General features: G+C 72.6%; 52 protein-coding genes and 1 pseudogene (1 of these 53 cut by a window edge). 26 read left to right on the forward strand and 27 right to left on the reverse strand.

Translation table 11 applies throughout. The features are described from left to right. Window positions 1-107 precede the first annotated feature (107 nt). From ACF1AG_RS24630 to ACF1AG_RS24665, 8 genes are all read left to right on the forward strand, one after another. Complete coding sequence (locus ACF1AG_RS24630) at window positions 108-773, forward strand: HAD family hydrolase (RefSeq protein WP_359607623.1); 666 nt, start codon at window positions 108-110, stop codon at window positions 771-773. A 59-nt stretch (window positions 774-832) separates the two neighbouring features. Further along, window positions 833-2062 carry an MFS transporter gene (locus ACF1AG_RS24635; RefSeq protein WP_359607621.1) on the forward strand — a complete coding sequence of 410 codons (1230 nt, stop codon included), beginning with the start codon at window positions 833-835 and terminating at the stop codon, window positions 2060-2062. Then, window positions 2013-3185, forward strand: coding sequence for an acetoin utilization protein AcuC (locus ACF1AG_RS24640; protein ID WP_359607620.1), 1173 nt, complete (start codon window positions 2013-2015; stop codon window positions 3183-3185). Before ACF1AG_RS24635 ends, ACF1AG_RS24640 begins: the two co-directional genes overlap by 50 nt. Before the next feature lie 79 nt (window positions 3186-3264). Then, complete coding sequence (locus ACF1AG_RS24645) at window positions 3265-4080, forward strand: phosphatase (RefSeq protein ID WP_359607618.1); 816 nt, start codon at window positions 3265-3267, stop codon at window positions 4078-4080. Window positions 4081-4209: 129 nt separating this feature from the next. Continuing rightward, on the forward strand, window positions 4210-4422 hold the full coding sequence (locus ACF1AG_RS24650; protein WP_004984898.1) for a helix-turn-helix domain-containing protein: 213 nt from the start codon (window positions 4210-4212) through the stop codon (window positions 4420-4422). Between the two features lie 155 nt (window positions 4423-4577). Further along, window positions 4578-4676 (forward strand): 30S ribosomal protein bS22, encoded by a 99-nt coding sequence (locus tag ACF1AG_RS24655; protein WP_003948845.1) that lies wholly within the window; start codon window positions 4578-4580, stop codon window positions 4674-4676. Window positions 4677-4876: 200 nt separating this feature from the next. After that, window positions 4877-5938 carry an NAD-dependent epimerase/dehydratase family protein gene (locus ACF1AG_RS24660; RefSeq protein WP_369157315.1) on the forward strand — a complete coding sequence of 354 codons (1062 nt, stop codon included), beginning with the start codon at window positions 4877-4879 and terminating at the stop codon, window positions 5936-5938. 14 nt (window positions 5939-5952) lie between these two features. After that, on the forward strand, window positions 5953-7017 hold the full coding sequence (locus tag ACF1AG_RS24665) for a lysophospholipid acyltransferase family protein (protein ID WP_391810406.1): 1065 nt from the start codon (window positions 5953-5955) through the stop codon (window positions 7015-7017). 49 nt (window positions 7018-7066) lie between these two features. Here the strand turns inward: ACF1AG_RS24665 and ACF1AG_RS24670 are convergent, their stop codons facing one another. The 3 genes from ACF1AG_RS24670 to ACF1AG_RS24680 form a co-directional block, all read right to left on the reverse strand. Continuing rightward, window positions 7067-8308, reverse strand: a complete 1242-nt coding sequence (locus tag ACF1AG_RS24670; RefSeq protein ID WP_387798202.1) for a DUF5667 domain-containing protein — start codon at window positions 8306-8308, stop codon at window positions 7067-7069. Window positions 8309-8558: 250 nt separating this feature from the next. After that, window positions 8559-9335 carry an ECF subfamily RNA polymerase sigma factor, BldN family gene (locus ACF1AG_RS24675; RefSeq protein WP_078492972.1) on the reverse strand — a complete coding sequence of 259 codons (777 nt, stop codon included), beginning with the start codon at window positions 9333-9335 and terminating at the stop codon, window positions 8559-8561. A 394-nt stretch (window positions 9336-9729) separates the two neighbouring features. Continuing rightward, the gene (locus ACF1AG_RS24680; protein ID WP_359602953.1) at window positions 9730-10641 is read right to left on the reverse strand and encodes an HAD-IB family hydrolase; all 912 of its coding nucleotides are present in this window, start codon (window positions 10639-10641) and stop codon (window positions 9730-9732) included. 116 nt (window positions 10642-10757) lie between these two features. Here ACF1AG_RS24680 and ACF1AG_RS24685 point away from each other — a divergent pair, with 116 nt between their 5' ends. The 5 genes from ACF1AG_RS24685 to ACF1AG_RS24705 all read left to right on the forward strand — a co-directional run bounded on the left by ACF1AG_RS24685 (window position 10758) and on the right by ACF1AG_RS24705 (window position 16466). After that, window positions 10758-11030: a glutaredoxin family protein gene (locus tag ACF1AG_RS24685; protein ID WP_033272641.1), complete on the forward strand. Its 273-nt coding sequence runs from the start codon at window positions 10758-10760 to the stop codon at window positions 11028-11030. Between the two features lie 288 nt (window positions 11031-11318). Then, the gene (locus tag ACF1AG_RS24690; protein ID WP_359602951.1) at window positions 11319-12110 is read left to right on the forward strand and encodes a redox-sensing transcriptional repressor Rex; all 792 of its coding nucleotides are present in this window, start codon (window positions 11319-11321) and stop codon (window positions 12108-12110) included. Then, complete coding sequence (locus tag ACF1AG_RS24695) at window positions 12107-13816, forward strand: glutamyl-tRNA reductase (RefSeq protein WP_359602949.1); 1710 nt, start codon at window positions 12107-12109, stop codon at window positions 13814-13816. Before ACF1AG_RS24690 ends, ACF1AG_RS24695 begins: the two co-directional genes overlap by 4 nt. Beyond that, window positions 13813-14772 carry a hydroxymethylbilane synthase gene (gene hemC / locus ACF1AG_RS24700; RefSeq protein ID WP_359602947.1) on the forward strand — a complete coding sequence of 320 codons (960 nt, stop codon included), beginning with the start codon at window positions 13813-13815 and terminating at the stop codon, window positions 14770-14772. Before ACF1AG_RS24695 ends, hemC begins: the two co-directional genes overlap by 4 nt. Continuing rightward, complete coding sequence (locus tag ACF1AG_RS24705) at window positions 14769-16466, forward strand: bifunctional uroporphyrinogen-III C-methyltransferase/uroporphyrinogen-III synthase (RefSeq protein WP_359602945.1); 1698 nt, start codon at window positions 14769-14771, stop codon at window positions 16464-16466. The genes hemC and ACF1AG_RS24705 overlap by 4 nt, the downstream gene beginning before the upstream one ends. A gap of 132 nt (window positions 16467-16598) precedes the next feature. On the opposite strand, the gene ACF1AG_RS24710 is transcribed toward ACF1AG_RS24705, so the two are convergent. Both ACF1AG_RS24710 and ACF1AG_RS24715 read right to left on the reverse strand, forming a co-directional pair. Further along, a complete protein-coding gene (locus tag ACF1AG_RS24710) occupies window positions 16599-17009 on the reverse strand; it encodes a Scr1 family TA system antitoxin-like transcriptional regulator (RefSeq protein ID WP_391810463.1) in 411 nt (136 codons plus the stop codon). 3 nt (window positions 17010-17012) lie between these two features. Further along, a complete protein-coding gene (locus ACF1AG_RS24715) occupies window positions 17013-17615 on the reverse strand; it encodes a DUF4232 domain-containing protein (protein WP_359602944.1) in 603 nt (200 codons plus the stop codon). A 476-nt stretch (window positions 17616-18091) separates the two neighbouring features. Here ACF1AG_RS24715 and ACF1AG_RS24720 point away from each other — a divergent pair, with 476 nt between their 5' ends. Beyond that, window positions 18092-19108: a helix-turn-helix domain-containing protein gene (locus ACF1AG_RS24720; RefSeq protein WP_391810407.1), complete on the forward strand. Its 1017-nt coding sequence runs from the start codon at window positions 18092-18094 to the stop codon at window positions 19106-19108. Between the two features lie 23 nt (window positions 19109-19131). Here ACF1AG_RS24720 and ACF1AG_RS24725 read toward each other — a convergent pair whose 3' ends face one another. The 9 genes from ACF1AG_RS24725 to ACF1AG_RS24765 form a co-directional block, all read right to left on the reverse strand. Beyond that, window positions 19132-19659, reverse strand: a complete 528-nt coding sequence (locus ACF1AG_RS24725) for an SMI1/KNR4 family protein (RefSeq protein ID WP_359602940.1) — start codon at window positions 19657-19659, stop codon at window positions 19132-19134. Window positions 19660-19696: 37 nt separating this feature from the next. Beyond that, a complete protein-coding gene (locus tag ACF1AG_RS24730; RefSeq protein ID WP_359602938.1) occupies window positions 19697-20350 on the reverse strand; it encodes a DUF4232 domain-containing protein in 654 nt (217 codons plus the stop codon). Window positions 20351-20448: 98 nt separating this feature from the next. Next, complete coding sequence (locus tag ACF1AG_RS24735; RefSeq protein ID WP_391810408.1) at window positions 20449-21675, reverse strand: hypothetical protein; 1227 nt, start codon at window positions 21673-21675, stop codon at window positions 20449-20451. An 89-nt stretch (window positions 21676-21764) separates the two neighbouring features. Then, window positions 21765-22151 carry a hypothetical protein gene (locus tag ACF1AG_RS24740; RefSeq protein WP_359602935.1) on the reverse strand — a complete coding sequence of 129 codons (387 nt, stop codon included), beginning with the start codon at window positions 22149-22151 and terminating at the stop codon, window positions 21765-21767. 137 nt (window positions 22152-22288) lie between these two features. After that, entirely contained in the window at window positions 22289-23761 is a 1473-nt protein-coding gene (locus tag ACF1AG_RS24745) for a PLP-dependent aminotransferase family protein (protein WP_391810464.1), read from the reverse strand. Between the two features lie 14 nt (window positions 23762-23775). Further along, on the reverse strand, window positions 23776-24492 hold the full coding sequence (locus ACF1AG_RS24750; protein ID WP_387798193.1) for a B3/4 domain-containing protein: 717 nt from the start codon (window positions 24490-24492) through the stop codon (window positions 23776-23778). Continuing rightward, complete coding sequence (locus ACF1AG_RS24755) at window positions 24492-25097, reverse strand: LysE family translocator (protein WP_359602931.1); 606 nt, start codon at window positions 25095-25097, stop codon at window positions 24492-24494. The genes ACF1AG_RS24750 and ACF1AG_RS24755 overlap by 1 nt, the downstream gene beginning before the upstream one ends. A gap of 124 nt (window positions 25098-25221) precedes the next feature. Beyond that, complete coding sequence (locus ACF1AG_RS24760; RefSeq protein ID WP_359744469.1) at window positions 25222-25986, reverse strand: alpha/beta hydrolase; 765 nt, start codon at window positions 25984-25986, stop codon at window positions 25222-25224. An 81-nt stretch (window positions 25987-26067) separates the two neighbouring features. Continuing rightward, on the reverse strand, window positions 26068-27444 hold the full coding sequence (locus ACF1AG_RS24765) for an FAD-binding oxidoreductase (RefSeq protein WP_359602927.1): 1377 nt from the start codon (window positions 27442-27444) through the stop codon (window positions 26068-26070). A gap of 184 nt (window positions 27445-27628) precedes the next feature. Here ACF1AG_RS24765 and hemB point away from each other — a divergent pair, with 184 nt between their 5' ends. After that, a complete protein-coding gene (hemB, locus tag ACF1AG_RS24770) occupies window positions 27629-28621 on the forward strand; it encodes a porphobilinogen synthase (protein ID WP_359602925.1) in 993 nt (330 codons plus the stop codon). Between the two features lie 88 nt (window positions 28622-28709). On the opposite strand, the gene ACF1AG_RS24775 is transcribed toward hemB, so the two are convergent. Beyond that, complete coding sequence (locus ACF1AG_RS24775; protein WP_387798188.1) at window positions 28710-29474, reverse strand: DUF4232 domain-containing protein; 765 nt, start codon at window positions 29472-29474, stop codon at window positions 28710-28712. 213 nt (window positions 29475-29687) lie between these two features. Between ACF1AG_RS24775 and ACF1AG_RS24780 the strand changes: the two genes are divergently transcribed. Next, on the forward strand, window positions 29688-31040 hold the full coding sequence (locus tag ACF1AG_RS24780) for a helix-turn-helix domain-containing protein (RefSeq protein ID WP_391810409.1): 1353 nt from the start codon (window positions 29688-29690) through the stop codon (window positions 31038-31040). Window positions 31041-31139: 99 nt separating this feature from the next. Continuing rightward, a complete protein-coding gene (locus ACF1AG_RS24785; RefSeq protein ID WP_391810410.1) occupies window positions 31140-32354 on the forward strand; it encodes a PLP-dependent aminotransferase family protein in 1215 nt (404 codons plus the stop codon). 117 nt (window positions 32355-32471) lie between these two features. Here ACF1AG_RS24785 and ACF1AG_RS24790 read toward each other — a convergent pair whose 3' ends face one another. After that, complete coding sequence (locus tag ACF1AG_RS24790) at window positions 32472-32915, reverse strand: MarR family winged helix-turn-helix transcriptional regulator (protein WP_391810411.1); 444 nt, start codon at window positions 32913-32915, stop codon at window positions 32472-32474. Between the two features lie 129 nt (window positions 32916-33044). On the opposite strand from ACF1AG_RS24790, the gene ACF1AG_RS24795 reads away from it, so the two are divergent. Continuing rightward, entirely contained in the window at window positions 33045-34043 is a 999-nt protein-coding gene (locus ACF1AG_RS24795) for an amidohydrolase family protein (RefSeq protein WP_391810412.1), read from the forward strand. A 293-nt stretch (window positions 34044-34336) separates the two neighbouring features. Here the strand turns inward: ACF1AG_RS24795 and argS are convergent, their stop codons facing one another. Next, window positions 34337-36097 (reverse strand): arginine--tRNA ligase, encoded by a 1761-nt coding sequence (argS, locus tag ACF1AG_RS24800; RefSeq protein ID WP_359602913.1) that lies wholly within the window; start codon window positions 36095-36097, stop codon window positions 34337-34339. 243 nt (window positions 36098-36340) lie between these two features. On the opposite strand from argS, the gene lysS reads away from it, so the two are divergent. Further along, window positions 36341-38107, forward strand: coding sequence for a lysine--tRNA ligase (gene lysS / locus ACF1AG_RS24805; protein WP_391810413.1), 1767 nt, complete (start codon window positions 36341-36343; stop codon window positions 38105-38107). A gap of 129 nt (window positions 38108-38236) precedes the next feature. Here the strand turns inward: lysS and ACF1AG_RS24810 are convergent, their stop codons facing one another. Together ACF1AG_RS24810 and ACF1AG_RS24815 are read right to left on the reverse strand one after the other, a co-directional pair. Beyond that, window positions 38237-38626, reverse strand: coding sequence for a hypothetical protein (locus tag ACF1AG_RS24810; protein ID WP_359602909.1), 390 nt, complete (start codon window positions 38624-38626; stop codon window positions 38237-38239). A gap of 83 nt (window positions 38627-38709) precedes the next feature. After that, window positions 38710-42147, reverse strand: a complete 3438-nt coding sequence (locus ACF1AG_RS24815) for an ALF repeat-containing protein (protein WP_391810414.1) — start codon at window positions 42145-42147, stop codon at window positions 38710-38712. 399 nt (window positions 42148-42546) lie between these two features. Between ACF1AG_RS24815 and ACF1AG_RS24820 the strand changes: the two genes are divergently transcribed. Both ACF1AG_RS24820 and ACF1AG_RS24825 read left to right on the forward strand, forming a co-directional pair. Beyond that, a complete protein-coding gene (locus ACF1AG_RS24820) occupies window positions 42547-43053 on the forward strand; it encodes a hypothetical protein (RefSeq protein WP_359601683.1) in 507 nt (168 codons plus the stop codon). A 160-nt stretch (window positions 43054-43213) separates the two neighbouring features. After that, entirely contained in the window at window positions 43214-45418 is a 2205-nt protein-coding gene (locus tag ACF1AG_RS24825; RefSeq protein ID WP_391810415.1) for a S1 family peptidase, read from the forward strand. A gap of 72 nt (window positions 45419-45490) precedes the next feature. On the opposite strand, the gene ACF1AG_RS24830 is transcribed toward ACF1AG_RS24825, so the two are convergent. From ACF1AG_RS24830 to ACF1AG_RS24840, 3 genes are all read right to left on the reverse strand, one after another. Continuing rightward, window positions 45491-46756, reverse strand: coding sequence for a DUF2637 domain-containing protein (locus ACF1AG_RS24830; RefSeq protein WP_387798170.1), 1266 nt, complete (start codon window positions 46754-46756; stop codon window positions 45491-45493). Between the two features lie 88 nt (window positions 46757-46844). Next, window positions 46845-47672, reverse strand: a complete 828-nt coding sequence (locus ACF1AG_RS24835; RefSeq protein ID WP_387798168.1) for a DUF3558 family protein — start codon at window positions 47670-47672, stop codon at window positions 46845-46847. Between the two features lie 133 nt (window positions 47673-47805). After that, on the reverse strand, window positions 47806-48639 hold the full coding sequence (locus ACF1AG_RS24840; RefSeq protein ID WP_387798165.1) for a DUF3558 domain-containing protein: 834 nt from the start codon (window positions 48637-48639) through the stop codon (window positions 47806-47808). Window positions 48640-48855: 216 nt separating this feature from the next. Between ACF1AG_RS24840 and ACF1AG_RS24845 the strand changes: the two genes are divergently transcribed. After that, complete coding sequence (locus ACF1AG_RS24845; protein ID WP_359601688.1) at window positions 48856-50049, forward strand: RtcB family protein; 1194 nt, start codon at window positions 48856-48858, stop codon at window positions 50047-50049. 35 nt (window positions 50050-50084) lie between these two features. Here the strand turns inward: ACF1AG_RS24845 and ACF1AG_RS24850 are convergent, their stop codons facing one another. From ACF1AG_RS24850 to ACF1AG_RS24870, 5 genes are all read right to left on the reverse strand, one after another. After that, on the reverse strand, window positions 50085-50912 hold the full coding sequence (locus ACF1AG_RS24850) for an LAGLIDADG family homing endonuclease (protein ID WP_359601689.1): 828 nt from the start codon (window positions 50910-50912) through the stop codon (window positions 50085-50087). A 227-nt stretch (window positions 50913-51139) separates the two neighbouring features. Next, the gene (locus ACF1AG_RS24855; RefSeq protein ID WP_359601690.1) at window positions 51140-51703 is read right to left on the reverse strand and encodes a dihydrofolate reductase family protein; all 564 of its coding nucleotides are present in this window, start codon (window positions 51701-51703) and stop codon (window positions 51140-51142) included. Between the two features lie 48 nt (window positions 51704-51751). After that, window positions 51752-51940, reverse strand: coding sequence for a hypothetical protein (locus tag ACF1AG_RS24860; protein ID WP_359601691.1), 189 nt, complete (start codon window positions 51938-51940; stop codon window positions 51752-51754). Further along, window positions 51937-52716 (reverse strand): SDR family NAD(P)-dependent oxidoreductase, encoded by a 780-nt coding sequence (locus ACF1AG_RS24865; RefSeq protein ID WP_359601692.1) that lies wholly within the window; start codon window positions 52714-52716, stop codon window positions 51937-51939. The genes ACF1AG_RS24860 and ACF1AG_RS24865 overlap by 4 nt, the downstream gene beginning before the upstream one ends. Before the next feature lie 125 nt (window positions 52717-52841). Further along, window positions 52842-53177: a YnfA family protein gene (locus tag ACF1AG_RS24870; RefSeq protein ID WP_033272608.1), complete on the reverse strand. Its 336-nt coding sequence runs from the start codon at window positions 53175-53177 to the stop codon at window positions 52842-52844. Window positions 53178-53394: 217 nt separating this feature from the next. Between ACF1AG_RS24870 and ACF1AG_RS24875 the strand changes: the two genes are divergently transcribed. The 4 genes and pseudogenes from ACF1AG_RS24875 to ACF1AG_RS24890 all read left to right on the forward strand — a co-directional run. Then, window positions 53395-53856 carry a MarR family transcriptional regulator gene (locus tag ACF1AG_RS24875; protein WP_359601716.1) on the forward strand — a complete coding sequence of 154 codons (462 nt, stop codon included), beginning with the start codon at window positions 53395-53397 and terminating at the stop codon, window positions 53854-53856. 65 nt (window positions 53857-53921) lie between these two features. After that, the gene (locus ACF1AG_RS24880) at window positions 53922-55031 is read left to right on the forward strand and encodes an LLM class flavin-dependent oxidoreductase (protein ID WP_359601693.1); all 1110 of its coding nucleotides are present in this window, start codon (window positions 53922-53924) and stop codon (window positions 55029-55031) included. Beyond that, window positions 55028-55603: pseudogene (locus ACF1AG_RS24885) on the forward strand (CE1759 family FMN reductase); the annotation flags it as partial. The gene ACF1AG_RS24880 and the pseudogene ACF1AG_RS24885, both read left to right, overlap by 4 nt. Before the next feature lie 538 nt (window positions 55604-56141). Next, window positions 56142-56788, forward strand: partial view of a response regulator transcription factor gene (locus ACF1AG_RS24890; RefSeq protein ID WP_359601694.1) — the 5' portion only. The gene runs 82 nt beyond the window's last position; only the first 647 of its 729 coding nucleotides appear in the window; its start codon is at window positions 56142-56144; its stop codon lies off the right edge, out of view.

Below are 56788 nucleotides of genomic sequence, written 5' to 3' on the forward strand. Positions count from 1 at the left end.
ACTGCAGGGGGGACCCTGTGGGAGAGTAGGACGCCGCCGAACAATTCTTGAACAGAAAGCCCCCGTGCCATTCGGCACGGGGGCTTTCTGCGTTTAGGGTCGAGGTCATGCGCTATGACCTGGTGATTTTCGACAACGACGGCGTCCTCGTCGACAGCGAGCCCCTCTCCAACCGTCACCTCGCCGCCTATCTCACCGAGCTCGGGCACCCGACCACCTACGAGGAGTCCATCCGGGACTACATGGGGTCGGCCATGCACCGGGTGCACGATCTGATCGAGGAGCGCACCGGGCAGCGGCTGCCGGCCGATTTCGACGACGTCTTCCATGCCCGCGTCTTCGCCGCGTTCGAGCGGGAGTTGAAGCCCGTGCCCGGGGTCGCCGACGTGCTGGAGAAGCTGACGGCGGACGGGGTGCCCTACTGCGTGGCGTCCTCGGGGAGCCATGAGCGGATCCGGGTCGGGCACCGGGCGGCCGGGCTGGACCGGTTCTTCGACGAATCGAGGATCTACAGCTCGCAGGACGTCGGCCGGGGGAAGCCCGCCCCCGACCTGTTCCTGTACGCGGCCGATCGGATGGGCACGGCTCCCGAACGGTGCGTGGTCGTCGAGGACAGCCCGCTCGGCGTCCAGGCGGCCGTCGCGGCCGGGATGGACGTCTGCGGGTTCACCGCGATGACGCCGGCGGAGAAGCTGAACGCCGCCACCCGACTCTTCGGGGACATGCGGGAGTTGCTCCCTCTGCTCACGGCCGGCGATCGCCCCGAGAACTGAGCACGATTCATCTTTGACCGGATCTACCCACCGGTACCCCCGGGCCCTACGCTCCCGCCATGACTGATGTGCTGCGGCGCGGCAGGGCCTCGCTGGCGTTCAGCTTCCTGGTGCAGGGTGTCGCCTTCGCTCTGCTCGTGACGCGCATCCCGGGCATCCAGGACCGGTACGGGGTCTCGGACGGGATGCTGCCCGTCTTCCTCGCCGCCGTGCCCATCCTGGCCGGCATCGGCAGTGTCTCCACGGAACGGCTGGTCCGGAGGGTGCCGCCGAGCCGGGTGCTGCGGTGGTCCCAGCCGGTCGTGCTACTGGCGCTGCTGGCCGTCGGGGCGGGGCGGCAGATGGCCGTGCTCGCCCTGGCGCTGGCGGCGTTCGGGCTGGCCGTGGGCGCGCTGGACGCCTCGATGAACATGCTCGGGGTGAGTCTCCAGCGGGCGTACGGGCGGAGCATCATGCTGAGCTTCCACGCCGCGTACAGCCTGGGCGGGATCGTCGGGGCGTCGCTCGCCTGGGTCGGGGCGCACTACGGGCTGGCGCTGTGGGTGTCGTACCTGCCGGTGGTGCTGGTGCTGCTGCCTGCCGCGCTGGTGGGCAGCCGGTGGTACGTCGACGGGGAGGCCCAGGGTCCCGTGGAGAAGGGCGACGGGGCCGGGGCCGGCGGTGGGCTGAAGTGGCTGCTGCCGCTGTGCCTGGTGATGACCGTGGCGTACATCGGGGACTCGACGGTCTCCAACTGGAGCGCGAAGTACCTCCAGGACGTGCTGGGCAGCTCCGAGCAGACGGCGACCGTGCCGTACAACGTCTACATGGTCACCACGCTGCTGGGGCGGACCGTCGGGGACGTCGGCGTGCGGCGGTTCGGGGCCGTGGCGGTGGTGCGGGCCGGGGCGCTGGTGGCGGCGGCCGGGTTCGCCGTGGTGGCTGCGGCTCCGGGCGCGTGGGCCGGGATGCTCGGGTTCACGCTGCTGGGGCTCGGGCTGTGCGTGCTGGTGCCGCAGACGTTCGCCGCGGCGGGGCGACGGGCGTACGAGACGGGGCGGCCGGGGGCGTCGGACGCGGCCGTGGCACGGCTGAACGTCTTCAACTACGTGGGCTTCCTGATCGGTTCGCCGCTGGTGGGGGCGCTGGGGGAGGCCTGGAGCTACCGCGGGGCGATGCTGGTGCCGATGGTGCTGGTGCTGGTGACGCTCCTGCACGCCCGTTCGTTCGCTCCGGGGGCCGACCGATACGGTGGCGGGCATGAGCGGCCGCGCACAGCTGATGTGGGACGAAGCAGTAACGGGCTATGACTTCGGCCGGGACCACCCGATGGACCCGGTCCGGCTGGCGCTGACCCGCAGTCTGGTCACCGCCCTCGGGCTGGACCGTGACGTGGACGTGGTCGCGGCGAAGGCGGCGGGGGAGTCGACGCTGCGGCTCGTGCACCGGGAGGACTACATCGACGCGGTGCGCGCCGCGTCGGCCGATCCCGGCTCCGCGGACCAGTCGTACGGGCTCGGAACCATCGACGATCCGGCGTTCGCGGGCATGCACGAGGTGTCGGCGCTGATCGCGGGGCAGTCGGTGGGCGCGGCCGAGGCGGTGTGGCGGGGTGAGGCGCTGCACGCGGTGAACTTCGCGGGCGGTCTGCACCACGCGATGCCGGGCGCCGCGTCCGGTTTCTGCGTGTACAACGACGCCGCGCTGGCGATCGCGCGCCTGCTGGAGCTGGGTGCGGAGCGGGTGGCGTACATCGACGTCGACGTGCACCACGGGGACGGCGTGCAGGCGGCGTTCTGGGAGGACCCGCGGGTGCTTACGATCTCGCTGCACGAGCACCCCCGGACGCTGTTCCCGCAGACCGGGTGGCCCGAGGAGACGGGCGCGTCGAGCGCCGAGGGCAGCGCGGTGAACGTGGCGCTGCCGGCGGGCACCGGGGACGCGGGATGGCTGCGGGCGTTCCACGCGGTGGTGCCGGAGCTGATCGCGGACTTCCGGCCGCAGGTGCTGGTCACGCAGCACGGGGCCGACACGCACTTCGAGGACCCGCTGGCACACCTGGCGGTGTCGCTGGACGCGCAGCGGGCGGTGCAGGTGGCCTGTCACGACCTGGCGCACGAGCACGCCGACGGCCGCTGGGTGGCGCTGGGCGGCGGTGGCTACGCGGTGGTCGAGGTCGTGCCGAGGTCCTGGTCGCACCTGGTGGGCATCGCGGCCGGACGGCCCGTGGAGCCGACGACGCTCGTGCCCGACGAGTGGCGGCACCAGGTGTACGCGCGGACCCGGCAGCCGGCTCCGCACCGGATGACGGACGGCCGCTGGCCGGTGCCGTGGGCCGCGTGGGACGAGGGGTACGACCCGGCGGACCGGCTGGACCAGGCGATCCTGGCGACCCGGCGGGCGGTGTTCCCGCTGCGGGGCCTGCTGGCCTGACAGCCGACTGTTACGCCGACCGTGGGGCGTGGGCCGCGTTCCGGCCCGCGGCGCGGCCGGGTGGCGCACCATCGCCTGTGTGGTGACCGCCGACCGCCTCCGCGCGCATCTTCTGACGGCCGGGCTCGCCGGGGTGGTGGGCACCACTCGGGAGGAGAGCCTGCGCAGCTACCGGCTGTTCGCCGCCCGGGACCCGCGGGTGATGATCGGGCTCGACCCGGTCGGGGCGTGGGGCGAGCGGGAGGTGCTCGCGCTGATGGCGGACCGGTGCGGGGTGGCGGCGGACCCAAGGCGGACGTCGGGGCCCGAGATCATCGATCCGGAGCGTACGCTGGCCGCCCTGGACGCCTGTGCGGGCCGGCTGGCGGAGGCCGCGCGGCGCCGTGTTCCGGTGCTGCTGGGCACCGGGCATCCGCATCGGCTGCTCGGCTTCTACGCCGTGCTCGCAGACGCCTTGTCGGCGGCGGGATGTGAGATTCTCACCCCCGCGCAGGGTCGCTGTGTCGACATAACGACCCGGTTCGGTCTACGCACGGCCACGATCGACTACGTCCGCGGGGTCGGGCTGGTCCGGGGCGCGACCGCGCAGCGCCCCGGTTGTGAGCCGGGCGCGCACACGCACTCCCCCCTCCCGGTTCGGGTGGCCCTGGCGGCCGCCGCGGATGCCGGCGGGCCGTTGCCCGGGCTGGTGATCGGGGACCACGGCTGGATCTGCGGGGCAGGTCAGCTGGGGTTCGAGAGTGTCGGGCCCGCCGATGTGAACGACCCGGCGCCGTTCGTGGGGCAGGCCGAGGGGGCCGTCTCGGTGGCCGTTCCGGTTGACGACGGTGCGCGGTCCGATTACTACCTGCCGCTGACCCGCTACGTACTCAATCGAGCGTGTCTGTCACAGTAGGCCGCCGATGGGTGCACCTCTTCCCCACTCGCATCACCCGCCCCTACATTGGGGAGTGAGCACGCAACGACGAAGAGTCACCGGAAGGGGAAGCCGGTGGCCGTCGAGTGCGGAAGGTTCAGGTGTGTCATGGCTGCAGCTGGCGAGAGGCCTCTGAACGAGGTTCAGTTCCTTACCGTGGCGGAAGTCGCCTCGGTGATGCGAGTGTCGAAGATGACCGTGTACCGCCTGGTGCACAGCGGTCATCTGCCCGCGATCCGGGTGGGGCGGTCCTTCCGCGTCCCGGAGCAAGCGGTACACGAGTACCTCCGCGAGAGCTACGTGGGGGTGGAAACGGCCTGACGGTGATCCCGGGAGGGCCCGTACCGGGCACTCATGGGCCTTCCCGGTCACCTCGATTACGACCTCAGCGCTCGGGCGGGTAGGCTGACCCCTCGAAGGTCGTGTGGGCCCATGGCGCCCAAACACCGAGTGATGAGAAGTGAGCGAGGGTAGTCGTGGGCTCTGTTATCAAGAAGCGGCGCAAGCGGATGGCCAAAAAGAAGCACCGCAAGCTGCTCAAGCGCACGCGCGTCCAGCGTCGCAACAAGAAGTAAGCGACAGCGCGAGAGCGTGTCCCAGTGGCCCCCCACCGCGATTCGGTGGGGGGCCACTGCCCGTTGGTACGCCCACCGTCTTGGTGCGTCCGGTGTACGTCCCGGGGATGTTGTCACTTCACGTATCCGCTCGGCATCACAGGGCGACGGCGACCCGGTAGGTTGGCCGTCGGCAGCAGGGTGAGAGGAAGGCGCTGATCTTGGGGAAGGTCGTGCTCGTGACCGGGGTGGCCCGGCAGCTCGGGGGCCGCTTCGTGCGGCGGATCCAGCGGGACCCCGAGGTGGACCGGGTGGTCGCCGTGGACGCGGTGCGGCCCGAGCACCATCTGGGCGGCGCGGACTTCGTCCAGGCGGACATCCGGCAGCCCACCATCGCGCGGGTGCTGGCCGAGTCGGGCGCCGACACGGTCGTCCATCTCGACGTGACGGGCACGCCGCTGGGCGGCGGCGGCCGGGCGTCGCTGAAGGAGACCAACGTCATCGGCACCATGCAGCTGCTGGGCGCCTGCCAGAAGTCGCCGAACATCCGGCGGCTCGTGGTGAAGTCCAGCACCAACGTCTACGGTTCGGCGCCGCGCGACCCGGCGGTGTTCACCGAGTCGACGCCGCCCAAGTCGCTGCCCAGCGGCGGCTTCGCGAAGGACACGGTGGAGGTCGAGGGCTATGTGCGCGGCTTCGCCCGGCGCCGCCCGGACGTCGCCGTGTGCGTGCTGCGGTTCGCCAACATCCTGGGTCCGGCCGCGGACACCCCGCTGGCGTCGTACTTCGCGCTGCCGGTGCTGCCGACGGTGTTCGGCTACGACCCGCGGCTGCAGTTCGTGCACGAGGACGACGTTATCGAGGTGCTGCGGATCGGCGCGCACGAGCCGCGGCGCGGGACCCTCAACAGCGGCACGTTCAACATCGCCGGTGACGGGGTGCTGCTGCTGTCGCAGTGCTCGCGGCGGCTGGGCCGGCCGACGGTGCCGCTGCTGCTTCCCGCGGTCACCTGGGCGGGCTCCCTGATGCGTACGCTGGGGATGTCGGACTTCTCGCCCGAGCAGATCCGGCTGCTGACGCACGGGCGGGTGGTGGCCACGGACCAGATGCGGGAGACGCTGGGTTTCACCCCCAAGTACTCGACTGCCGAAACGTTTGCGGACTTCGTGCGCAGCCGCGGTCCGGGGCTGCTGCCGCCGGAGACCGTCGCGAGGGCCGTTGACCGGATCGCCGCGCTGCCCGTGCCGGGCAGCGGCCATGTGCCGGCGCACGGCGCCGACTGAGGAGCGCAGCAACGATGGCGGACGCCAAGGTCATTCCGTTCGACGACGACCACCGCTCCCGCGGGAGTGCCGCGTCGCGCCGCCGTGGTGCGGCCGGCCGCCGCCAGGGTGCGGCACGCCCCGCGGCGGTGGGGGAGGTCCAGCCCCTGCCGGGGACGGCCGCGGCACGGGAGGATGATCCCGTGACCGGTGAGGACGAACAGCCCCGTGAGCAGGGCGCGGACAGCGAGGGCGGTGACGGCGGCCTGGAGCGGCGCGTCGCGAGCGGGCTGGCGTTCCTGCGCCGTCGGCTCACCGGGGACTACGACGTCGACGACTTCGGCTACGACGAGGAACTCACCGACCAGGTCCTCATGTCGCTGCTGCGCCCGATGTACGAGAAGTACTTCCGGGTCGAGGTGAAGGGCATCGAGAACATCCCGTCCGGGGGCGGTGCGCTGATCGTCGCCAACCATTCGGGGACGGTCCCGGTGGACGGGCTGATGATGCAGGTCGCCGTGCACGACCACCACCCGGCCGGGCGCCATCTGCGGCTGCTGGCGGCGGACCTGGTGTTCGTGCTGCCGGTGGTGAACGAGCTGGCGCGGAAGCTGGGGCACACGCTGGCCTGCGCGGAGGACGCCGAACGGCTGCTGGCGCAGGGTGAGTTGGTCGGGGTGATGCCGGAGGGGTTCAAGGGCATCGGGAAGCCGTTCTCCGAGCGGTACAAGCTCCAGCGGTTCGGTCGGGGCGGGTTCGTGTCGACGGCGCTGCGGCATGGGGCGCCGATCGTGCCGTGCTCGATCGTCGGGGCGGAGGAGATCTACCCGATGGTCGGCAACGCGAAGACGCTGGCGCGGCTGCTGGGTTTCCCGTACTTCCCGCTCACGCCGACGTTCCCGTGGCTGGGGCCGCTGGGGGCGATTCCGCTGCCGACGAAGTGGACGATCCAGTTCGGGGAGCCGATCCCGACGGACGGGTATCCGCCGGAGGCGGCGGAGGACCCGATGCTGATGTTCAACCTGACCGACCAGGTCCGGGAGCAGATCCAGCACACGCTGTACAAGCTGTTGGTACAGCGGCGGTCGGTGTTCTTCTGATCCCCTGATGCGAACTGTGGGCGCCCCTCGGTGAGGGGCGCCCACAGTGCTACTCCCGGTCCTCCGCGTCGATGCCCAGACCCGGGAGGAGCCCGGGTAGGAGAGGTGGGAGCGTGACGTCGGGGGCGGGAGGCCGGGTGGCCGAGCCCGTCGGCGGCGGCGTACTGCTTTGGCCGCTTTCCTGGGGCGGGTCGAGGAGGCCGCCGGTGTTGCCGCCGAGCAGGCCGTCCCTCTCGCGCTCGGCGTCGGCGGAGTCGGTCGGTCCCGCGCTCGCCTCGCCCGTGCCGGAGCCGTCCCGTCCGGTGCTGGGCGACGTCGAGGGTTCGCTCGCGGGCGGGGCGTCGGATGCCGGGGCGGAGCCGCCGCGCCGCTTCCCGTCGCCCGCGCCGTCACTCGGCGACTGCGGCAGCAGGGACTGCAGCGGGGCGACGTCCTCGTCTATGGCGTCGAACACCGACGTGACCTGCTCACTGACGTCACCGAGCTGCACGGGCAGCCGGTCGCGCAGATTGCCCCAGGTGTCGCGGTGGGCGCGGGAGAAGGAGGAGAGCGCCTGCATGGGGCCGAGCGAGTCCGGGTTGCGCTCGTAGGCCTCGCGGAGCAGCCGGTGGCCCTCCGAGGCGTCGTGGCGCATGCCGGACAGGGCGCGGCGGATGTCGTTCAGGGACTCGTGGTCGAGGGAACCGGCGCGGTCGCGCTCCATCAGCCGGCGGGCCTCGCTCAGCCGGGTGGAGGCGTTGTCGAGGTAGACCCGGCCGCGCTCGTCGTCGCCGTCGGCGAAGGTGAGCTTGACGTCCTCGATGCCGCGCTTGAGTCCGTAGAGGGAGTCGCCGGGGAGTGCGTCGGAGCTGGCGGCGGCGACTCCGCCGAGGGCGCCGGCTGCGACGCCGACGGTGAGTCCGCCCGCGGTGAGCCCTTTGGCCAGCCGCGACCGTGGCCGCAGCCTGCCCAGCGGGGTCGCGCGGTGGGCGCCCTTGGCGCGGCGCGAGCGCTGTTCGGGAACGGCCCGGTCCGTCGCCTCGCCTGCGGCGGTGCCCTCCTGGAGCATGGCCTCGAACGCGGCCACCAGCTGGGCTCGCTGGACGACCTTCACCTCGGGGTCGAGTTCCGGCCGGGGCAGCGCGCCAAGACCGGAGGCCAGCGTGAGCAGCTGGTCCTGTTCGGTCTCGGCGGCGGCCGCGGCCGGTGCCGGTCCTTCGGTTCGCTCGGCCGCCGTGCCCCGGTCGGACTGCTCCTCCAGGGCCTGGGCGAAGGCGTTCGCCCGCCGGTGCGCCGATACGTTCGCGATCACTGGCGGCACCTCCTCTCGTCATGACGGTCGACTCCCCAGGGGGTCTGAGGGTTCCCATGCCCGGGCGACGCCACACGATCGGGTGAGCGGAGCCGGTCAGGGGGTGACCACAGGGAGCCTGTATCCCGCACAACGACGGGCGCGGCACTTGGGTTACGGACACCGGTAGCCCAATTGAGGAATCCAACCGGGTTTCACTCAGGGTGAGTTGAGTGTGGCTCGCTGTGCTGCGCCCGATGGGCGTGCCGGGTCAGCGGGCGTCGTCCGGGAGGAGCCGGGCGAGGGTGCGGACGGCCCGGTACTGAAGGGTCTTGATGGCGCCCTCGTTCTTGCCCATGACGCGGGCCGTCTCGGCGACGGACAGCCCCTGGAGGAATCGGAGCGTGACGCACTCCTGCTGTTGGGGGTTGAGCCGACGTACGGCTTCGAGGAGGGCGGCGTTGGACAGGGACTCGAGAACGGAATCCTCGGGGGAGCGCTCGACCTCGTTGGCGTCGAGCATCTCCCCGGTGGTGACCTCGAGGCGGAAGCGGCTGGACTTGAAGTGGTCGGCGACCAGGTTGCGGGCGATGGTCACCAGCCAGGCGCCGAAGTCGCGGCCCTGCCAGGTGAAGGTGCCGATGCGGCGCAGCGCCCGCAGAAAGGTCTCGCTGGTGAGGTCCTCGGCGGTCGCCTTGCCGCCGACGCGGTAGTAGATGTAGCGGTAGACGGTGTCGCTGTACTGGTCGTAGAGCCGTCCGAAGGCCTCCGCCTCGCCGGCCTGGGCGCGCTCCACGAGGTCCATCATCCGGGCGCTGTCGCTGTCGGCGGCGGGACGGCGGGCAGCGGGAGCGCCGGACGGTCGTCCTCGTCTGCCGACGGCGGCCGTGCCCTCGGCGAGGGCGTAGCACGGGCCGGCGGGGACGGCGGCGAATGCGGGGACGGCGTGCGCGGGGGGGACGATTCCGCGCAACATGTCTCGGGCTGTCGCGACTGTCGCGCGCAGCGTAGCCAGGCCCGAGGCGTCAACCCCGACGTGTGGGTACACGGGACTCCCAGAGGCAGAGCTTCCATCACGTGCAGTGCGGGGCCGTTCACCCGTCGTGGCGAAGGGGTGGTCCCGGAATGCGTCTGAGGAGAATAACGCTTCGTGCAGGCACTGCTACACCGAGTTGCTCAAATCACCGATTAGGTCGCTTCCGTAACCGGTTGACGCATGTTCAGGGATGAGGAGCTGACCGGTTGATGACCGGAAGCTTTCGAATTCCGGATAAGTCCGGGGCGAGTTGTGGCCGTGTGCAGCCAAGAGGACTGCTCGGGCCGGTTGCGGGGTACGGCAGTCGGTTTGGGCGTGTCGCGGCCCGGCCCGGTCACAGCGGGCACGCACGGGCCGGGCCGCGGAGCGTCAGCGGCATGCACGGGCCGGGCCGGGCCGCGGGGCGTCAGCGGCGTTTGCGGTGCAGGGCGATGGCGGCGGCCGTGCCTCCGGCCACCGCGCCCACGCCGGCCGCGGCAGGGATGCCGACCTTGGCCGCCTTGCGGCCGGTGCGGTAGTCGCGCAGCCGCCAGTCCATCTGACGCGCGTGCTTGCGCAGCTTGGAGTCCGGGTTGATCGCGTAGGGGTGGCCCACCAGCGACAGCATCGGGATGTCGTTGTGGGAGTCGCTGTATGCGGCGCAGCGGCTCAGGTCGAGCCCTTCGGCGAGCGCGAGCGCGCGGACCGCCTCCGCCTTCGCGGGGCCGTGCAGGGGCTCGCCCACGAGTTTGCCCGTGTACACGCCGTCGACCGACTCGGCCACGGTGCCCAGCGCGCCGGTCAGGCCCAGGCGGCGGGCGATCACCGTGGCGATCTCCACCGGGGCGGCGGTGACCAGCCACACCCGCTGGCCCGCGTCGAGGTGCGCCTGGGCCAGCGCCCGGGTGCCGGGCCAGATCCGCTCCGCCATGTACTCGTCGTAGATCTCCTCGCCGATGGACTGCAGCTCGGAGACGCGGTGGCCCTGGACGATGGAGAGCGCCGAGTCGCGCGCCTCCTGCATGTGCTCGGGGTCCTCGACGCCGGCCAGCCGGAACCACGCCTGCTGCCAGGCGAACCGGGCCAGCTCGCGCGTGTCGAAGAACTTCCGCTTGTACAGGCCCCGCCCGAAGTGGAACAGGGCGGCGCCCTGCATGACGGTGTTGTCCAGGTCGAAGAACGCGGCGGCCCGTTCGTCACCGGGTACCGGGAACTCGGGTTCGCGTTCGGAAACTTCCTGGGTGGACTTGCGGGCGGCCTCCGCCGAGGCCTCGCCAGCCAACACGCTCCGCGCCGTGGCGGAGCGCCTACGGGGAGTGAGCCATCCGAGAGCGGCCATGGCGTGAGCATAGCCAGTGCGCACGCCCCTCCCGGTGCCGAGAGGTCGCCACGTCGTGAACTCTGTGTGTCCCGGGCGGTGTCCCGGCCTCGTCCCTGGGCGGGACAATGACCCGTATGAGCCCTCTCTTCCGCCGCGCCGGACCCCCGCGGGACCGGCTCGTGACGCTGATCCGCAAACCCGGCTGCCATCTGTGCGACGACGCCCAGGTGGTGGTGGAGAAGGTGTGCTCCGAGCTCGGGGTCCCGTGGGAGCGGAAGGACATCACCGAGGACCGCGAGCTGTACGAGAAGTACTGGGAGCAGATCCCCGTGGTGCTCGTCGACGGACGGCAGCACACCTTCTGGCGCGTGAACGAGGACCGTCTCCGCAAGGCCCTGGGTGACTGACCGGCCAGTTCAATCTGGCGGAATTTCGCTTAGGATCGATGGTGACTTGGTCTCGGGGGCGGGATTCACAGAGGAGAGTGTGCGGTTTTGCCCCTAGAAGCCAAGGAGCAGCGGCGCGGGCGCGCCGGTTCCCCGTGCGTGCGCCGGGGGCGCGTGACCCCGGTCACGTTGGCCGGGCAAATCGGACACAATCTTTGTGCACGCGTTCACAAAGACATAGCCTGCATTCGACGGGGCGGTCCGGGGACGTATGACCGCCTGAAGCCCCGCTCTACCCGCAGGAGCACCGTGGCAACTGGCCGAACTCACCGACCGGCGACCCGTAGCCGAGGGATTCCCGAGGCCACCGTCGCCCGCCTTCCGCTGTACCTCCGCGCCCTGACCGCGCTCTCCGAGCGCTCGGTGCCCACGGTCTCCTCGGAGGAGCTGGCGGCCGCCGCGGGTGTCAACTCCGCGAAACTGCGCAAGGACTTCTCCTACCTGGGTTCCTACGGCACCCGGGGTGTCGGCTACGACGTCGAGTATCTCGTGTACCAGATCTCCCGCGAACTCGGCCTCACCCAGGACTGGCCGGTTGTGATCGTAGGTATCGGTAACCTCGGCGCCGCCCTCGCCAACTACGGAGGGTTCGCCTCGCGTGGTTTCCGGGTCGCCGCGCTGATCGACGCCGACCCCGCGATGGCCGGGAAGCCCGTCGCCGGCATCCCCGTGCAGCACACCGACGAGCTCGAGGCGATCATCCGGGACAACGGCGTGTCCATCGGCGTCATCGCCACCCCGGCCGGCGCCGCCCAGCAGGTCTGCGACCGGCTCGTGGCCGCCGGTGTCACCTCCATCCTGAACTTCGCGCCGACCGTGCTGACCGTCCCGGACGGCGTCGACGTGCGCAAGGTGGACCTCTCCATCGAGCTGCAGATCCTCGCCTTCCACGAGCAGCGCAAGGCCGGTGAGGAGGCCGCCGCCGACGGCGCCGCCGTGCAGGCCGCCGGCACCACCAACAGCGCCGTCGCCGCCAAGCGCCAGGACTCCGCCACCGACCAGGGGCCCGACGGGGACGTACCCGCCGTGATGCCGGCATGAGCCTTCTCGTCGTCGGACTGAGCCACCGCAGCGCCCCGGTCAGCGTGCTGGAGCGGGCGTCGCTGAGCGTGGAGGCGCAGACGAAGCTGCTGCAGGACACGGTCGCCGCGGAGCCCGCCTCCGAGGGCGCGGTCCTCGCCACCTGCAACCGCATCGAGCTGTACGCCGACGTGGACAAGTTCCACGCCGGTGTCGCCGAGCTGTCCACGCTGCTCGCCCAGCACAGCGGGGTCGGCCTGGAGGAGCTCACTCCTTATCTTTATGTGCACTACGAGGACCGCGCCGTCCACCACATGTTCTCGGTGGCCTGCGGACTGGACTCGATGGTCGTGGGCGAGGGGCAGATCCTCGGCCAGATCAAGGACTCGCTGGCCCGCGCCCAGGAGACGCACACCGCCGGACGGCTGCTGAACGACCTGTTCCAGCAGGCGCTGCGGGTCGGCAAGCGGGCCCACTCCGAGACCGGCATCGACCGCGCCGGGCAGTCCCTGGTCACCTTCGGTCTGGAGCAGCTCGCGCTCGGCACCCCCGTCGAGACCTGGGCCCGCGGCAAGAAGGCCCTCGTCATAGGCGCCGGGTCGATGTCCTCGCTGTCCGCGGCCACGCTCGCGCGCGCCGGGGTCGCCGAGGTCGTGGTCGCGAACCGCACGCCCGACCGCGCCGAGCGACTGGTGCGGATCCTCACCGAGGGCGACGACACGGACGTGACGGCCCGCGCGGTCCCGATGACATCGGTGCCGTTCGAGCTGACACGTGCCGATGTGGTCGTCTCCTGCACGGGTGCGACGGGCCTGGTGCTGACCGCCGACATGGTGGCCGCGGGCGTCGAGGGCCGCGTCGGGACGGCGCCGGTCGTCGACCTCGACGCCGTCGCCGAGGAGGACGCCCGCGAGAGCGCCCCGCCCGCGCAGCCTTCCGCCGAGGACGGCTGCCCGGTGGACCTTCCCACGGTGCGGCCCGGCTTCTCCGTGATGGGGGAGGCGGCCGTCGCCGGGATGGACGCGGCCACGCTGGAGCAGCACGGCGCGTGGGCGGCGGGTTCCGCCGTCGACCGCCGGGACGCCGCCCGCGGCACCGGTCCGGAGGCGGACGCCGAGGTCATCGGCGCGCTCGCCGCGGCCGCGTCCGCGATCGGCCGCATCCCCGAGCGCCGTCGGCCCGAGCCGGTCGACGTGCCGCAGCGCCCCGAGCCCATGCTCTTCCTGCTGGACCTCGCCATGCCGCGGGACGTCGACGCGGCGGCGCACCGCCTGCCCGGCGTGCGGCTCGTCGACATCGAATCGCTCGCGGAGGCCTCCGCGGACGCTCCGATGGCTGCCGATGTGGACCAGGTCCGGCGTATCGTCTCCGACGAGGTCGCCGCGTTCGGGGCGGCACAGCGGGCGGCGCACATCACACCGACCGTCGTCGCCCTGCGGACCATGGCGGCCGACGTGGTGGCCGGAGAGATGGCCCGCCTGGAGGGGCGGCTCCCCGGCCTGGACGACAAGCACCGCGCGGAGATCACCCAGACCGTGCGACGGGTGGTCGACAAGCTGCTGCACGCCCCGACGGTCCGGGTCAAGCAGCTCGCGGCCGAGCCCGGCGGGACCGGGTACGCGGACGCGCTGCGCACCCTGTTCGACCTCGACCCCGAGACGGTGGCCTCCGTCTCCCGCGCCGAGGAAAGCACCGAGATGAACGCAGAGAACCGAGGGCCGGGATGACTGAGAAGGCACTGAGGCTGGGGACCAGGCGGAGCAAGCTCGCCATGGCCCAGTCCGGGCAGGTGGCGGATGCCGTGAGCCAGGTGACCGGACGGCCCGTCGAGCTCGTCGAGATCACCACGTACGGCGACGTCTCGCGCGAGCACCTCGCGCAGATCGGCGGCACGGGCGTCTTCGTCGCCGCGCTGCGGGAGGCCCTGGCGCGCGGCGAGGTGGACTTCGCGGTGCACTCCCTCAAGGACCTGCCGACCACCCAGCCCGACGAGCTGGTCGTGGCGGCGATCCCGGTACGCGAGGACCCGCGGGACGTGATCATCGCGCGGGACGCGCTGAAGCTCACCGATCTGCCGCGCGGGGCGCGCATCGGCACCGGTTCGCCGCGCCGCATGGCGCAGCTCAACGCGTACGCGCGCACCCACGGCCTGGACTTCGAGACGGTCCCGATCCGGGGCAACGTCGACACCCGCATCGGGTACGTCACCAAGGGCGACCTGGACGCGGTGGTGCTGGCGGCCGCCGGGCTCAACCGGGTCGGCCGCAGCGACGAGGTGACCGACTTCCTGTCGGTCGACACGGTTCTGCCCGCCCCCGGCCAGGGGGCACTGGCGGTCGAGACCACCGCGGACAACGCGGACCTCATCGCCGCGCTCGCCCAGCTCGACGACCCGCTCACGCGGGCCGCCGTGACGGCCGAGCGGTCACTGCTCGCCGCCCTGGAGGCCGGTTGCAGCGCACCCGTGGGGGCGCTCGCCGACCTTCTGGCCGACGGGCAGATTGTCAAGGAAATGCGCCTGCGGGGCGTCGTCGGCACGACCGACGGTTCCACGCTGGTGCAGCTGTCCACCACCGGTCCCGTGCCCGAGACGCACGAGGCGGCGACGGCGCTCGGTCGCGAACTCGCCACCGAGATGCTTGCGCAGGGCGCGGCCGGTCTGATGGGGGAGCGAGCACTTTGAGCCCCACCACTCTTCCCGCCCCTCCGGAACAAGGGCACGTCACCTTCCTCGGTGCCGGACCCGGGGATCCGGGACTGCTGACCCTGCGCGCCGTGGAGGCCCTGGCGAACGCGGACGTCCTCGTCGCCGAGCACGACGTGCTCGATGTCGTACGGACGCACGCCAGGCAGGGCGTCGCCGAGGTGCACACGGACGCGGACACCACTACGTCCACGCCGGGCACGCCCCAGCTGACGGTCGTTGACGGCGCGTCAACAACCGCCGGTGTCCCCGTGAATAGGGATGCCGCATATCTTGTCATGGAGGCTGCGCGGGGCGGCAAGCGGGTCGTTCGTGCGGTGTCCGGCGACCCAGGACTCGACGCGTACGCCGCCGAGGAGATGCTGGCGTGCGCCTCGGCCGGGGTGCCGTTCGAGGTCGTGCCCGGTGTCGCCACCGCGGTCGGCGTGCCCGCGTACGCCGGTGTGCCGTTGCGGGACGCGCAGGGCACCGACGTGCGGTTCGTCGACGCGCGGACGGCGTCCGACCGGTGCTGGACGGAGGTCGGCGCCTCCGACGGCACGGTGGTCGTGTCCACCACGCTGGACTCGGTGGCCGCCGCCGCGGGCGAACTGGTGTCCGCCGGACGTAAGCCCGACACCCCGCTCACGGTGACCGTCGCGGGCACCACGACCCGCCAGCGCACCTGGACGGCGACGCTCGGCACGATCGCGCAGACGCTGAAGCAGGCGAAGGTGCTGCCTTCCCCGGAGGGCGGCCGCCCGGTGATAGCCGTGGTCGGTGAGCGTTCCGCCGCCGCCCAGCGGGACCGGCTGGCGTGGTTCGAGTCCAAGCCGCTGTTCGGCTGGAAGGTGCTCGTGCCGCGCACCAAGGAGCAGGCGGCGTCGCTCTCCGACCAACTGCGGTCCTACGGGGCCGTGCCGCACGAGGTGCCGACGATCGCCGTCGAACCCCCGCGCACGCCCCAGCAGATGGAACGTGCCGTCAAGGGCTTGGTCACCGGCCGCTACGAGTGGATCGCCTTCACCTCGGTCAACGCGGTCAAGGCGGTCCGTGAGAAGTTCGAGGAGTACGGGCTCGACGCCCGTGCCTTCGCCGGGATCAAGGTCGCGGCGGTGGGCGAGCAGACCGCGAACGCGCTGATCGCCTTCGGTGTGAAGCCGGACCTGGTGCCGAGCGGCGAGCAGTCGGCCGCCGGTCTGCTGGAGGACTGGCCGCCGTACGACCCGGTCTTCGACCCGATCGACCGCGTCTTCCTGCCGCGCGCCGACATCGCCACCGAGACGCTGGTCGCGGGGCTCATCGAGCTGGGCTGGGAGGTTGACGACGTCACGGCGTACCGCACCGTGCGCGCGTCGCCGCCGCCGGCGGAGACCCGTGAGGCGATCAAGGGCGGCGGCTTCGACGCGGTGCTGTTCACCTCGTCGTCGACGGTCCGGAACCTGGTCGGCATCGCGGGCAAGCCGCACAACGTGACGGTGATCGCCTGTATCGGCCCGGCCACGGCGAAGACGGCCGAGGAGCACGGGCTGCGGGTGGACGTGATGGCTCCCGAGCCGTCGGTCCACAAGCTGGCCGAGGCCCTCGCCGACTTCGGCGCGCGGCGCCGGCTCGCGGCGCTGGAGGCGGGCGACCCGGTCACCCGGCCGAGTGAGCGGCGGCCGGGGGCGCGGAGGCGTCGTTCCACGACGTGAGGTGAGCTGCGGTTCTTGACGGCGGGGCGTGTCTGCGGACACGCCCCGCCGTCGTCTCATGCCGTGGGCCGTTCCGCGCGTACACCCGCCACCGGCCGCCCGGCTGAAGGGGCACGCCCAGACAGCCGGCGGTCACGTACCAGCCAGGCAGGTCGGCAATGTGTCGTTGCGGCTCAGGGTGGGCTGCACTGCGGCGAGTTGCTCGTTCAGGGGGAGCCGGGTGGGCATCGCGTGCGCGAGGCGTACGGGAGGTTTCGGGTCGGTGATCACGTTGGCGCTGAGCTGGACCTCACTGAGCCCCACTGCGATCCCCGTCTTGAGCCTGAGGAGTCGGAAAGGGCCGCCCAGTCCCGAGTCCTCCTCACGGTCCAGCGGCAGCACTTGGAGGTCGACATTACGCAACTGGGCTACTTCGGCCAGCTGTTGGAGCTGCCCACGCATCACCATCTTGCCCCCGATCGGGCGGCGCAGCGTTGCCTCGCACAGCACGAAGCTGAAGACGGGGCGGGTGGACGCGGCGGTGAAGATCCGCTGGCGGTCCAGGGGTCAGCCGCCCTGGCCCGCGCTGCCGATCGGGCCGACCTTCACCGGGGTGCCCGAGCCGTCCGTTACGGGGAGGGAGGTGGCGCCCGGCCAGTCGAGGGTGACCGGCTTGGTCTCGTTCGGCGGGGTGACGACCAGGCCCGTGATGCGGGTGCCCGAGCCGCCGGAGTCGTTGACCGGGTAGGTGACGGCGAACCACACCGACTTGCCGTCCTCGAGAGTGACCGAGGGAGCCTCCTTGCCGGTGCGCTCGGCGGAGAGCGGGCCCGCGTTCGTCTTCAGGTCGACTCCCGCGTAACCGGTGAGCGTGCAGTCACGGCCGCCACCGTTCTTGAACTCCACCGCGACGGTGCCCACGGTGTCACCGTCGATGGTGGCGTCCGAGGCGGTGATCTCCAGTTCGTCGGTACGGCAGTGGTCCGCCTTGCCGTCCGCGTCGGTGCCGGCGCCCGTGCCCTCCTGGCCCTGATCCGTGTCGCCGCCCGTGGCCGGGGAGGACGTGGCGGGCTTGGGGTCCGCCGCGATGTCCTCCTCGTTCTGGCAGGCCGTGAGCGACAGGCCCGCGACGACGGCAACGGCGGCGACGGTGAGCTTGTTGACGCGCATGGTTTCTTCCTCGGTGTCGGTGCCTGTATGAGTGACGGGCCGTCAGTGCGGCCGTTCCGCACCACAAGAGCTGTCCCGGCCGCGCGCCGTTTCGTCCGACCCCCGGCCCGGACCTGCCTGTTACAGACGGGGGCACACGCGGTGACATTCGGACCGGGCCCGGCATGGTCCCCGGCACTCCGCGGAACGGAGCCGGGCGGGACGGGCTCCGGTGGGCCGGCCGACGGGGCCGCGGGCCGTAAAAAGACCTAAGTACCTAGGGTAATTACCAACCAAACCAACCAAACCTCGTGTTGATCACTCGGCTGGGTGAAACGTGTCGAACTGACTGGCGCGGCGGTGGTGCGGGCGGGCACTCTCTGCTCAGAGGCCGGATCAACTCGGCGCTCTCACGACCCCGTACAGACGTCGGCCCCCGACCGGGACTAGCACTCCCGGGCGAGGGCCTGACCACAGAGGAAGCGAACCCTTCCCCCATGGCTGAGCAGAAGCTTAGTGCTGCCCCGCGCCCGATTCAGGGCGTTCCGCGATCCACCACCCCGTCCGGTGTCACCCACGTACGTACGTGCGTATCCGGGCAGTACGTGGTCGTCGGCAACCACCTCGCCCAGCACCGCGAGTTGTCGCTGACCGCGATCGGACTGGCGACCCACATCTTCTCGGTGCCCGAGAGCACCCCGGTCGACATCCGGAGTCTCGCCGAGCGATTCCCCGAAGGGCGGGACCGGATCGCCTTCGCCCTGCGGGAGTTGGAGGCGCACGGCTATCTGCGGCGGGTCCGCGAGCACACGGAGGACGGACGGCTGGTGACGCGGACGTACGCCCATCACACGCCCCTGGACGCGGCGTCCGCCGCCGTCGCGGAGCCCGTGCGGGCGGTGGAACGGCGTCCGAGGGCGGGGCGTGCGCGTACGCGTCACACGGTGGAGGCTGTGGGCGGCGAGACACCTCAGGAGGACGATCAAGCCGCAGCCGTACCGGTGGTCCCGGCCGGTCCGACGGCTCCCACGGTCCCGGACGCGCCGGCGCCGGTGGCTGAGGCGCCCGTCTCCACCGCCCCCGAGGTGCCGTCGCACGACCCGGCCCCCTCCGGACCGCTGCACGAGAAGGCGGTCGCGCTGCTCGCCGGTCTGCGCCGCTCCGACGAACGCCTCACGCTGTCGCTGCGCGAGGTGCGCCGACTGGCCCCGGCCGTCGTCGACTGGCTCGAACGGGGCGTCGGCCCGGTGGCGTTGCGTCACACCCTGACCGCCGACCTGCCCGTCGTCATGAAGTATCCGGCCGGGGTGCTCGCCTACCGCTTGCGGGAACTTCTTCCCCCACCGCTTCCAGCCGCCCCGGAACCTCCACCGGCCACGGGCCGCGCCCACCGCCCGCCCCCCTTCCAGGAGTGCGACGGCTGCGAGCGCGTCTTCCGCGCCCCGGAACCGGGCCGCTGCCGCGACTGCCGGCACGACCAGGTGACAGGCGGCGGGGCGGCGAACGCTGCCTGAAGTGGCGTACGGCGCGGCCGAGGTCAACGGCAGAGGGCTTCGATGTGCTCGGCGAAGGCCGGGAACTCGGCGCGAGCCTCGGAGATGATCGTGCGTGCGGGGCGGCGCGGGGTCGTGGCGTGACGGGCGGCCAGGGCGGGAAGGGCACCGTCGGGGCGCGGGGAATGGTCGTCGTACAGGACGGACTCCAGCGGGCCGATGCCCTCCGCCAGCACCCACAGGAAATCGGAGAGGTTGCCCGCGACGACGCCCGTCTCGCCCTCCGAGCCCAGGAAGACCACGGGCTGCTCGGTGAGGGGCCGGCCGGTGCGCACCAGCCAGAGGGCGGCGAGACCGCCGGTGCCGTCCTGGCCGAACACGCGGAAGGCGTCGCCGTCCAGCTCGGGGTTCCCCGTCCACTGGCGCAGCCACTCGGTGGTCGCCTCGGCCGAGTCGAACGCGTCGTAGGGCTCGAAGTCGATGCCCTCGCCGTCGGCGTAGTCGACCGGCGTGCGGGCCAGTTCGGCGAGGGCGGGCGGGAAGCGGCGGTCGTCGCCGGAGGTGTCGGTCATGCGCGGCACCGTAGCGCCGCGCACCGACAACCCGGGGTCAGGACTGGGTGACCGGGCGCATGGCGAGGCCCTCCGTGGGCTGCCAGCCGGTGACGCGCTGCCCGTCGTCGGCCTGGAAGGACCCCTCGGTCGGCATCTCCAGTTCGACCGGTTCCTCCGCCTCGGCCTCACCGCCCGGGCTGCCGAGGGTGAGCGTCATGAACGTCACCTCGTAGGTGTCCCGGTTCCCGCCGGTCGCGAGCACACCCGCGTACGCCTTCTCGCCGGGAGCGAGGGTGAACGGCTCGCCGGCTTCCGTGCCCTCCATGACCGGGGCCGGGCCCTGCGCGTCGCCCAGCATGACCTCCGGGGCGTTCTGGATGTCGCAGTCCCTGTCGCTCTCGTTGGTGGCGACCACCATGATGTGCCGGGCCGGCTCCCCCCTCTCGCCGTAGTTCGACGCGGTGAAGGCGAGGTCGCCCATCGTGCAGAGGCCCGTGCCCGCGGAGTCGTCACCGCCGGCCGGGGCGTCGGACGCGTCGTCCGGTGCCGGGGGCGTCGCCCGGCTCGCCGAGGTGGACGGGGGCGCCGATCCGCCCCCGTCCAGGTCGGCGCCCTCGCACGCCGCCGTCGCCAGCAGCGCGGCGGCGACCGCCGCGACGACGGCGTACGGCTTCCAGGCAGGGCGGGCTCTGCGGGCTGCGGTCTTCATCTGTGTCACCCCGTGGTCGGACGGCTACGTGTGGTGCCTCCGAGCACGAGGATTCCGCGGCCCGCGGTTGCCCTTCAGGCCCGGTTCCAGGCGTGTTGTTACCGATCGGGCACATATCCCGCGTCCTTCAGGGCGCCGGTGCGGTTCACGTACGGGCGGGAGGCGACCGTGACGCACACCGACACCGCTGCCAGCGCCGTGATCGTCACCGTCGGGGAGAGGAACTGCGCCGATCCGCCCGCCACCGCCGCCCCGATGCCCTGCCAGGTCATGCGGCCCGCCGACTCCACGCCCTGCACCTGGCCGCGCACCTGCTCGGGTGTGAGGGCGAGGAGCCGTTCCTGAAGGGGGAGCGTGGCCGCGAAGCCCGCGCTCGCCACGAACACGGCGACCGCCGCCACGGCCGTCGGCGGGTGCAGGGCGAAGAGCAGGTACGGCACGGCGAGCAGAAGCCGGAGGGGGAACGCGCAGCGGCGACGCCACTCGGCGGAGAGCAGCCGGCCGACGGCCAGGTCGCCGAGGAGCATCCCCCCGGACGCGGCGGCCAGCAGGAGGCCGGCGTCCTGCTTGGCGTACGGGATGAACAGGGCCTCGCAGCCGACGATCAGGCCGTTGGGCACCCACAGGTTGAGGAGCAGGGCGCGCGGGCCGCCACGGGAGAGGAGAGCCGCGTTGGCCGTCCACGTCTCGCGCAGGCCGGGGCGGCGGGGCGGGCGGATGGAGCGTTCCCGTACGGTCGCCGCCGTCACGGCGAGAGCCGCCGCCGTCAGTCCGGCCGCCGCGAGGAACAGACCCTGCGGGGTGAGGTGGCGCAGCAGCACCGCGCCGAGCGCGAACCCGAGGACGGAGGTGCCGCCCGCGGTGATGTTCATCAGCGAGCGGGCCGGGACGTACGCGGAGGCCGGCACCACCTCGGCGAGCAGGCCCATGCGGGTCCCGGTGTTGAGGGACTGGAAGAAGCCGAGCAGCAGGAGCAGGGCGAAGTGGGCGGCGAGCGGCATGCCGGGGGCCGCCTGCGCGCAGGCGCCCGCGAGGGCGACGCACTGGAGCGCGACCAGGGTGCGGCGCGGACGGCTGCCGTCCGCGACCGACATCAGCGTGGTCGCGCCGAGCACGGTCGCGAGGGTCGCGCCGTACATGCTCACGGCGGTGAGGAACGGGGAGCCGGTCGACCGGTCGACGAGCGTGCCGAGCGCGAAGCCGGAGAGGGTGCTCGCGCCGACGGTGAGCGTGAACCCGGCGTACAGGCCGGCGAACTCGCGGTTGCGGAGGAGGTCTCGGTAACCGGGTCTCAGGTCAGGGGAGTTGGTGTCGTCGGAAGGCATGAAAAAAGCCTCTGGGCTGCCCTGCCGGGGCGCGCCAAAGGCTGACCGAGGGATCATAGCGGGTCCGGGGCGGCTGCCGGACCCGGATCTCAGATCAGGCCGACCGACACCAGACCGCCCGTCGCGGCGACCGTGGCCGCGAGGCCGCGCAGGCCCGGGGTGACGGCCCTGCGTCCGCCCCGCGTGGCAAGCCGGAGCACGGCGTTCGCGGTGAACGCGGGGAGCAGCACGCCGAACATCGTGACGGTGGCGAGCGCGCCGAGGGTCGGTTCGACGGACATGGTGAGGGCGCCGACCGCCATCGCCGCCGCGGCGATCCCGTACAGCGCCGCCGGTACGAAGGTGAGGTCCTCGCGCGGCTGCGGGGCGGGGCCGCGTCCCCTGGCGTGGGCCCACTGGCGCCGCTCGGCGCCGACCCGCGCCGACACCATGACGACCACCTCGACCGCCAGGACGATCACGGCGATGTGCTCCATCGACACAGCTGTCCCCTGTCCTGCCGTCACCAACGTCGATACGCCCGTACTCGTACTGTCGACCGTACGCACCCCGAGGGTGCCGGGTGAAGCAACTTGAGCTGGTTCAGAGGCTTTTGCTCGGCCGGGGCGTCGGTTCAGGCCAGTGTGCGCAAGGCGCTGCCCAGCAGCCTCACGCCCTCCGTGAGGGCGCCGGGCGGGTCGGCGGCGTACCCGAGGACCAGGCCGGGGCGGCCGGGGAGCTGCCGGTGCCAGGAGAGGGGATGGCACTTGACGCCCAAGGCCAATGCGGCCGCGGCCAGTTCGCTGTCGGGGACGTCCGGCGCGTACGTCACCGTCAGGTGCAGGCCGGCCGCCGCGCCGTGCACGACCGCGCCCGGGAGGTGTTCGCGGACGGCGGCGATGACCGCGTCCCGGCGGCGGACGTGCCGGGCGCGCAGCAGCCGCAGGTGCCGCTCCAGTTGCCCCGTCTCCATCAGCCGGGCCAGGACGAGCTGGGGGAGCACCGCGCTGCCGAGGTCGGTGAAGCGTTTCGCGTCGCTCAGCGCCACCAGGTGCCGCCGGGGCGGGAGCAGCCAGCCGATGCGCAGGGCGGGGGCGAGCAGTTTGGAGACGCTGCCCATGTAGCAGAGACGGTCGGTGAGCAGGGAGCGCAGCGCCGGGACCGGCGGGCGGTCGTAGCGGTGCTCCGCGTCGTAGTCGTCCTCCAGGATCAGCCCGCCGTCCGCCGCCCACCGCAGCAGCTCGCGGCGGCGCTCCCCGCTGGTCACCACGCCGGTGGGGAACTGGTGCGCCGGGGTGAGCAGCACCGCCGGGGCGCCGGTGGCACGCAGGGCGGTGACGTCCGGGCCGTGCGCGTCGACCGGGACGGGCGGGGTGGACAGGCCCCCGTGCGCGAGATGCTGGCGGGTGCCGAGCGAACCGGGCTCCTCCACCGCGACCGCCGTGATCCCGTCCGCGCGCAGCACCGGGTGCAGCAGGGTGAGCGCCTGGGCGATGCCCGCGACGATCAGGACGCCGTCCGGGTCGACCGCGATGCCCCGGCTGCGCGCCAGCCAGTCGGCGACCGCACGGCGCAGCGGGGGCGCGCCGCGCGGGTCGCCGTAACCCAGGTCGGCGCTGGACAGCTCGGCGAGCACGGCCCGTTCGGCGCGCAGCCACGCCGTGCGGGGGAAGGCGGACAGGTCGGGACGGCCCGGGGTGAGGTCGATCCTTGCGTCGGCGGCCCGCAGCGCGTCGAAAACGCGGGAGTCGGGGGAGCCGGTGAACGGCCCCGTCGGCAGCGGCTGTTCGGTACGGGACGGCAACGGAGGCGGGGGCGCCGCGACCACGACCGTGCCGCCGCGTCGACGCCCTTCGACATGACCGTCCTCCGCGAGCCTGCGGTACGCCTCGGTCACCACGCCCCGTGAGACGCGCAGTTCCGCTGCGAGCAGGCGGGTGGCCGGGAGTCTGCTGCCCACGGTCAGCCGGCGGTCGGTGATCGCCTGCCGTACCTGCCGTGCGAGCCAGTCGGCCTTGCCGTCCGCGGGCACGTCGTCCGCCCGCAGCTGCAGGAAGTCCGAGCCGTGCGGTGCTGCCGTGCCGTCCCTTTCGGTCACCGGATCGATGGTGCCATGCGCGGCTACGGGACACGGGCGGCGTCGCCGAGCGTGAACTCCGGTGCTTCACCGGTCAGCAGGCCGGTCACGGGCGTGACCGGCCAGTGCGCGGTCAACTCCTCCGCGAGGGTCTCCAGCACCCGCGCGACCGTGTCCGCCCCGCCCTCGTGCATCGCCTCCGCCACCACGAGGATCCGGCGCGTGCCGTCCCGCACCGCCGAGTGGCCGCTCTGCCGGTTCGTCCAGCGGCGGGCGTGCGCGCGCCCCGCCGAGTCGGCGTACGTCACCTCGCCGGGGGCGGGGTGCTCGGTGCGGCCGTCGAAGGTCGTGTACTCCTCGTCACCGTGCGCGGACCGGACCTCCAGCAGCGGGCCCGTGATCCGGTCCGCGTCGAGCGCCGCGACCGGCACGGCGTACGCCACGGAGACCGCGTTGCACAGGTCGACGACCGGGTGGATGCGGGGCAGTGCGCCTTCCCTGCGCAGGCGGCGCAGCAGGGACTCGGAGGCGCAGCGGTACTGCGTCGGACGCAGGCCCAGGCGGGTGAACGTCCGCCGCCACGCCAGTACTTCGGGGAACCCGCTCTCGGGGCCGTCGGTGAGCCGGGCGAGGGCGCGGGCGGTGTACTCCCCCACGCGCGCCCCCACGTCCGCCGTGCTGTCGACGCCCGTGGCGTGGAGCGCGCCCGCCGCCAGGCCCGGGTGGGCGGACCGGACCTCCTCCGTGTGCCGGAAGATCATCACGCCACCGCCATCCGGGCGCCGAGCCCGACGAAGCTCGCCGTGAAGACGGCGCGCAGGCCGGTGGTGACCCGGGGGTGCGCCAGCAGCCGGTCCCGTACCGCTGCCGCGCACACCCCGTACGCGGCGAAGACCACGAACGTCAGCGCCATGAAGGCCCCGCCGAGCCGGAGCATCAGGCCGAGGGAGCCGGTGGAGCCGGCCGGGACGAACTGGGGGAGGAAGGCGACGAAGAACAGCATCGGCTTGGGGTTCAGCACATTGATCAGCACGGCGGTCGTGATCACGCGGAGCGCGGGGCGCGGCTCGGACTCCGGGCGGACGGTGAACGCCTCCTTGTCGCGGAGCATCGCCCACGCCATGTACAGCAGGTAGGCGACGCCCGCGTACTTCACCACCGCGTAGGCGAGCGGGCTGGAGGCGAGCAGCGCGGAGAGTCCGGTGACGGACGCCAGCAGATGGGGCACGACGGCGAGCGTGCAGCCGAAGGCGGCCACCAGGCCCGCGCGCCGGCCGTGGGAGAGGCCGGCGGCGAGCGTGTAGACCACGCCGGTGCCGGGGGTGACCACCACGGCCAGGGCGGCCAGCAGGAACGCGAGACTCAAGGGACCCTCCGGGGGGACGTCGGTGTTCCCCCAGCCTCGCGGGACCATGGACCGCCGGACAGAGCCAAAGAGGGGCTGCCCGGCAGGGCCATAAGGGCCGCCGGACAGGCCCTGGTGCAGAAGGTCAGGCCAGCGCCTCGGCCGTCGCGCGGGCGAAGGCCTCCGGGTTGTCCAGCATGACGTTGTGGCCGCAGTCCGGGACCGGGACCACACGAACGCCCGCCGCCTCCAGGTCCGCGGCGCCCGGGAAGGGGCCGTCGGGCTCCGGGTACAGGAAGGTGCGCGGAACCGGCAGGTCCAGCAGCAGCTCCCGCATCGTGGGGGTCGTGCCCCGGACCAGATGCACGGCGCTGCGGTGCAGGGCCTCCAGGCCCGTCAGACGCATCGTCGCCCACCAGGTCTCGCCCGCCCGGTCGCGCACCTCCCGCCAGCCGCCCGCGAGGAACTCCTCCTCGCCGTACGCGGCGATGCCCCGGCTGCCGAGGGCGCCACGCTCCGGCGTCAGCGGGTCCAGATTGGCGTCGACGAGGACCAGCCGCGACACCAGCTCCGGGTGGCGGGCGGCCAGCACCACGGCGACCGCGCCGCCCATGCTGTGCGCGATCACCTCGGCGCCGGTGACCTCCGCGGCGCGCAGCGCTGCGGCGAGCGCGTCCGCGTGGTCCTCCAGCGTGTAGGCGAACGACGTGGGCCGGTCGCTGTGGCCGTGGCCGAGCAGGTCGATCAGCAGGGAGCGGCGCCCGGCCAGCAGCGGGTGGACGGCGGTCCCGGCGAAGTACAGCGGTGAGGTGGCGCCCAGTCCGTGGACGTAGACGCGGGCCGGCTCCCCGCCCGGCAGTTCGGCCCAGCGGATCCGGTCGCCCTCGGTCGTCACGGCGGCGCTGTGCACGGTCCGGTCCCCCTCTGTCGTACGGCCGCGGAGCACGTCCCGCGGAGGACGAGCACCGTATCCGACGGGTCCCGCGCCGGCTCAGGGGGTGTGACCGAAACGGAGCAGGCCGGCGGGGTCGTAGGCGTGCTTGAGGCGCAGCAGGTCGGCGTGGACCTCCGGGGTCCAGGCGCGGGCCCGGTCCGCGGCGTCGCCGGGAGTGCCGTGCATGTTGGGCGTCGTCCGGCCGGTGCCGTAGGGGGACATCGCGGTGTGCAGGGCCGTCGCGGCCCGGTCGGCGGCCAGCGCCTCCGCCGGGGAGGCGACCACCGCGACCGTCTCCAGCAGATGGTCCGCGTCGCGGGCGCTCACCATGTCCGCGCCGGGCGCGGGCCGGGACAGGGCGCCGCCCAGGTGCCGGATCCCCACGAGCAGCAGTGGGCAGTCGCTCACGTCCGGACCCACCTGGTCCAGGAACGTCCGGACCGCCACCGGGGTCAGCTCGTGCAGCAGCAGGCACGACTCCCGCACCGGGAACGGGCCCCGCGGGTCCATGTGGATCCGGTCGATCTCCGTGCACGGCATGACCTCCACCGTGTCGACGGCCGCCGGGGCGGCGGCCCGTACGGGCGCCAGCAGCGCCTCGCCGTCGGCCGGGTCCCCGGTCCAGGCGACCGTGACCCGCGCCCAGAACCGGCCCCGCAGCGGTTCGGGGACCTGTGGGACCGGCGGCAGCCGCAGCAGGGCGAACGACGTGCACATCTCGTCCGGCACCGTGCGGATCCATCCGCACCAGGCCGACAGCACCGCCTCGGCGTGCTCGCCGGGGAACCAGAGGCCGCCGCCGAGCAGGGTGCGCAGCGGCAGCAGCTCCGTGACCATCGACGTCACCACGCCGACGGCGTGCTTGCCGCCGCGCAGCGCCCGGAACAGGTCGGGCTCGCGGCCGGCGTCCGTCTCGTGGAGCGTGCCGTCCGGGGTGACGACCTGGAAGGAGCGGACCAGGTCGGAGCCGTACCCGTAGGCGCGGCCCAGGACGGGTAGGCCGCCGCCCACCGTGTAGCCGACCGCGCCCACGTCGGACGAGCTGCCGCACAGTCCCGCCAGGCCGTGCGGGGCGGCCGCCGCCATCACGTCCCGCCACCGCGCGCCGGCCTCGACCCTCGCGGTGCGCCGCTCCGGGTCGACCCGTACGCCCGTCATCCTTTTCGTGCTGATCAAAAGCCCGTGGTCGAGCGGGTAGTTGGCGCCGTGGCCGGTCGCCTGGACGGCGACGTGCGTCCCGGTGGCCGACGCCCAGCGCAGCGCGGTCACCACGTCGTCGGCGCCGGTCGCCCCGACCACCACGTCGGGGGCGCGCCGGGCGGCCACGTTGAACCCGGTGAGCTCCTCCGCGTAGCCGTCGTCGCCGGGGCGCAGCACCGGTCCGCGGATCTCCGACAGGGCGAACAGGTCGGGCGTCCGGTGCAGGGTGACCATGACGAACCTCCGCGGCGCGCGGTACGGAGGGACGGCGGACCGCGGCGCCGTCCCGGCCCTCTCCAGCATGGTCCCGCCGCACCGGCCCCGCACGGCGGGCCGCCCGGGCCCCGCCCCGAGGGTCGGTCGTGCGCCGACTGTGCGTCGGCAAAGGCACGGGCGGGGCGGGCGTAGCGTAGGCGGTATGACGACGTACGGATCCTTCCCCGGCACGCGCCCGCGGCGTCTGCGCACCTCCCCGGTGATGCGGCGCATGGTCGCCGAGACCCGCCTGCACCCCGCCGACTTCATCCTCCCGGCCTTCGTGCGCGAGGGCGTCGCGGAGCCGGTGCCGATCTCGTCGATGCCGGGCGTCGTGCAGCACACCCGCGACAGCCTGAAGAAGGCCGCCGCCGAGGCCGTCGCCGCCGGCATCTCCGGGATCATGCTGTTCGGCGTGCCGGAGGAGTCCAAGAAGGACGGCGCCGGCACCGCGGGCACCGACCCGGACGGCATCCTCCAGGTCGCCCTGCGGGACGTCCGCGCCGAGGTCGGCGACGACCTGCTCGTCATGTCCGACCTGTGCCTCGACGAGTTCACCGACCACGGCCACTGCGGCGTCCTCGACGACCGGGGCCGCGTCGACAACGACGCCACCCTGGAGCGGTACGCCGAGATGGCGCAGGTCCAGGCCGACGCGGGCGCCCACGTGGTCGGACCGAGCGGGATGATGGACGGCCAGATCGGCGTCATCCGCGACGCCCTCGACCAGATCGGCCGCGACGACGTCGCGATCCTCGCGTACACCGCGAAGTACGCCTCCGCCTTCTACGGCCCCTTCCGGGAGGCCGTCGGCTCCTCGCTCCAGGGCGACCGCCGCACCTACCAGCAGGACCCGGCCAACCTCCGCGAGTCGATGCGCGAGCTGGAGCTCGACCTGGAGGAGGGCGCCGACATGGTCATGGTCAAGCCGGCCGGCCCCTACCTCGACGTCCTCGCCAAGGTCGCGGACGCGGTGGACGTACCCGTCGTGGCGTACCAGATCTCCGGTGAGTACGCGATGATCGAGGCCGCCGCCGAGAAGGGCTGGATCGACCGCGACAAGGCGATCCTCGAGTCCCTCACCGGCATCCGCCGGGCCGGCGCGCGCAGCATCCTCACCTACTGGGCCACCGAGGTCGCCAACACCCTGCGCTGACCGGGCGTAACCCGCCCATCGTCGACGGGGGCGGCCGGCGCCCGCATCTGGTTTACGCGGGCGCCAGGCTCAGTGGGTGGCGTCCGGCTCAGTGGGTGAGGGCGTCGTCCATCGAGTACTGCCAGTACGTCACCGTCAGGCTGCTGTCGTAGTACACGCCCGTGGCCGGCAGGGACGGGATCGCGGCGGGGCCGCCGTCGCTGTTCGGGGTGCGGCCCTGGAAGCCGACGGCGAGCTTCCTGCCGGTGGCGCCGCCCGCGCCGCTGCCGTCCGCGGCCGACAGCAGGACCCCCGCATACCCCGACTCGCCCGGCGCCAGGGTGACCACGGCCTGCGGCTTCGACTCCTCGACCGGCTGCGGCACCCACTGCATCTCGTCGAACCGCAGCACCGGGTAGTAGGTCAGGTCGCAGTTCTTCGAGCCGGTGTTCTTCACCGTGATCAGCATGTGGTTCACCGGGCGGGAGACCGGCGCGGCGGTGACGGAGGTGTTCGAGCCGTTGCAGGGGTTGAACCTCGCCGGGGCGTCGTCGGACCCGCCCGAGGCGGAGCCCTTGCCGGCGGAGGCCCCCTTGCTTCCACTGCCGTTGCCACCGCCGCTGTTGCTCTCGCCGGAGCCGGCCGTGTCCCCGCCGGACCCGGTGGAGCCGTTCGCGGTGGAGTCGTTCCCGCCGCTGCCGGAGGCGGACCCCTCCGGCGCCTGCGAGGAGGCGTCCGAGGGCGCCGACGCGACGGGCTGCGAGGAGGACGCGCCCTCGTCGCGGGTGCCGGTGCCGTCCTGGCAGGCGGTCAGGGCGAGCGAGGCGACGGCGACACCGGCGGCGGCGAGCAACTGAAGGCGAGAGGTGCGCATGGCGGATTCCTTGTCATGGGAGGGGACTTGGTGCAGCCGCTCGACCGGTCGGTGGGAGCGGCGTGCTTGGATGACCAGAGCGTGCGGTGTGATCCGTCCCGGCCGCCACCGCCGACGGGCGATCCGGGACGCTGGAACGCTCATACCGCCCTGACCTGGGGGAACGGCCGTCCCCTGGAACGGTGGAACGGGACACGGGGGAGCGGAGGAACGGTGTCGGAACAGACGGCCGCGGCGGAATTCGCCGCGCTGCTACGGCAGCTGAAGGACCGGTCGGGGCTCAGCTACGGGGTGCTCGCCAAGCGGCTCCACATGAGTACGTCGACCCTGCACCGGTACTGCAACGGGGACGCGGTGCCGGCCGACTACGCCCCGGTCGAGCGGCTGGCCCGGCTGTGCAAGGCGCGGCCCGGGGAACTCGTCGAGCTGCACCGGCGGTGGGTGCTGGCGGACGCGGTGCGGGGGCGGAAGGGCGCGGCTGCCGCCGGGACGCCCCCGGCGGACGGAAGCGCGGACACGGGGCCCGGGGAGGCGGCCACCGATGACGGGCCTCCGGCGGAGGCGCCGTCCGCGACCCCGGTCGGCCCAACGATTACCAGCCCCGTCGGAGGGGACGAGGCGACGGCGACCCGCGGGGACGCGGATCCCGCTCCCGTCCGCCGCCGTACCCGTACCGCCGTCCTCGCGGGCATCGCGGTCGCGGCCGTGGCCGCCGGGATCACCTTCGCCGTCGGTCTGCCGGGCGGCGGCTCGGACGACGGCGGCGACGGCGGACGGCAGCGCCCGGCCGGCGCGGCCGGGGTGACCGGGGAGGAGAGCGCCTCCGCGTCGACCTCGCCGTCCTCCTCTCCCGCCTCCCCCACCTCCTCGGCCGAGGAGAAGAGCCCGGCCAGGACGCCGGCCGGGTCCGGACCCGCCGGCGCCCCGGACGGCGAGGGGGCGAAGAGCGGCGTGCCGGTCACGGTGCAGGCGGACCCCTACGCGTGGGAGAGCCCTTGCTCGCAGCGGTACCTGGTCGACAAACCGGCGGGCGGGATGAAGCCCCCGCCGGTCGAGGAGGGCGCCGCGGCCTGGGTGGCGGCGCACGGCGCGGTGCCCTCGGGGCAGCAGTACCTGCGGCTGACCGTGCAGGGCACCGGCCCCGAGACCGTGGTCGTCGACGGCCTCACCGTGCGGGTGGCGGGCAAGAGGGCGCCGCTCGCCTGGAACGACTACGCCATGGCCTACCCCGGCGTGGGCTGCGGAGGCGGCGTGCGGACGCGGGCGTTCGCCGTCTCCCTGGACTCGGCGCGGCCGTCCCTGACCCCCGAACCGGGCAACGACGACTTCCCGTTCAAGGTCAGTGAGTCCGACCCGGAGGTGTACTACATCACCGCCTCGGTCTCCGCGTACGACGTCGACTGGTACCTGGAGCTGAAGTGGTCCAGCGGCGACCGCCGCGGCACGCTCACCGTCGACGACAAGGGCCGGCCCTTCCGCACCAGCGGCAACAAGGGCCGGCCGGCGTACGAGTTCCCGATCGGCGGCGACGGCTGGGTGCCGGAGGGGACGACGAAGCTGGACTAGAACCTCTGTCGCGTCCGGATCCCGGAAAGGCGCGTGTAGAAGACAGGCGGTTTTCTAGGCTGCGGGGACGAGCCGTCACCCAGTACCAGGAGCCGTGCCATGACCGTCACCGAGCCGCCCGCCGCCCCCGCACCCACCCCGCGGCTCGCCGCCCGGGCCTCGGCGGTAGGCGGCTCCCCCGTACGCGACATCCTGGCGGTCACCGCCCGGCCCGAGGTGATCAATTTCGCGGGCGGTCTTCCGGCGCCGGAGCTGTTCGACGCGGACGGCATCGCGGAGGCGTACCGCGCGGTGTTCGCCGAGATGCCGGCGCGGGCGTTGCAGTACTCGACGACCGAGGGCGAACCGGTGCTGCGGGCCGCGCTCGCCGAACGCGCCCGCGTGCGCGGGCTGGTGACCGCGCCGGACGACGTGCTCGTCACCACCGGCTCCCAGCAGGCGCTGTCCCTCCTCGCCACGGCGCTGCTCGAACCCGGTGACACGGTGCTGGTCGAAGACCCCTGTTATCTCGCGGCACTTCAGTCCTTCGGCCTCGCCGGGGCGCGGGTCGTCGCGGTGCCCGGCGACGAACACGGTCTCGACCCGGAGGCGTTGGAGGAGCTGGTGGTCCGCGAGCGGCCCAAGCTGCTCTACACCGTGCCGACGTTCCAGAACCCCACCGGCCGTACCCTCCCCGCCGCCCGCCGCGCCGCCGTCGCCGAGGTCGCCGCGCGGCGCGGACTGTGGATCGTCGAGGACGACCCGTACGGCGAACTGCGGTACGAGGGCGAGCGGGTGCCGTGGATCGCCGCCCACCCGGGCGCGGAGGACCGCACGGTGCTGCTGGGGAGCCTCTCCAAGATCATGGCGCCGGGGCTGCGGCTGGGCTGGCTGCGCGCGCCGGAGGGGATCCGCCGCGCCTGCGCCGTGGCCAAGCAGGCCGCCGACCTGCACACCCCGACCGTCAACCAGCTCGCCGCCGCCCGTTATCTCGCCGACCGCGACCTCGACGCGCACGTCCGCCGCGTGGCGGGCGTCTACGGCGAGCGCCGGGACGCCATGCTGGCCGGCCTCCCCGACGCGCTCCCCGCCGGCTCGGCCTGGTCGCGTCCCGAGGGCGGCATGTTCCTCTGGGTGCGGCTGCCGTCCTCGTACGACACCACGGCCCTGCTGCCCGAGGTGGTCCGGCACGACGTGGCGTACGTCCCCGGCGCCCCCTTCCACGCGGGCGAACCCGACCGCTCCACCCTCCGCCTGTGCTTCGTCACGCAGACGCCGGAGGAGATCGCGGAAGGGCTGCGGAGGCTGGGGGCGGCACTGCGTGAAAGGGCGTGACCGGCGGCCGCTTCGGGCCTGAGGGGTTCGGCGCGGGCGGCGGGCGGTGGACGGCGGGCGGCCGGCTGGGTGAAGAAACGCCCGGGACCGCGGCGGACGACCTGGCGGAGACCGAGGTCAGGAATCGCCGTCGGCTCCGCCGAGGAGTCGTGACTCGATACGCCGGAGCGCCGCGATCACCGCGTCCGCCTCGGCGGCGTCGGGAACGGCCCCGTCCAGCAGCCGGCTCCACGTCTCCTGGAGCCGCCCCAGATTCTCGCCCGCCTTCTCGGTCGGGTACAGGCGGACACGCCGGGCGTCGCCGGGGTCGGCCACGCGGCGCACCAGACCCTTGTGCTCCAGCTTGCGCAAGGCCCGGCTGAAGTTGCTGGAGATCATCTGAGTCGCGCGGGCCGCCTGCGTCGGGGTGGCGCCGGGCTGGTGGTCGATGTAGCGCATCACCGCCGCCTCGATCGGCGTCCACGCGTCCGCCCCCTCGGCCTTGGCGGCATGCAGATGACGGCTGATCGCCAGGATCAGATCGGCGAGCTCGAACAGTCTGGCCTCGTGCTTCTCGTCCACACCCTTACTCTAATCTACCTAACCAATGATAGGTATCATTTGACAGGCAATATGCGTGTGCCTACCTTCCTCAGGGGTCGCCACCGGAGCGCACCCGCGCACCGTCACCGCACCGGAGGACAACTGATCATGACCCTCATCGGCATCGAAGAGCACTGGATGCTGCCGGAGCTGACCGCCGCGCTCAAAGCGGCCCGGCAGCCAGACGAAAGCCTCCTCCTCAACGAGCGCGGCGACACCACGCAGCGCCTCGAAGACCTCGGGGCCGGACGGCTCGCCGCCATGGACGCCCAGGGCATCGACCTGGCCGTGCTCGCCCTCACCCCGCCGGGCACGCAGGCGCTGCCGGCCGAGGAGGCCGTCGCGCTCAGCCGCCTGGCCAACGACACCGCCATCGCGGCGGTCCGAGCCCATCCCACGCGCTTGCGGTCGCTGTCCAGCCTGCCGTTGTCGTCCCCGCAGCACGTGGCCGAAGAACTCGAACGCGCAGCCGCCCTGGGCCATGTGGGAACCATGGTCTACGGCCGCTCCGGCGACCGCTTCCTCGACGACCCGGCCTACGACGACTTCTTCGCCGCGGCCGCCCGCCTGCGCCAGCCGGTCTTCATCCACCCGCAGATCCCGTCCGACGCCCTGCGCGACGCCGCCTACCGCGGGTTCGACCCCCTGACCGGTCTGGGCCTGGCCACCTTCGGCTGGGGCTGGCACATCGAGGCGGCCACCGCCGCCCTGAGGCTCATCCTGCGCGGCACCTTCGACCGCCACCCCGAGCTCCAGATCGTGCTGGGCCACTGGGGCGAGCTGCTGCCCTTCTGGCTCGACCGCGCCGACAGCCTCGCCCGCCTGGCCGGCCTCGAACGACCCGTCTCCGGCTACATCCGGACCAACGTCTTCCTCACCATGTCCGGCATGCTCAACCCGGCCCTCCTGCAGCACGCGCTGACCGTGACGACCACCGACCGGCTGATCTTCTCCACCGACTACCCGTTCCAGCAGCCCACCCGCGACGACATCGACACCTTCTTCGGTCACCTCCCCACCGACACCGACCGGCACAAGGTCCGCTCGGCCAACGCCGCCGCCCTCTTCGGTATCGGTCCGGCCGCGGCAAGGCCGGGCCGGACCTAGCCGGCCCGTGGTCCGTCCGGCCGGACCGGGGCGTCGAAACACTCGCGAGGCCCGGCGCCCGCGGGCCGGAAGCAGGTGCGGATGACGCTGCCCTGCCGGGCCCGCGTCATCCCGGTGCAGACGTAGGCGTCCGCGTCGGCGCCGTCCACGATCACCCTTCCCGGACCGGGCCGCCCGCGGTGACGTCTCGGGGACGACGGTGCGGGCCCGGATCCGACGCCGGCGACGACCGCGGCCCGTCCGCTCCCCCCGAGGGAGTGGACGGGCCGCGTGCCGTGCGGGGCCGAGGAGCGTCAGAGGCGCTCGGGCGTCCTGATGCCCAGCAGGGCCATGCCCTTGGTCAGCGTGCGGGCCGTGAGGTCGCACAGGAACAGCCGGTTCTCCGCCACGTCCCGTGGCGGCTGCGGCTTGATCACCGGGCACTTGTCGTAGAACGACGTGAACAGCGACGCCAGTTGGTACAGGTACGCCGTCAGCTTGTGCGGCGCGTACTCCGCCGCCGCCTCGAACACCGTGTCCCCGAACGCGTCCAGGTGAAGTCCGAGCGCCCGCTCGGCCTCGTGCAGCTCCAGCTCCGGGTGCGCGGCCGGCCGCACGTCCCCGGCCTTGCGCAGGATCGACTGGATACGCGCGTACGCGTACTGGAGGTACACCGAGGTGTCGCCGTTCAGCGAGACCATCTGGTCCAGGTCGAACTTGTAGTCGCGGCTCGGCGACGTCGACAGGTCCGCGTACTTCACGGCGCCGATGCCGACCTGCGCGGCCCGCTCCTGGATCTCGTCCTCGGTGAGGTCCTTCGCCTTCTCCCGCACGACCTCGGCGGCCCGCTGCACGGCCTCGTCCAGCAGGTCCTCCAGCCGGACCGTCTCGCCCTCACGGGTCTTGAACGGCTTGCCGTCCGCGCCCAGCACCGTGCCGTAGCCCATGTTGTGCGCGGTGACGTCGTCGTTCAGCCAGCCGGCCCGGCGGGCGGTCTCGAAGACCATCTTGAAGTGCAGCGACTGCCGCACGTCCACCACGTACAGCAGGGTCGTGGCGCGCAGGTCGAAGACCCGGTCGCGGATCGCGGTCAGGTCGGAGGCCGCGTAGCCGAAGCCACCGTCGGCCTTCTGCACGATCAGCGGGACCGGCTGGTCGTCCTTGCCGCGGATGTCGTCGAAGAACACCACCAGGGCGCCCTCGGAGCGCTCGGCGACGCCCATCTCCTCCAGCAGCCGCGCCGTCTCGGGCATGCCCTCGTTGTACGCGGACTCGCCGACGATCTCGTCGTCGCGGATCTCCATGTCGAGCTTCTCGAAGACGGAGTAGAAGTAGACCTTCGACTCGTCCACGAACTGCTGCCACAGCTCGAGGGTCTCCTTGTCGCCGGACTGCAGGGCGACGACCCGCTTGCGCGCCCGCTCCTTGAACGCCTCGTCGGCGTCGAAGAGGGCCCGCGAGGCCTTGTAGACCCGGTTGAGGTTCGACATGGCCTGCTCGCCGTCGACCTCGGAGGCCGGGGCCAGCTCGCCCGGGTGCTCCATGAGGTACTGGATGAGCATGCCGAACTGGGTGCCCCAGTCGCCGATGTGGTGCCGGCCGACCGTCTTCTCGCCGGTGAAGTCGAGCATGCCGCGCAGGGCGTCGCCGATCACCGCGGACCGCAGATGGCCGACGTGCATCTCCTTGGCCACGTTCGGCTGGGCGTAGTCGATCACCGTGGTGCCCGGGTTCGCGGCGAGGGGCACACCGAGGCGGCCCGTGTCGTCCGCGTACCGCGCGGCCAGGTTCGTGAGGACGGCCCGGTCGGCGATCGTGATGTTGAGGAAGCCGGGGCCGGACACCTCGACGTCCTTGATCACGTCACCGGTGGTGATGTGCGAGACAACCTCGGTGGCCAGGTCCCGCGGGTTGGCCTTCGCCTTCTTCGCCAGCGCGAGGATCCCGTTGGCCTGGAAGTCCGCCCGGTCGCTGCGTCGCAGCAGCGGGTCCGCGGACGCCTCCGGCCGGGTGGCGGAGAGGGCGGACGTGAGCTGCTCGCTGACGAGATCGGTGAGCGATGTGACCGAGGCCATGGAGTGGGTGCCGTTCTCCTCGTGGGTTCAGATAGACACGGTCAGTATCCCACGGGGGTAAAGCGGTTTTTCCGTGCGCGGGGGCGCGGACGGTCCCCCGCGGACCCTCCCGGTCCGCGCCCGAGCCGCAGCCGGGGGCCTGCCCGGGCCGGTGAAAAGGCGTTTTCGCGGTGGCCGGGGGAGCTGGGAGAATGGCACGGTCAGCCGTGCGACCGTACCGGCTGCCCGAGCAGAAAGAAGGACGTGCCGATCGTGGCTCAGAGCACCGAGACCACCGACTGGGTCTCCCGTTTCGCGGATGAGGTCATCGAGGAGTCGGAGCGTCGGGCCCCGGGCGCGAAAGCCTCAGGCGCTGCCGCGCCCGTCGTCGTCGTCGCGTCCGGGCTGTCCCCCTCCGGCCCCATCCACCTGGGCAACCTGCGCGAGGTCATGACCCCGCACCTGGTCGCCGACGAGATCCGCCGCCGCGGGTACCAGGTGCGCCACCTGATCTCCTGGGACGACTACGACCGCTACCGCAAGGTGCCGGCCGGCGTCCCCGGCGTGGACGAGACCTGGGCCGAGCACATCGGCAAGCCCCTCACCTCCGTCCCGGCCCCGAAGGGCTCCCCCCACCCGAGCTGGGCCGAGCACTTCAAGGCCGCGATGGTCGAGTCGCTCGCCGAGCTGGGCGTGGAGTTCGACGGGATCAGCCAGACGGCGCAGTACACCTCCGGCGCCTACCGCGAGCAGATCCTGCACGCCATGAAGCACCGCGGGGACATCGACGCGATCCTCGCGCAGTACCGCACCAAGAAGGCCCCGGCGAAGAAGCAGCAGCAGAAGCCGGTGGACGAGGCGGAGCTGGAGGCCGCCGAGGGCTCCGGCGCTGCCGCCGAGGACGACGGCAGCTCCGGCTCGGCCGGGTACTTCCCGTACAAGCCGTACTGCGGCAACTGCGAGAAGGACCTCACCACGGTCACGTCGTACGACGACGACTCCACCGAGCTGACCTACTCCTGCACCTCGTGCGGCTTCTCGGAGACGGTCCGGCTGAGCGAGTTCAACCGCGGCAAGCTGGTCTGGAAGGTCGACTGGCCTATGCGCTGGGCCTACGAGGGCGTGATCTTCGAGCCCAGCGGCGTGGACCACTCCTCGCCCGGTTCGTCGTTCCAGGTCGGCGGGCAGATCGTCGGGATCTTCGGCGGCAAGCAGCCGATCGGCCCGATGTACGCCTTCGTCGGCATCAGCGGCATGGCGAAGATGTCGTCCTCCAAGGGCGGTGTGCCCACCCCGGCCGACGCCCTGAAGATCATGGAGCCGCAGCTGCTGCGCTGGCTGTACGCCCGCCGCCGCCCGAACCAGTCCTTCAAGGTCGCCTTCGACCAGGAGATCCAGCGTCTCTACGACGAGTGGGACCGCCTCGAGGCCAAGGTCGCCGACGGGACGACGCTGCCCGCCGACGCCGCCGCGCACTCCCGCGCGGTGCGCACGGCGAGCGGTGAGCTGCCGCGCACGCCCCGGCCGCTGCCCTACCGCACGCTGGCGTCGGTGGCCGACATCACCGCCGGCCACGAGGACCAGGCGCTGCGCATCCTCAGCGACCTCGACCCGGCGAATCCGCTGGCCTCCCTCGACGAGGCCCGCCCGCGCTACGACAAGGCCGAGGCGTGGATCAACACCCACGTCCCCGCCGACCAGCTCACCATCGTCCGCGACGAGCCCGACACGGAACTGCTGAAGTCCCTGGACGAGCAGGCGCGGGAGTCACTGCGGCTCCTCCTCGACGGCCTCGCCGGCAACTGGTCCCTGGACGGCCTGACCCACCTCGTCTACGGCGTCCCGAAGGTCCAGGCCGGCTTCTCCGCCGACGCCACGCCCAAGGAGCTCCCCGCGGAGATCAAGACCGCCCAGCGGTCCTTCTTCGCCCTCCTCTACCAGCTCCTGGTCAGCCGGGACACGGGCCCGCGCCTGCCGACCCTGCTGCTGGCGGTGGGCCAGGACAGGGTGCGGCACCTGCTCGGCGCGTAACGCACGCACGCCGAAGGGGCGCCCGGTGAACCTCACCGGGCGCCCCTTCGGCTACCGTCGGCCGCCTCTTGGCGGCGGCGCGGACCCCGTCCTGAACCAGAAGGCATCTCGTCGTGGCCCGCCCGGGGCTCAGGTGTTGGCCGCCCACACACCGACCACGACGGCCAGAGAAACGATCATGGAGCAGAAGATCCACACCGCCGAGGGGGTGTGCAGCTTGACCTGGACCTCCGGATGCTGTTCCTGCCGCAGGATGTCGGCGGCGACCCGCTTGCTCACCGGGACGATCATGACGAGCAGCATCAGGAGGCTCGCGGTGTAGAAGTAGAGCGCCTCCGACAGGGACCACTTCTCCCCCAGGGCGCTCAGGAGCAGCAAGGGCCCCAGGACGAGCGGGATGAACGACACGCTCCTCTTCCCCTTCGGCGTCGGCATGGACCGGCGCATCAGGGCCGTGTGGGCCGGAGTGACCGCAAGTGCGACGAGGAGCCAGACGTAGGTGGGCAGGGACAGGAACAAGGGTGTGGGTCCTTCCGGAGCGGATCGCGGTACGCCTGTGGTGAACGTACTCGTGATCCGCCCCGGAACCCATCCGTTCGCTTCTACCAGGGCGTGAGGGCGTCCCACGCGTCGCTCACGGTGTCGCTGACCGTGTCCCTGGCCTGGTCCCACTTGGTGGTGAAGACCCCGACCGCCGGGGAGATCAGCTCCTGCTCGAGCCGGGCGGCGATGACGGGGGCGGAACGAAGGCCATTGGTCCCCCACTTGATGACGCCCGACACCCCGCCGAACTTGGTGAGCGGGATGCCGCCGGTGAGGACGCTGATGGCGACCCCGGCGGAGGAGGAGAGGAACGCGTTCGAGGTCCACCCGTCGGTGAACCCGGTGATGACGGCGCCCGCGACACCGGTGATGAGGGAGATCGTGCCCGCGGTCCCCGCGATCGCCTCACCCAGGGGCGGGGGGATCAGCAGGGAGGCGGCCGCGATGCCGCCCGAGACGGTGGACACGGCCGACAGGACGTTGGCGACCTCCTGCCAGTCCTCCTTGGTGCCGCCGAGGAAGGTGCCCGGCTTCTCCACCTTGTCGTGGTCGGCGGTGTCGGAAGGGTCCACACCGTTCTGCTTGTTGCTGCGGGCCTCCTCCGCCGCCTTCCTGGCCGCGGCCTCCAGCTCCGCCTTCCGCTTCGCGACGGCGATCGCGCGCGCCTCGGAGGCCGCCTGCGCCGCCTCCCGCGCGTCCTTGCCCGCCGCGACGGCCGAGGCCTGGGCTGCGGACGCGGACGCCTGTGCCGCGAGGGCCGACTGGACGGCCGAACTCGCCGACGCCGTGGCCTGATTGGCGGAGTAGTTGGCCCGACGGGACGCGGAGCGCGCGGCCAGGGCGGCCGCCTTCGCCGTCGCGGCGGACGCCGAGGCGTCCTTCGCGGACTGTTCCGCGGCGTCCGCGTACCCGTCCGCCTGCCTGGCGTACTCGGCCGCCTGCGCCGCCGACTTCTTCGCGGCGTCGGCCCACTTGACCGCCTCGTCGGCCGCCTTCCGCGCTTCCGCCGCGGCCTTGGACGCGTTGGCGGCGTCCGTCTGGGCGTCCTGCGCGATCTTCGCGGCGTGGGCGAGGGACGCGCGGACGGCGGCGATGTGGGCGGCGGCGTCCGCGTCGAGCTGCACCATGCGGGGGTGGACGGTGGTGAGGAAGTCCCGGAGCATCCACTCCGGGCCCTCCAGGGCCACGTTCGCGGCCATCTTCGTGTAGGGACCGGCGGTCGCCAGGACCGTGAAGACGGCGACACGGTCGTCCTCGTACTGCGCCGCCGGGTACTTGGTGGCGAAGAACTCGTGCAGCGCCTTGGCGGAGCCGTCGCTGAGCGCGGCGGTGGCGGCCTCCTTGACCGCCTTGCCGGGGTTCTTCCCGAGGACCCGGAAGACCGCGACCGAGTTGTCGGTCTTGGCCGCCTCGATCATCCCCCCGCTGAGGAACGCGGCGACGGCGCCAGGGTCGGCGGACTCCAGGGCCCTGTGCGCGGCTTCGGCCACATCGGGGGTGGAGATCCGGGCGATGTAGAGAACGGTCTCCCGGTCGTCCTGGTTCTGGGCGATGACCCGGTCGGTGTCGATCCACGCCAGGACGGCCTGGTCGTCGCCGGACAGGGCGAACTCCGCGGCCTCGCGCGTCCAGGTGCCGTGCGACGACAGCAGGTTGAGACACGCCTCGCGGCCGGCGACGACCGCGGTCTGCTCGTCCCCGTCGCGGAGCGCCCGCTCGGCCCGGGCGATGAGGTCCTTGGTGGCCGAGTCCAGTGCCTGCTGCTGGGTGAGCTGGTTGCGGGCGGCCTCGAGGTCCTGTTCCTCGATGGCCTTGAGGCGACGGGCCTCGTCCCGTCCCTGGAGGGTGTGCTCCTCGATCTTCGTCAGTTCCGCGTCCCGCGCCTCCTGCTCGACCTCCATCGCCTCCACGACGGCTGCCGTCGCCGCGTCGGCGGCTTCCTTGGCCTGGGCGGCGCACTGGGTGGAGCGGTTGGCGTGGTCGACGGCCTCCCCCGCGTGCTTGGCAGCCTCTTCCGCCGCGTCCGCCGCCTTCTCCGCATGGTCCGCGGCGGAGTTGGCCGCGTTCCGCGCGGTCCTGGCAGCGCTCGCCGCGGTGGCGGCCAGGGACTGGGCGGTGGACGCCGCACGGGTGGCCCGTGCGGCTTGCGCGTCCGCCTCGGCGGCTGCGGCACGGGCCGCGGCGGCCTCCGACTGCGCCACTCCGGCGGCGGTGGCCGCGGTGGCGGCGGAGTTCGCGGCGGAGGCGGCGTTCCGGGCCGCCGAGGCCGCGGCGGAACCGGCCGAGGAGGCCTGTGCCGCGGCCGTCGACGCGTGGTCCGCGGCGGCCGCCGCGGTACGCGCCTTCTTCGCGGCGTTACGGGCGCCGACGGCGGCGTCCTTCGCGGCCTGCGCCTGGGAGGCGTCCGCGGACGCCGCGATCGCGGACCGGTAGGCGTTCGAGGCGGCACGCGCGGCGGTCGCGGCCGCGGCGGCGGCCGCGTTCGCGGCCCACGCGGCCCGGCGCGCCGCCGTCTGGGCGGCGTTGGAGGCGGAGATGGCGGTGCGGGCCGCCTGCGCGGCTCCCTTCGCCGCACCGGCCGCCTTGCGTGCGGCGCTGCCGGCCTTCTTCACGTCGTTCTGCGCCGCCTGGGCCTCCTCCGCGGCCTCCAGCGCGGCCGCCTTCGCCTTGGCGGCGGCGGTCTGCGCCTTCTCCGACTCGGCCACCGCCTGTTCCATCGTCAGATGGGCGCGGTTGCCCTCGCGCTCGACGATGGCGACGAGCTGGTCGATGGTCGCCTTCTCCTGGTCACGGGCGCGGGCGATGTGCTGCTCGGTCTCCAGGAACCAGCCGATGGCGCCCGCCGTGCCCTCCTCCAGGGCGCGCTGCGCGGACGTCCTCACCTGGGGCGAGGCGGTGGCCAGCACCTTGAAGACCTCCGCCCGCTCGTCCTCGAAACGGGCGGTGAACTGCGTCTCGGTGACGAACTTCATCAGTGCGTCGAGGGAGCCGTCGTCCAGCGCCTTGCCCGCGGCGGCCTTCACGCTCGTGCCGCCCTGGCCCATCAACGTGAAGGTGAGGACGCGGAGATCCTCCAGCTGCGAGGCCTCGTACCCGCCGGCGAGGAAGGCGGTGATCGCTTCGTCCCCGGCGGTCAGTGCGGCCGAGATGTCGCGTGCGACTCCCTTGCCGGAGCCGGCGAGGGCCTTGAAGAGGGCGACGCGGTTGTCCTCGGCGACCGCGGAGGCGAGCCCCGTGGCGACGAACTGCTCGACGTCGGCCTGAGTACCGGTGAGCGCGGCCGCCGCCGCGCTCCTCACCGCCTTGCCGCCGGCCTTCCACGCGGAGACGGCCTTGCCGCGGGGGGTGTCCGGCAGGGAGGGGAGGCTGGGCGTGTCGCCTGTGGCCGCGGCGGCGGCGTAGACCTGGGCGGTCGTGGCGAAGGGGATCGACGTGGCTGCCGTGGTGGCGGCAGCGACGGTCAGGAACCGGCGTCTGCTCCAGAAAGTGGTGTTCACGAGTCCATCCGTCTGGTCGGCAACAGGCGGCCCGACACCGCGTGGTGAACGGCCGTCGGTCGCGTTCGGAATTCGTCAGAGCGGCACATGCGCCTCAACCGGCCCGCCTGGCAAGCGAGTTGCGCGCAGCGTGCGGCAAAGGGCCGGAGGAGGTGTGGAAGTGGGCGGACGTGAGAGTACGCAAGGAGTGAGGTTTGGGCCACTGGTTGTGGTTGGAACGATCCAGTGAGAAGACGCACACGCTGCGTTCAGGCCATTCGGCAGCAAATGAGCCACTTTGTACGTGCGAGTGAAGCGAACTTATGTTTGAATTCGGCCGCTCTTCCGTCCGGACCTGTCGCGGTGAGAACCACCTGCCGGGCCGTACGGAGTAACTCACGATGCGCAGGGGGGACTTGCGTGAACCTCGCACGAAGGATCATCGCCACCGGTGCGGCTGCCGCCGCCTGTGTGGCGACAGTGATCGCCACCGGACTCGCCGGATCGGACGGCGCGTCGGCCGCCGCCCCGGTGGCCGGTGAAGAACCCGGTTACGCGGTGGAGGACTTCAACTACCCGCAGGCCGACAAGATCAAGGACGAGCTGGGCATCGTGCTCAAGCGGGGCGACGGCCACATCACCCTCGCCGCCTGCGGCAGCCGGACCGGACTGCTGGAGGTGTACACGCGCGCCACCCAGATGGTCTGCTTCAGCGTCACCGGGACCTCCGGCTATCTCAGCCTCGAGATCCCGTCCGTCTACGGGGTGAAGGGCGCCGCGGGTGTGGACGCCGACCTGACCCTCCGGGCCCCGGACGAGACGGTGCAGGAAGTGACCGTGCCGGAGAACTCGTTCGAGCCCGTCGGCGAGTCCGTCGACCCGAGCGGCCGGAGCCACATCCTCGTCGAAATCCGCACCAGCGCGTAATCCCGCCGGACGCCACCGGAGCACGCACCGACTCCGGCCCCGCCCGGGACCGGAGTGAGACGTGGGCGGACGCACCCGGAAGCGGTGATCCGCCGAACCCGGTGCGCCCGCGTGGCGCCCCCGCCGACCCTGCCGGATCCACCCCCAAGGAATGAACCTCATGCGACGTACCAGACCCGTGCGCCCCGCCGTACTGGGAGCCGCGCTGACCACGGGAGCCCTGGTCCTGACCGCCGCGCCCGCCCTCGCCGTCACCGGTCCCGCCGCCCCTTCCGGCGACACCACCCACGCCTACGCCGCGCAGCTGATCGTGGGCGACCACGACCGCGGCTGCTCCGGGGTCCTGGTCGACCCCGAGTGGCTGCTCACCGCCGCGAGCTGCTTCGCCGACGACCCGGCGCAGAGCCTCGCCGTGCCCGCGGGCAAGCCCGCGAAGAAGACCACCGCGACCATCGGCCGCGCCGACCTCACCGGCTCCGGCGGCGCCGTCCGGCAGGTCGTCCAGCTGGTGCCCCGCACCGACCGCGACGTGGTCCTGGCCCGGCTGAACCGCCCGGTCACCGGCGTCGCCCCCGTCGCCCTGGCAGCCTCCGCGCCCGTCGCGGGCGAGCAGCTCAAGCTCGCCGGCTACGGCCGCACGGCGACCGAGTGGGCCCCGCTGAACCTGCACACCGGCACCTTCACCGTCGACGCCGCCGACGGCACCACCGCCACCGTCACCGGCCAGGACGGCGTCGCCGCGTGCATGGGCGACACCGGCGGCCCGATGGTCCGCACCTCCGGCGGCGCCCACCAGCTGGTCGCGCTCGCCAGCCGCTCCTACCAGGGCGGCTGCCTCGGCACCGACGAGGAGCAGACCGGCACCGGCGGCATCGCCGCCCGCGTCGACGACCTCGCCACCTGGGTCGACTCCGTGGCCGGCGCCCCCCGCGCCACCGACTTCAACTGCGACGGCGTCGAGGACATCGCGATCGCCGACCCGAAGGCCACCGTCGGCGGCGACGCCAACGCAGGCCTCGTCCGGATCGTGTACGGCGGCGGCAAGGGCACCGCCGAGATCACCCAGGACCTCGACTGGGTCCCCGGCGGCTCCGAGGCCAACGACTACTTCGCCGAGGCCATCGACACCACCGACTTCGACGAGGACGGCTGCACCGACCTCGTGGTCGGCACCCCCGGCGAGGACCTGGCGGGCGCCACCGATGCGGGCATGGTCGACATCCTCCACGGCGCCCCCGGCGGCCTGGGCACGGGTACACGGAAGGCCACCCACTACGAGCAGGGCAGCGGCGGCGGCTCCCTCGGCGCGTCCGCGTCCGAGAAGGGCGACCGCTTCGGCCACGCCGTCGCCGCCGGCACCACCGCCGAGGGCGTGCCGTTCGCCGTGGCCGGAGCGCCGGGCGAGTCGCTGGGCAGCGTCGCCGAGGCGGGCCAGGCGTTCTACCTGCACGGCACCACCAACGTCTCGATCCACCAGGACAAGCCCGACGTCCCCGGCGCCGTCGAGACCGGCGACCGCTTCGGCACCACCGTCGCGGCCGACGCCTACCACCTCGCCGTCGGCGCGCCCAACGAGACCATCGGGGCGGACGCCGACGCCGGCAACCTCGCCGTCTTCTCGCACACGCTGAACGCCGGCAACCCCACCCCGCTGTTCGGGCTCGACCAGGACCTGGACACCGTCTCCGGCGGCGCCGAGCCGGGCGACCAGTTCGCCGCGGCCCTGACCCTCGTGCCCTACCGCCCGTCGGCCGGTGCCACCGGCGAGTCGATCCTGGTCGTGGGCGTACCCGGCGAGGACCTGAGCATCGACGGCGTGAACAAGACCGACGCCGGCATGGCCCAGAGCTTCCGCATCACCGCCGCCGGCACCTACAGCCAGACGCACAGCTACTACTCGGGCACCGCGACCGACGACGTCAGCGGCACCTCCGAGGCCGGTGACCGGTTCGGCGCGGCCCTCACCGCCGTCAACACCGCGCCCCGCGCGGTCAGCACCGCCGCGAACCTGAAGCTGGCCGTGGGCCTCCCGGACGAAGCCGTCGGCACCACCGCCAAGGCCGGCGCCATCACCACGTTCTCCCTGGTGGGCTCCCCGGGCGCCAACGACCGCTGGTTCGAGGCCGGCAACGCCGGCGGCATCCCCGGCACGGCGGGTGCCAACCAGCGCCTGGGCCAGAGCATCCACTTCACCGGCACCCAGCTGTACGTCGGCATGCCCGACGGACCGCTCACCCACGGAGCCCTGTACGCCCTGCCGATGTCCAACGTGGTGAGCGGGACCAGCACCCCGGCCACCACCTACCAGCCCGGCAAGGGCGGACTGCCCTCGGCGGGCGTCGCCTTCGGGCACGCGGCCCGGTAGGCGGACGCACGGCACGAACGCGACGGGGCCCCCGGAACACCGGGGGCCCCTCGTCCTACGTCCACGCGCCGCTCAGGCGATGTGGTCCTCCTCCAGCTCCGCGGCGTGGCGAGCCTGGAAGCGGTCGACGAGGTCCTTCAGGGCGCTCGGGCTCAGCGTCACGCCGTAGGTCGCCTCGATGTTGTCGCCGAGCACGCGGGGGGTCGGGTAGCTGCCGTCTATCGACTGCCGGAAGACCTGGTAGAAGTCGTCCTCGCCCGGCTCCGCGTCCGGAGCCGCGCCGCCCTCGCCCAGCTCACGCGTGCGGCCGCCCGGGATGACCGGGATGGGGAAGGCGCCCGTCTCCTCCGGGGCGGGTTCCCGGAGAGGCGGCTCCTCCTGGTACTGGTCCTCGTACTGCTCCGCCTGACGCTGCTCGGCCATCCAGCGGGCGTACTCGTCCGGGTCGAACTCCGGGTCGTAGCCGCCGTGGTACTCAACGGACTGGGGGTCGCGGGCGTGCAGCCAAGGGTTCGACGGCTCCTCGACCCCGCGCTCGGGCTCCAGCTCCAGCCGCTGCTCGCCGGACGGCACCTGCACCTGTGCCGCCCCGGAGGCACGACCGCCCGCAGCCGCGGTCATCTCCGGCGCCGGAGGAATCAGCGCCGGTTCTATGCCCGCCGCCGCCAGGCCCGCCGGGGCCGTCTCGGCCAGGGGGACGCCGTACTTGGCGAGGCGGAGCGGCATCAGCGACTCGACCGGAGCCTTGCGGCGCCAGGCGCGGCCGAAGCGGGAGCGCAACCGGGCCTGGTAGACCAGCCGCTCCTGCTCCAGCTTGATCACCTGCTCGTAGGAGCGCAGCTCCCACAGCTTCATGCGCCGCCACAGCAGGAACGTCGGGACGGGCGACAGCAGCCAGCGGGTGAGCCGGACGCCCTCCATGTGCTTGTCGGCGGTGATGTCGGCGATCCGGCCGATCGCGTGCCGCGCGGCCTCCACGGACACCACGAACAGCACGGGAATCACCCCGTGCATGCCCACACCGAGCGGATCCGGCCAGGCCGCCGCGCCGTTGAAGGCGATCGTGGCCGCCGTCAGCAGCCACGCCGTCTGCCGCAGCAGAGGGAACGGGATGCGGATCCACGTCAGCAGCAGATCCAGCGCCAGCAGGACGCAGATGCCGGCGTCGATGCCGATCGGAAAGACGTAGCTGAAGTCGCCGAAGCCCTTCTTCAGGGCCAGCTCACGGACCGCCGCGTACGAACCGGCGAAACCGATCCCGGCGATGACGACGGCACCGGAGACGACCACGCCGATGAGAACCCGGTGCGTCCGTGTCAGCTGAATGGGCGCGGCCACCCGTACTCCCCTCCCAGTGCGTGTTGTTGCGCGCAACAGAGTGGCACATGTGTACGGGGAACGGGTGGCCGGTTCTGGTTCGGCGAGGTCAGCTCTTGTCGGAGGCCGACGCCGAAGGCGCCTCGGAGACCGGCGCGGACGGCCGGCCCGACGCCGGGGCCGACGGCGAACCGCTCGCCCCGCCCGGGCCGTTGGCCCTCGTCACGGACAGCACGGCCTCCCTGGCGGCCTTCTTCGCGTCCCCCAGCAGCGCGGCGGCGTCCGGCGTCTTGTCGCCCGCCAGACCCGCGCCGTTGTAGTCGAGGGTGACGACCACGTTCTCCACCCGCGCCACGACCGTCTGCTGCTTGAAGGTGCCTTCCTTCTTCTTCAGGTCGTAACGCACCGCGGTCGCCTCGTCGCCGGTGCCGGCCACCGCCTGCGCGTTCAGGCTCCTCGCACCCGGCGTCGCCCGGACCTCGCGCACCTGCTTGTCGTAGTACTCCTGGGCCAGCTTGTCACCAGGACCGCGCGTGGTGTCCGACTCGAAGCGCAGCAGCGACACGTTCAGCCAGCGGAACTGCGAGCCCTTGACGCCGTTGTTGTCCAGGCTGCTCCACGAGCAGCTGGCCCGCGACGCCACGTCGTCCGAGCTGCCCTCCTTGCCGGACTTCGCCTTGGGCGCCAGGTCCTTGAGGGTCTTCTTGCTCAGCACCCCGCACGCCTCGGGCAGCGTCCGGAACGCCGCCGCCTGCACCGTCGGCGACGGGCTCGCCGACGCGGAGGCGCTCGCCGCCTTGTCGCCGCCGTCGTCCGGTCCGGAGTCCGAGGAGCAGCCGGTGGCGACCAGCATCACGGGGACGGCTGCCGCGCAGACAAGGACGCGGGTCAGGCGCTTGGCTCGCTCGGGCTGCTCTCGCTGTGCTCGTCGCTGCATGGTTCCTTCACTCATGACTCTCGTGTTCCCTGCGGTCGGAACGGTGTCCGAGGGGTCACGGTACGCGCCCCGTCACCCGGACGGCCGTACTTCGCGGGCTTCGCGGAGAGCGTGGAGGGGCGGTGAACGAGGGTCAGCCGCCCAGCGAGTCCGACAGCTCGGCGGCCAGTTTCCGGGCCCTGTCCTGCATTTCCTTGCTGTCCGGGACCGCTCCGACGGTCACCGGCTGCTCCGCGTACTCGATGGTCACGATGACGTTGGACGTGCGGAACGCCACAGTGACGGTGCGCTCCTGGACGGTCGATCCGGAGCGGTCGAGCGCGTCGTCGAGGAACGCCTCGTCGCCCAGGTCCTCCAGGACCCGCGGCTGGAGGTCGGACGGGGCGACGGAGGGCGACGCGGTGGACGAGGGCGCCGAGGGCGAACCGGACGCCGTCGCCGACCCGCTCGGGTCCGCCGGGCCGGTGCTCGCGCCGGAGCCGGTCGGGGAGGGGGAGCCGGAGCCCGTCACCGTCGGCACGGGCAGCTGCGCCGCCGTCTGCCTGCGGGCGAACAGCTCCTCGGCCTGGGCGTCGTCGCTGACCGCGTTGTCGTAGGAGACGACCCGTTCGAAGTCGACCAGCAGCCGGTCGGTCGCCGCGAGGGACTCCACCTTCCAGCGGCAGCCCACCTTGCGGTCGGTGTCGTACGTGAGCGTCGCCTCGCCCGCGTACGCCTTCTCCCGCTGCTGCTCGTCGGTCAACTCCGTGAGGCCGGGCAGGAGTTCCTCCAGCGTGCGGTCGCCGACGGCGCCGCAGGGCTCGGGAAGGGTGGCGTACCGGCCGGGCTGGGCCGCCTGGGTCGCCGTGCCGGCGCCGCCCGGGTTGGAGTCGTCCGCCTGTCCGCCGCTGTCCGGGCTTCCGGTGCAGCCGGCCAGTACGGCCGCGAGGAGCGCGGCGACGCCGGGTCCGTACGCCTTCCGCTGCACGGTCCAGGTCCTCTCGACGGTGGATGCGGGCCGCTGCCCGCCGGGTACTTCCAGTGTCCCCGCTGGTTATTCGCTTGCCGCAGGGGGGAGCCGTTCGCAGACAATGTGTATCGCACGCACTGCCGCGGACGCCGGTCCGGTATCCCATTTCACCGATCTTGGCGCCGGTTTTGCGTTATGAGACTTCTGCTGTGTTACCGGGGGAATGAGGACGCCATGTCGTACGTGGAACTGCCGGGCGCGAAGGTGCCGATCCGCATGTGGACGGACCCGTCCACGGTCGAGGAGGGCGCGCTCCAGCAACTGCGCAACGTCGCCACCCTGCCGTGGATCAAGGGTCTGGCCGTCATGCCGGACGTCCACTACGGCAAGGGCGCGACGGTCGGCTCGGTCATCGCGATGCGGGGCGCGGTGTGCCCGGCGGCGGTGGGCGTGGACATCGGCTGCGGCATGTCCGCGGTGAAGACGTCCCTGACGGCGAACGACCTGCCCGGCGACCTGTCCCGGCTGCGCTCGAAGATCGAGCAGGCGATCCCGGTGGGGCGGGGCATGCACGACGACCCGGTGGACCCCGGCCGTCTGCACGGCTTCGCCACGGGCGGCTGGGGCGACTTCTGGACCCGGTTCGGCGGGGTCGCGGACGCGGTGAAGTTCCGTGAGGAGCGAGCGACGAAACAGATGGGGACGCTCGGATCCGGAAATCATATGATCGAACTCTGTCTCGACCAGTCGGACGCGGTGTGGCTCATGCTGCACTCCGGTTCCCGCAACATCGGCAAGGAGCTGGCGGAGCACCACATCGGCGTCGCGCAGAGCCTCCCGCACAACCAGGGCCTGGTCGACCGGGATCTCGCCGTCTTCGTCGCGGACACCCCGCAGATGGTGGCGTACCGGAACGACCTGTTCTGGGCGCAGGAGTACGCGAAGTACAACCGCGCGATCATGATGGGGCTCCTCAAGGACGTCGTCCGCAAGGAGTTCAAGAAGGCGAAGCCGGTCTTCGAGCAGGAAATCTCCTGTCACCACAACTACGTGGCCGAGGAGCGCTACGAGGGGATGGACCTGCTCGTCACCCGCAAGGGCGCGATCCGCGCGGGCTCCGGTGAGTACGGAATCATCCCCGGGTCGATGGGGACGAGTTCCTACATCGTGAAAGGGCTCGGCAACGAGAAGGCCTTCAACTCGGCCTCTCACGGTGCCGGGCGTCGCATGAGCCGGAACGCGGCGAAGCGGCGCTTCACCGTACGGGACCTCGAGGAGCAGACGCGCGGCGTGGAGTGCCGCAAGGACTCCGGCGTACTGGACGAGATCCCCGGCGCCTACAAGAACATCGACCAGGTGATGCAGCAGCAGCGCGATCTGGTGGAGGTCGTCGCCAAGCTGAAGCAGTTCGTCTGCGTGAAGGGCTGACAGGGGGGAGGCCCCGGGCGCGAGCGCCTGGGGCCTCACACAGGGTCACTGCTCGTCGGGCAGGGGTACATGACCGGCCCGGAGCCGCCACAACCGGAGATTGCAGCTCTTCGCAGTGCGGCCGAGTACCTCGGCCGCCGCCGTCGGGCTGCCGAGTCGCAGCAGCACTCGGTCCTCGTCCGGGCTCCAGCGCCGCGCCGTGTAGGCGGACCGCATTCCCGCTGGGCGTGCCCAGCCGGCGAGCGAGTCAGCGACGGCCTGTTTCCGGGCCAGCGCGAGGCCGCCCGGGTAGTGAGGCCGCCCGGGTAGTAGAGGTCGGCTGCCAGACGCTGACCCGCTTCCATGGCGATGAGCACGTTGTAGATGCCGTCCCGGGCATTGCGTGCGATCGTTCGCCTGACTCCCGCTACCTCTTGGACGTAGGCGCAGAGGTAGCGGCCGATCGCCGTGCTGGCCGTCGTGAGCGAGACGAAAGGGAACCCCTTGCTCGTGTACCCCACCGATCCGTCGGCGTCGACGACTCCTCGCAGGTAGTCACGGCCGGAGAAGGCTTCACGCGGTGGTGCGACCGACCTCGACTTGCGTCCGTAGGGGAGGCCGAGGTCGTTGAGGATGGTCCTGGCTTCTAGGGGTAACAGGCCCCAGAGAGCCGAGGTATGTGCCTCGGCGAAATTGGTGGAGCGGTTGCGCCGAGGGATGCTGCTGCTGCACGGCGTCAGCCTCTGGAACTCGCGCCGGAGATCGATGTCCCTGGCGTTGACCTCCACCGTCAGCCGTCCGCGCTTTCTGGACTGCTGGGAGAGGTGCCCGTCGGCCTGCAGAAAGCCGAACATGTAGGCGTACTCGGGGACCGTGAGGTCCATGAACGGATGAGCGATAGGCTCGCATGCAGCCATGAGGAAGCGCGCCTTCCTTGCTGGTCGGGCCCTCGCTACGCTGGTCAGGCCCTCGCTACGGACCGGCATCCGGGCGAGGGCCGTCGAGTGATCGTCTGGCGCGAGACTAGGTCGGCCGTTCGGCGGCCGTATGGGTGATCGATGAAGTTCACCCGTGTGGGGCAACTCGGCGGGGACCGGCGTTCCGGCGCCGGTTACCGCTTCACGCGATGGCGCAGGTACGCCACGTTCGGGGTGAGCATGCGGGTCTCGACCAGGTCCAGGTGGACGCGGCGCTCGTCGTGGGGGAAGTAGCGGGTGCCTCCGCCGACCAGGACCGGGTGGACCACCGTGCGGTACTCGTCGATCAGGTCCGCCGCGGCCGCCTCGGCGGCGAGGGTCGGTCCGCCGATCGCGATCTCCCCCTCGCCCGGCTCCTCCCGCAGCCGCGCGATCTCCTCGGCGACGCTGCCGGTGGCCAGGCGGGCGTTGCCCCTCACCTCGGTCAGGGTGCGGGAGAAGACCACCTTGGGCAGGGGGTTCCACACCTCGGTCCACTCGCGCTCCGCGTCGCCGAGCGAGGGGTCGTCGGCGGCGGTCTCCCAGTAGAGCATCGTCTCGTAGAGCCGTCGGCCGAGCAGATGGACGCCGAGCTTCCGGGTCTCGTCGATCCAGAAGCGGAAGACCTCCTCCTCGGGCGCCGACCAGTCGAGGCCGCCGTCCGGGCCGGTGACGTAGCCGTCGAGCGAGATGCCCATCGCGTAGGTCACGTCGCGCATGGCCGGTCCTCCTCGGTGTCGGGGCCCCCGTACCCGTACAGGATGGCCCTACTTGGCGTGCCGCACCGCATAGATCATCACGAACGCCACGATGTGGATGCCGAAGAGGAAGTAGCCGAGGTAGAGCCAGACGTACCGCTCGCGCTTCTTCTCCAGTTCCAGGCGGCGCCGCTCGCCGTCCGTGGTCCCGCCGCCTTGCGGGGCGGCGCCCTCGGCCGTCCCGCCGTCCGTGGTCATCGTGCCTCCCGGTGCACCTTGGTGTTGGACGCCTGGGCGCGCGGGCGGACGACCAGCAGGTCGATGTTCACGTGCGGAGGCCGGGTCACGGCCCAGGCGACGGTGTCGGCCACGTCGTCCGCGGTGAGGGGCTCGGCGACGCCCTCGTAGACCTTGGCGGCCTTCTCCGTGTCGCCACCGAACCGGGTCAGGGCGAACTCCTCCGTCTTCACCATCCCGGGCGCGATCTCGATCACCCGCACCGGGCGGCCGACGATCTCCAGGCGCAGGGTCTCGGCGAGGACGTGCTCGGCGTGCTTGGCGGCGACGTAGCCGGCGCCGCCCTCGTAGGCGGCGTGCGCGGCGGTGGAGGAGACCACCACGACCGTGCCGTCGCCGCTCGCGTCCAGCTTGGGCAGCAGGGCCTGGGTGAGGTTGAGGGTGCCGATGACGTTGGTCTCGTACATCGTGCGCCAGTCCTGCGGGTCGCCGGTGGCGACCGGGTCGGCGCCGAGTGCGCCGCCCGCGTTGTTGACCAGCACGCCGACGGTGCGGAACGCGGTGGCGAACTCGTCGACGGCGGCGCGGTCGGTGACGTCGAGGGGGTACGCCGTCGCGGAATGCCCGGCCGTGGTCAGCTCCTCGGCGAGCGCCTCGATGCGGTCCTTGCGGCGGGCGGTGAGGACGACGCGGTAGCCGGCCTCGGCGAGCCTGCGTGCCGTGGCGGCGCCGATCCCGCTGCTCGCGCCCGTGACGACGGCGATGCGGGACGCGGCGGGCGGTACGGCGGTGGCCATGAGCTGCTCCTGGGGCGGGCGGTGGCAGGGGGCGGGCGGCGCGTGCGGTACGGCCGTATCCGGCCAGCATAAGCGGGGGCGAGAAGGGGGCGGGCGGGCCCTCGTGGGCCGGATCGGCCGCCGCGTCAGCCGTTCCGCGGGGCCCACATGATGACCGCCATGCCGGCCAGGCACACCAGCGCGCCGGTGATGTCCCAGCGGTCCGGGCGGTAGCCGTCGGCGACCACGCCCCACAGGATCGACCCGGCGACGAAGATCCCGCCGTACGCGGCGAGGACCCGGCCGAAGTGGGCGTCGGGCTGGAAGGTGGCGACGAAGCCGTACGCGCCGAGGGCGAGGACGCCGCCGGCCGCCCACATCCAGCCGCGGTGTTCGCGCACGCCCTGCCAGACCAGCCAGGCGCCGCCGATCTCCAGGATCGCGGCGAGGACGAACAGGGCGGCGGAGCGGAGGATCAGCATGGCGGCAGCTTGGCACGGGCCGCCCGCGTCACCTGTTGGAGGGCGCCTGCGCCGGTGCGGTGCGAGGGATACATGCCCCGTGACGGACGCAGCGGACGGACGGGCCGGGGACACGGCGACGACGACGGGGCCGCCGGGGGAGGGGAGGGCGACAGGGCTGCCGGGGGAGCGGCGGACGCGGCTGACGGCGGAGCTGGCGGTGGTGGCCCGGCGGTACATGGCGTCGTACGCGCTGTTGAACCAGGCGCTCGCCGACCGTCTGGGCCTGCACCCGACCGACCTGCAGTGTCTGAACCTGCTCACCCTGGAAGCCGGCCCGGTGACGACCGGGCGGATCGCGGAGCTGACGGGGCTGACCGCCGGGTCGGCGACGCGGCTGGTGGACCGGCTGGAGCGGGCCGGGTACGTGGTGCGGGCGCGGGACGAGGGCGACCGTCGGCTGGTGCTGGTCGTGCCGGTGCCGGAGCGGGTCGCCGAGGTGGCGCGGGTGTGGGAGCGGGTCGGGAGCGGCTGGTTCGCGCTCTTCGACGACCTGGACGACCGTGAGCTGACGCTGTTCGTCGAGCACATGCGGCGCACCACGGAGTACGTCGCCGAGCAGGCGGCCCGGCTGCGGGCGGGGGAGTCGATGCCTGTGGGGAGGGGGGATCGGGGGGCCGTGTCCGGGCAGGCGGAATAGGAGGAGGGCGGGCGCCGTTCCAGGGGTATAGTTGAAGCATAAACAAACCTGGAGGGTGAGCGGCCATGCAGTTCGGGATCTTCAGCGTCGGGGACGTCACCCCCGACCCGACGACGGGGCGTACGCCGACCGAGCGCGAGCGGATCAAGGCCATGGTCGCCATCGCGCTGAAGGCCGAGGAGGTCGGCCTGGACGTGTTCGCGACCGGCGAGCACCACAACCCGCCGTTCGTGCCGTCCTCGCCGACCACCATGCTCGGTTACATCGCGGCCCGCACCGAGCGGCTGCTGCTGTCCACCTCCACCACGCTGATCACCACCAACGACCCGGTGAAGATCGCCGAGGACTACGCCATGCTCCAGCACCTGGCCGACGGCCGGGTGGACCTGATGATGGGGCGCGGCAACACCGGCCCGGTCTACCCCTGGTTCGGCCAGGACATCCGGCAGGGCATCAACCTCGCGATCGAGAACTACGCCCTGCTGCACCGGCTGTGGCGCGAGGACGTCGTCGACTGGGAGGGACGCTTCCGCAGCCCGCTGCAGAGCTTCACCTCCACGCCCCGCCCGCTGGACGGCGTGCCGCCGTTCGTCTGGCACGGGTCCATCCGCTCGCCGGAGATCGCCGAGCAGGCCGCGTACTACGGCGACGGCTTCTTCCACAACAACATCTTCTGGCCGGCCGACCACACCAAGCGGATGGTCGAGCTGTACCGCAGCCGGTACGCCCACTACGGGCACGGCACCCCCGAGCAGGCGATCGTCGGGCTCGGCGGGCAGGTCTTCATGCGGAAGAACTCGCAGGACGCGGTGCGCGAGTTCCGGCCGTACTTCGACGTCGCGCCGGTGTACGGGCACGGGCCCTCGCTGGAGGAGTTCACCGCGCAGACCCCGCTGACCGTGGGCTCCCCGCAGCAGGTGATCGAGAAGACGCTGTCCTTCCGCGACTACGCAGGCGACTACCAGCGCCAGCTGTTCCTGATGGACCACGCCGGGCTGCCGCTGAAGACCGTGCTGGAGCAGCTCGACCTGCTCGGCGAGGAGGTCGTGCCGGTGCTGCGGAAGGAGTTCGCGAAGGGGCGTCCGGCCTCCGTGCCGGAGGCGCCCACGCACGCCTCGCTGCTGGGCGCCGCGCGGAAGGGCGCCGACACCGCCGAGGAAGGGGCGCGGACATGAGGATCGTCGTCGTGTCGGCCGGGCTGAGCGTGCCGTCGTCGACCCGGCTGCTGGGTGACCGGCTCGCGTCGGCCGCGGTCGCCTCGGCGGGCGCCGGGCCCGGCGACGTCCGGGTGGTCGAGCTGCGGGACCTCGCCGTGGAGATCGCGCACACCTTCACCAACGGCTTCCCCGGCCCCGCGCTGTCGGAGGCGTTCGACGCGGTGAGCGGGGCGGACGGGCTGATCGTGGTCACACCGGTGTTCTCGGCGTCGTACAGCGGGCTGTTCAAGTCCTTCTTCGACGCGCTGAGCTCCACCGAGCCGGAGGCCCTGACCGGCATGCCGGTGCTGATCGCGGCGACCGGCGGCAGCGCGCGGCACTCCCTGGTCCTGGACCACGCGCTCCGTCCCCTCTTCTCCTACCTCCGCGCGGTCGTCGTCCCGACGGGTGTCTACGCCGCGTCCGAGGACTGGGGCGCGGAGGGGCTGGACGCCCGGATCGGGCGGGCGGCGGGTGAGCTGGTCGCCTGGGCGGCGGGCGCGGGAGCGGCGCCCCGGCGGGCGGCTCCGGCCGGCGTACCCGGCCCGCGGGACGTCCCGCCCGGCGGGCGGACCACCCCGGTCCTGACCGGCACGGAGGCCGCCTCGGGCGGTCCGGCACTGCGGCAGGCCGCCGCCTCGGCCGGCACGGGTCCGGACGGTCGTCCGTCGCCGGGGTCCGGGGCGGTGCCCGATGGCCGGGAGTCCTCGCAGGGTGGCCCTGCGAGCCCTGGTCCGCATGCGCCGGACGGCGCCCCGTCGCCCGGCTCCGTGACGGCGCTCGCGCAGGGCCCGGCCGGCCGGGAGGCCTCGCAGGGCGGCACCGCGGGCAGCCGTCCGGCCGCGGCGGACGGGCGGCCGTCACCCGGGCCCGGGGAGGCGCCCGGCGGGAGGCCGGCCCAGCACTCCGGGCCCCGGCACGGGACGTCCGGGGGCGCGCCCCTCCCCAAGAAGGACACGTTCGAGAACGTGACCCCCTTCGAGGAGCGGCTCGCCGCGCTGCGCCCTGGTGGGTGAGACGGCGGTAAGAAGCGGGGGCCCGGACGGCCTGCGGGGCCGCCGGGCCCCGGCGGCTTGGCACACTGGGCGGGTGCCGCACACCGTTCTGCTCGCCGAAGACGACCGCGCCATCCGCAACGCGCTGGAGCGCGCGCTGACCCTGGAGGGCTACCGCGTCACGGCCGTCGCCGACGGCGTCGAGGCGCTGGCCCAGGCCCACCGCAGCCGGCCCGACGTGCTGGTGCTCGACGTGATGATGCCCGGCATCGACGGGCTCCAGGTGTGCCGGGTGCTGCGCGCCGAGGGCGACCGCACCCCCGTGCTGATACTGACCGCGCTGGTGGAGACCGCCGACCGGATCGCCGGGCTCGACGCGGGCGCCGACGACTACGTCGTCAAGCCGTTCGACGTCGAGGAGGTCTTCGCCCGGCTCCGCGCCCTCCTGCGCCGCGCCGCCCCCGAACCCGCCGAGCCCGCGCCGGCCGTCGCCCAGGCGGCCGAGGCGCCCGCGCCGACCGGCCGCTTCCTGGAGGCGGCGGGCCTCCGCATGGACCCGCAGGCCCGCCGGGCCTGGCGCGGAGACCGCGAACTGGAGCTGACCCGCACCGAGTTCGAACTGCTGGAACTGCTCATCCGCCACGCCGGCGTGGTCCTCGAGCACTCCACCATCTACGACCGCATCTGGGGCTACGACTTCGGCCCCGGCTCCAAGAACCTCGCCGTCTACGTCGGCTACCT

It is taken from the genome of Streptomyces sp. NPDC014764, assembly GCF_043082785.1.
Lineage (GTDB): Bacteria > Actinomycetota > Actinomycetes > Streptomycetales > Streptomycetaceae > Streptomyces > Streptomyces althioticus.

Coding starts and splice junctions, on each gene's coding strand:
- ACF1AG_RS24685 (WP_033272641.1), top strand. CDS start 10,758: ATGAGCCCTCTCTTCCGCCGCGCCGGACCCCCGCGGGACCGGCTCGTG.
- ACF1AG_RS24750 (WP_387798193.1), bottom strand. CDS start 24,492: ATGATCTTCCGGCACACGGAGGAGGTCCGGTCCGCCCACCCGGGCCTG.
- ACF1AG_RS24650 (WP_004984898.1), top strand. CDS start 4,210: ATGGCTGCAGCTGGCGAGAGGCCTCTGAACGAGGTTCAGTTCCTTACC.
- ACF1AG_RS24845 (WP_359601688.1), top strand. CDS start 48,856: ATGTCGTACGTGGAACTGCCGGGCGCGAAGGTGCCGATCCGCATGTGG.
- ACF1AG_RS24835 (WP_387798168.1), bottom strand. CDS start 47,672: ATGCAGCGACGAGCACAGCGAGAGCAGCCCGAGCGAGCCAAGCGCCTG.
- ACF1AG_RS24740 (WP_359602935.1), bottom strand. CDS start 22,151: ATGGAGCACATCGCCGTGATCGTCCTGGCGGTCGAGGTGGTCGTCATG.
- ACF1AG_RS24860 (WP_359601691.1), bottom strand. CDS start 51,940: ATGACCACGGACGGCGGGACGGCCGAGGGCGCCGCCCCGCAAGGCGGC.
- ACF1AG_RS24775 (WP_387798188.1), bottom strand. CDS start 29,474: ATGCGCACCTCTCGCCTTCAGTTGCTCGCCGCCGCCGGTGTCGCCGTC.
- ACF1AG_RS24880 (WP_359601693.1), top strand. CDS start 53,922: ATGCAGTTCGGGATCTTCAGCGTCGGGGACGTCACCCCCGACCCGACG.
- hemC (WP_359602947.1), top strand. CDS start 13,813: ATGACTGAGAAGGCACTGAGGCTGGGGACCAGGCGGAGCAAGCTCGCC.
- ACF1AG_RS24870 (WP_033272608.1), bottom strand. CDS start 53,177: ATGCTGATCCTCCGCTCCGCCGCCCTGTTCGTCCTCGCCGCGATCCTG.
- ACF1AG_RS24715 (WP_359602944.1), bottom strand. CDS start 17,615: ATGCGCGTCAACAAGCTCACCGTCGCCGCCGTTGCCGTCGTCGCGGGC.
- ACF1AG_RS24785 (WP_391810410.1), top strand. CDS start 31,140: ATGACCGTCACCGAGCCGCCCGCCGCCCCCGCACCCACCCCGCGGCTC.
- ACF1AG_RS24725 (WP_359602940.1), bottom strand. CDS start 19,659: ATGACCGACACCTCCGGCGACGACCGCCGCTTCCCGCCCGCCCTCGCC.
- ACF1AG_RS24855 (WP_359601690.1), bottom strand. CDS start 51,703: ATGCGCGACGTGACCTACGCGATGGGCATCTCGCTCGACGGCTACGTC.
- ACF1AG_RS24875 (WP_359601716.1), top strand. CDS start 53,395: ATGGCGTCGTACGCGCTGTTGAACCAGGCGCTCGCCGACCGTCTGGGC.
- hemB (WP_359602925.1), top strand. CDS start 27,629: ATGACGACGTACGGATCCTTCCCCGGCACGCGCCCGCGGCGTCTGCGC.
- ACF1AG_RS24695 (WP_359602949.1), top strand. CDS start 12,107: ATGAGCCTTCTCGTCGTCGGACTGAGCCACCGCAGCGCCCCGGTCAGC.
- ACF1AG_RS24865 (WP_359601692.1), bottom strand. CDS start 52,716: ATGGCCACCGCCGTACCGCCCGCCGCGTCCCGCATCGCCGTCGTCACG.
- ACF1AG_RS24735 (WP_391810408.1), bottom strand. CDS start 21,675: ATGCCTTCCGACGACACCAACTCCCCTGACCTGAGACCCGGTTACCGA.
- ACF1AG_RS24730 (WP_359602938.1), bottom strand. CDS start 20,350: ATGAAGACCGCAGCCCGCAGAGCCCGCCCTGCCTGGAAGCCGTACGCC.
- ACF1AG_RS24680 (WP_359602953.1), bottom strand. CDS start 10,641: ATGGCCGCTCTCGGATGGCTCACTCCCCGTAGGCGCTCCGCCACGGCG.
- ACF1AG_RS24795 (WP_391810412.1), top strand. CDS start 33,045: ATGACCCTCATCGGCATCGAAGAGCACTGGATGCTGCCGGAGCTGACC.
- ACF1AG_RS24720 (WP_391810407.1), top strand. CDS start 18,092: ATGGCTGAGCAGAAGCTTAGTGCTGCCCCGCGCCCGATTCAGGGCGTT.
- ACF1AG_RS24825 (WP_391810415.1), top strand. CDS start 43,214: ATGCGACGTACCAGACCCGTGCGCCCCGCCGTACTGGGAGCCGCGCTG.
- argS (WP_359602913.1), bottom strand. CDS start 36,097: ATGGCCTCGGTCACATCGCTCACCGATCTCGTCAGCGAGCAGCTCACG.
- ACF1AG_RS24635 (WP_359607621.1), top strand. CDS start 833: ATGACTGATGTGCTGCGGCGCGGCAGGGCCTCGCTGGCGTTCAGCTTC.
- ACF1AG_RS24630 (WP_359607623.1), top strand. CDS start 108: ATGCGCTATGACCTGGTGATTTTCGACAACGACGGCGTCCTCGTCGAC.
- ACF1AG_RS24640 (WP_359607620.1), top strand. CDS start 2,013: ATGAGCGGCCGCGCACAGCTGATGTGGGACGAAGCAGTAACGGGCTAT.
- ACF1AG_RS24850 (WP_359601689.1), bottom strand. CDS start 50,912: ATGGACCTCACGGTCCCCGAGTACGCCTACATGTTCGGCTTTCTGCAG.
- ACF1AG_RS24765 (WP_359602927.1), bottom strand. CDS start 27,444: ATGGTCACCCTGCACCGGACGCCCGACCTGTTCGCCCTGTCGGAGATC.
- ACF1AG_RS24665 (WP_391810406.1), top strand. CDS start 5,953: ATGGCGGACGCCAAGGTCATTCCGTTCGACGACGACCACCGCTCCCGC.